The sequence below is a fragment of the Streptomyces coeruleofuscus genome (genome assembly GCF_039532725.1).
Taxonomy (GTDB): Bacteria; Actinomycetota; Actinomycetes; order Streptomycetales; family Streptomycetaceae; genus Streptomyces; species Streptomyces coeruleofuscus.
On sequence record NZ_BAAASE010000006.1, the window covers coordinates 170,438 to 227,045 of the forward strand.

General features: G+C 69.6%; 51 protein-coding genes, 1 tRNA gene and 1 pseudogene (2 of these 53 cut by a window edge). 29 read left to right on the forward strand and 24 right to left on the reverse strand.

All coding sequences use genetic code 11. From position 1 onward, the window contains the following. The 3 genes from pfkB to ABFX81_RS24245 all read right to left on the reverse strand — a co-directional run. Positions 1–678, reverse strand: the 5' portion of a protein-coding gene (gene pfkB / locus ABFX81_RS24235; protein WP_346138643.1) for a 1-phosphofructokinase. Its footprint begins 270 nt before the window's first position; only the first 678 of its 948 coding nucleotides appear in the window; it begins with the start codon at positions 676–678; its stop codon lies beyond the left edge, outside the window. Beyond that, positions 675–1,436: a DeoR family transcriptional regulator gene (locus tag ABFX81_RS24240; protein ID WP_086852030.1), complete on the reverse strand. Its 762-nt coding sequence runs from the start codon at positions 1,434–1,436 to the stop codon at positions 675–677. Before ABFX81_RS24240 ends, pfkB begins: the two co-directional genes overlap by 4 nt. Positions 1,437–1,601: 165 nt before the next feature. Further along, a complete protein-coding gene (locus ABFX81_RS24245; protein WP_086852028.1) occupies positions 1,602–3,110 on the reverse strand; it encodes a DHA2 family efflux MFS transporter permease subunit in 1,509 nt (502 codons plus the stop codon). A gap of 62 nt (positions 3,111–3,172) precedes the next feature. On the opposite strand from ABFX81_RS24245, the gene ABFX81_RS24250 reads away from it, so the two are divergent. From ABFX81_RS24250 to ABFX81_RS24260, 3 genes are all read left to right on the forward strand, one after another. Further along, entirely contained in the window at positions 3,173–4,153 is a 981-nt protein-coding gene (locus ABFX81_RS24250) for a WYL domain-containing protein (protein WP_086852034.1), read from the forward strand. 88 nt (positions 4,154–4,241) lie between these two features. After that, positions 4,242–5,678 (forward strand): Yip1 family protein, encoded by a 1,437-nt coding sequence (locus tag ABFX81_RS24255; protein ID WP_346138644.1) that lies wholly within the window; start codon positions 4,242–4,244, stop codon positions 5,676–5,678. Positions 5,679–6,220: 542 nt separating this feature from the next. Continuing rightward, positions 6,221–7,726, forward strand: coding sequence for a hypothetical protein (locus ABFX81_RS24260; RefSeq protein ID WP_346138645.1), 1,506 nt, complete (start codon positions 6,221–6,223; stop codon positions 7,724–7,726). A gap of 22 nt (positions 7,727–7,748) precedes the next feature. On the opposite strand, the gene ABFX81_RS24265 is transcribed toward ABFX81_RS24260, so the two are convergent. Continuing rightward, positions 7,749–8,459, reverse strand: coding sequence for a TetR family transcriptional regulator (locus tag ABFX81_RS24265; protein ID WP_086840346.1), 711 nt, complete (start codon positions 8,457–8,459; stop codon positions 7,749–7,751). Positions 8,460–8,903: 444 nt separating this feature from the next. Next, positions 8,904–9,902 (reverse strand): sigma-70 family RNA polymerase sigma factor, encoded by a 999-nt coding sequence (locus ABFX81_RS24270; protein ID WP_086840344.1) that lies wholly within the window; start codon positions 9,900–9,902, stop codon positions 8,904–8,906. Between the two features lie 193 nt (positions 9,903–10,095). On the opposite strand from ABFX81_RS24270, the gene ABFX81_RS24275 reads away from it, so the two are divergent. After that, on the forward strand, positions 10,096–10,614 hold the full coding sequence (locus ABFX81_RS24275; RefSeq protein ID WP_086840342.1) for a GNAT family N-acetyltransferase: 519 nt from the start codon (positions 10,096–10,098) through the stop codon (positions 10,612–10,614). 22 nt (positions 10,615–10,636) lie between these two features. Here the strand turns inward: ABFX81_RS24275 and ABFX81_RS24280 are convergent, their stop codons facing one another. Continuing rightward, entirely contained in the window at positions 10,637–11,422 is a 786-nt protein-coding gene (locus ABFX81_RS24280) for a dioxygenase family protein (RefSeq protein WP_346138646.1), read from the reverse strand. Between the two features lie 90 nt (positions 11,423–11,512). On the opposite strand from ABFX81_RS24280, the gene ABFX81_RS24285 reads away from it, so the two are divergent. After that, entirely contained in the window at positions 11,513–12,046 is a 534-nt protein-coding gene (locus ABFX81_RS24285) for a MarR family transcriptional regulator (protein WP_086840350.1), read from the forward strand. Positions 12,047–12,131: 85 nt separating this feature from the next. Here the strand turns inward: ABFX81_RS24285 and ABFX81_RS24290 are convergent, their stop codons facing one another. Further along, positions 12,132–13,679: a DHA2 family efflux MFS transporter permease subunit gene (locus ABFX81_RS24290; protein ID WP_086840341.1), complete on the reverse strand. Its 1,548-nt coding sequence runs from the start codon at positions 13,677–13,679 to the stop codon at positions 12,132–12,134. Between the two features lie 138 nt (positions 13,680–13,817). Further along, on the reverse strand, positions 13,818–14,462 hold the full coding sequence (locus tag ABFX81_RS24295) for a TetR/AcrR family transcriptional regulator (protein WP_346138647.1): 645 nt from the start codon (positions 14,460–14,462) through the stop codon (positions 13,818–13,820). A 291-nt stretch (positions 14,463–14,753) separates the two neighbouring features. Here ABFX81_RS24295 and ABFX81_RS24300 point away from each other — a divergent pair, with 291 nt between their 5' ends. The 4 genes from ABFX81_RS24300 (at position 14,754) to ABFX81_RS24315 (ending at position 18,518) form a co-directional block, all read left to right on the forward strand. Further along, positions 14,754–16,070, forward strand: coding sequence for a M6 family metalloprotease domain-containing protein (locus ABFX81_RS24300; protein WP_346138648.1), 1,317 nt, complete (start codon positions 14,754–14,756; stop codon positions 16,068–16,070). A gap of 171 nt (positions 16,071–16,241) precedes the next feature. Continuing rightward, positions 16,242–17,897, forward strand: a complete 1,656-nt coding sequence (locus ABFX81_RS24305; RefSeq protein WP_346138649.1) for an IclR family transcriptional regulator domain-containing protein — start codon at positions 16,242–16,244, stop codon at positions 17,895–17,897. Positions 17,898–17,987: 90 nt separating this feature from the next. Then, a tRNA-Arg gene (locus ABFX81_RS24310) sits at positions 17,988–18,060 on the forward strand. Between the two features lie 113 nt (positions 18,061–18,173). Beyond that, positions 18,174–18,518 carry a hypothetical protein gene (locus tag ABFX81_RS24315; protein ID WP_086839493.1) on the forward strand — a complete coding sequence of 115 codons (345 nt, stop codon included), beginning with the start codon at positions 18,174–18,176 and terminating at the stop codon, positions 18,516–18,518. A 96-nt stretch (positions 18,519–18,614) separates the two neighbouring features. Here ABFX81_RS24315 and ABFX81_RS24320 read toward each other — a convergent pair whose 3' ends face one another. Continuing rightward, complete coding sequence (locus ABFX81_RS24320; RefSeq protein ID WP_346138650.1) at positions 18,615–19,172, reverse strand: tyrosine-type recombinase/integrase; 558 nt, start codon at positions 19,170–19,172, stop codon at positions 18,615–18,617. Between the two features lie 859 nt (positions 19,173–20,031). On the opposite strand from ABFX81_RS24320, the gene tcmP reads away from it, so the two are divergent. Beyond that, complete coding sequence (gene tcmP / locus ABFX81_RS24325) at positions 20,032–20,577, forward strand: three-Cys-motif partner protein TcmP (RefSeq protein WP_346138651.1); 546 nt, start codon at positions 20,032–20,034, stop codon at positions 20,575–20,577. A 415-nt stretch (positions 20,578–20,992) separates the two neighbouring features. Here the strand turns inward: tcmP and ABFX81_RS24330 are convergent, their stop codons facing one another. Further along, positions 20,993–21,658 (reverse strand): response regulator transcription factor, encoded by a 666-nt coding sequence (locus tag ABFX81_RS24330; protein WP_086839491.1) that lies wholly within the window; start codon positions 21,656–21,658, stop codon positions 20,993–20,995. A 73-nt stretch (positions 21,659–21,731) separates the two neighbouring features. Between ABFX81_RS24330 and ABFX81_RS24335 the strand changes: the two genes are divergently transcribed. From ABFX81_RS24335 to ABFX81_RS24345, 3 genes are all read left to right on the forward strand, one after another. Next, positions 21,732–22,574: an aldo/keto reductase gene (locus ABFX81_RS24335; protein ID WP_086839490.1), complete on the forward strand. Its 843-nt coding sequence runs from the start codon at positions 21,732–21,734 to the stop codon at positions 22,572–22,574. A 27-nt stretch (positions 22,575–22,601) separates the two neighbouring features. Then, a complete protein-coding gene (locus ABFX81_RS24340; protein WP_086839488.1) occupies positions 22,602–23,228 on the forward strand; it encodes an NAD(P)H-binding protein in 627 nt (208 codons plus the stop codon). 82 nt (positions 23,229–23,310) lie between these two features. Continuing rightward, entirely contained in the window at positions 23,311–23,787 is a 477-nt protein-coding gene (locus ABFX81_RS24345; RefSeq protein WP_086839486.1) for a tautomerase enzyme, read from the forward strand. A gap of 27 nt (positions 23,788–23,814) precedes the next feature. Here ABFX81_RS24345 and ABFX81_RS24350 read toward each other — a convergent pair whose 3' ends face one another. Then, the gene (locus ABFX81_RS24350; protein ID WP_086839503.1) at positions 23,815–24,399 is read right to left on the reverse strand and encodes an LmrA/YxaF family transcription factor; all 585 of its coding nucleotides are present in this window, start codon (positions 24,397–24,399) and stop codon (positions 23,815–23,817) included. Positions 24,400–24,528: 129 nt separating this feature from the next. Between ABFX81_RS24350 and ABFX81_RS24355 the strand changes: the two genes are divergently transcribed. From ABFX81_RS24355 to ABFX81_RS24375, 5 genes are all read left to right on the forward strand, one after another. Further along, complete coding sequence (locus tag ABFX81_RS24355) at positions 24,529–24,960, forward strand: tautomerase family protein (protein ID WP_086839501.1); 432 nt, start codon at positions 24,529–24,531, stop codon at positions 24,958–24,960. After that, entirely contained in the window at positions 24,953–25,963 is a 1,011-nt protein-coding gene (locus tag ABFX81_RS24360) for an alcohol dehydrogenase catalytic domain-containing protein (RefSeq protein ID WP_086839484.1), read from the forward strand. Before ABFX81_RS24355 ends, ABFX81_RS24360 begins: the two co-directional genes overlap by 8 nt. Positions 25,964–26,135: 172 nt before the next feature. After that, positions 26,136–26,333, forward strand: a complete 198-nt coding sequence (locus ABFX81_RS24365; protein WP_346138652.1) for a hypothetical protein — start codon at positions 26,136–26,138, stop codon at positions 26,331–26,333. Then, a complete protein-coding gene (locus tag ABFX81_RS24370) occupies positions 26,334–26,708 on the forward strand; it encodes a PaaI family thioesterase (RefSeq protein ID WP_346138653.1) in 375 nt (124 codons plus the stop codon). Positions 26,709–27,903: 1,195 nt separating this feature from the next. Further along, positions 27,904–29,676, forward strand: a complete 1,773-nt coding sequence (locus tag ABFX81_RS24375) for an FAD-dependent oxidoreductase (RefSeq protein WP_086839482.1) — start codon at positions 27,904–27,906, stop codon at positions 29,674–29,676. Positions 29,677–29,753: 77 nt separating this feature from the next. On the opposite strand, the gene ABFX81_RS24380 is transcribed toward ABFX81_RS24375, so the two are convergent. From ABFX81_RS24380 to ABFX81_RS24400, 5 genes are all read right to left on the reverse strand, one after another. Next, complete coding sequence (locus ABFX81_RS24380; RefSeq protein WP_346138654.1) at positions 29,754–30,695, reverse strand: hypothetical protein; 942 nt, start codon at positions 30,693–30,695, stop codon at positions 29,754–29,756. 25 nt (positions 30,696–30,720) lie between these two features. Continuing rightward, the gene (locus ABFX81_RS24385; protein WP_086839478.1) at positions 30,721–31,311 is read right to left on the reverse strand and encodes a hypothetical protein; all 591 of its coding nucleotides are present in this window, start codon (positions 31,309–31,311) and stop codon (positions 30,721–30,723) included. A gap of 588 nt (positions 31,312–31,899) precedes the next feature. Beyond that, positions 31,900–34,671, reverse strand: coding sequence for an alpha/beta hydrolase (locus ABFX81_RS24390; protein ID WP_346138750.1), 2,772 nt, complete (start codon positions 34,669–34,671; stop codon positions 31,900–31,902). Between the two features lie 487 nt (positions 34,672–35,158). After that, the gene (locus tag ABFX81_RS24395; RefSeq protein ID WP_346138655.1) at positions 35,159–35,302 is read right to left on the reverse strand and encodes a hypothetical protein; all 144 of its coding nucleotides are present in this window, start codon (positions 35,300–35,302) and stop codon (positions 35,159–35,161) included. Positions 35,303–35,675: 373 nt separating this feature from the next. Next, a complete protein-coding gene (locus tag ABFX81_RS24400) occupies positions 35,676–36,638 on the reverse strand; it encodes a DUF2332 domain-containing protein (protein WP_346138656.1) in 963 nt (320 codons plus the stop codon). A 129-nt stretch (positions 36,639–36,767) separates the two neighbouring features. Between ABFX81_RS24400 and ABFX81_RS24405 the strand changes: the two genes are divergently transcribed. Further along, positions 36,768–37,103, forward strand: a complete 336-nt coding sequence (locus ABFX81_RS24405) for a deoxyxylulose-5-phosphate synthase (protein WP_086839475.1) — start codon at positions 36,768–36,770, stop codon at positions 37,101–37,103. A gap of 55 nt (positions 37,104–37,158) precedes the next feature. Here ABFX81_RS24405 and ABFX81_RS24410 read toward each other — a convergent pair whose 3' ends face one another. The 5 genes from ABFX81_RS24410 to ABFX81_RS24430 all read right to left on the reverse strand — a co-directional run bounded on the left by ABFX81_RS24410 (position 37,159) and on the right by ABFX81_RS24430 (position 43,502). After that, complete coding sequence (locus ABFX81_RS24410; protein ID WP_086839473.1) at positions 37,159–38,589, reverse strand: AbfB domain-containing protein; 1,431 nt, start codon at positions 38,587–38,589, stop codon at positions 37,159–37,161. 143 nt (positions 38,590–38,732) lie between these two features. After that, the gene (yjfF, locus tag ABFX81_RS24415) at positions 38,733–39,764 is read right to left on the reverse strand and encodes a galactofuranose ABC transporter, permease protein YjfF (protein ID WP_086839471.1); all 1,032 of its coding nucleotides are present in this window, start codon (positions 39,762–39,764) and stop codon (positions 38,733–38,735) included. Continuing rightward, on the reverse strand, positions 39,761–40,855 hold the full coding sequence (locus ABFX81_RS24420; RefSeq protein WP_086839469.1) for an ABC transporter permease subunit: 1,095 nt from the start codon (positions 40,853–40,855) through the stop codon (positions 39,761–39,763). Before ABFX81_RS24420 ends, yjfF begins: the two co-directional genes overlap by 4 nt. After that, a complete protein-coding gene (locus ABFX81_RS24425; protein ID WP_086839467.1) occupies positions 40,852–42,390 on the reverse strand; it encodes an ATP-binding cassette domain-containing protein in 1,539 nt (512 codons plus the stop codon). The genes ABFX81_RS24420 and ABFX81_RS24425 overlap by 4 nt, the downstream gene beginning before the upstream one ends. A gap of 95 nt (positions 42,391–42,485) precedes the next feature. Further along, a complete protein-coding gene (locus tag ABFX81_RS24430; RefSeq protein ID WP_346138657.1) occupies positions 42,486–43,502 on the reverse strand; it encodes an ABC transporter substrate-binding protein in 1,017 nt (338 codons plus the stop codon). Between the two features lie 956 nt (positions 43,503–44,458). On the opposite strand from ABFX81_RS24430, the gene ABFX81_RS24435 reads away from it, so the two are divergent. Beyond that, positions 44,459–44,761 carry a hypothetical protein gene (locus ABFX81_RS24435; protein WP_346138658.1) on the forward strand — a complete coding sequence of 101 codons (303 nt, stop codon included), beginning with the start codon at positions 44,459–44,461 and terminating at the stop codon, positions 44,759–44,761. A gap of 8 nt (positions 44,762–44,769) precedes the next feature. On the opposite strand, the gene ABFX81_RS24440 is transcribed toward ABFX81_RS24435, so the two are convergent. Beyond that, positions 44,770–46,797, reverse strand: coding sequence for a CocE/NonD family hydrolase (locus ABFX81_RS24440; RefSeq protein WP_346138659.1), 2,028 nt, complete (start codon positions 46,795–46,797; stop codon positions 44,770–44,772). Between the two features lie 291 nt (positions 46,798–47,088). Between ABFX81_RS24440 and ABFX81_RS24445 the strand changes: the two genes are divergently transcribed. The 3 genes from ABFX81_RS24445 to ABFX81_RS24455 all read left to right on the forward strand — a co-directional run bounded on the left by ABFX81_RS24445 (position 47,089) and on the right by ABFX81_RS24455 (position 50,607). Continuing rightward, positions 47,089–48,663, forward strand: coding sequence for an AbgT family transporter (locus ABFX81_RS24445; RefSeq protein ID WP_346138660.1), 1,575 nt, complete (start codon positions 47,089–47,091; stop codon positions 48,661–48,663). A gap of 22 nt (positions 48,664–48,685) precedes the next feature. After that, positions 48,686–49,777: an ArsR/SmtB family transcription factor gene (locus ABFX81_RS24450; protein WP_346138661.1), complete on the forward strand. Its 1,092-nt coding sequence runs from the start codon at positions 48,686–48,688 to the stop codon at positions 49,775–49,777. A gap of 71 nt (positions 49,778–49,848) precedes the next feature. Next, positions 49,849–50,607, forward strand: a complete 759-nt coding sequence (locus ABFX81_RS24455; protein ID WP_086853413.1) for a DUF899 family protein — start codon at positions 49,849–49,851, stop codon at positions 50,605–50,607. 73 nt (positions 50,608–50,680) lie between these two features. On the opposite strand, the gene ABFX81_RS24460 is transcribed toward ABFX81_RS24455, so the two are convergent. Then, on the reverse strand, positions 50,681–51,661 hold the full coding sequence (locus tag ABFX81_RS24460; RefSeq protein WP_086853412.1) for an HTH domain-containing protein: 981 nt from the start codon (positions 51,659–51,661) through the stop codon (positions 50,681–50,683). 97 nt (positions 51,662–51,758) lie between these two features. On the opposite strand from ABFX81_RS24460, the gene ABFX81_RS24465 reads away from it, so the two are divergent. After that, the gene (locus ABFX81_RS24465) at positions 51,759–52,160 is read left to right on the forward strand and encodes a Rid family hydrolase (RefSeq protein ID WP_086853419.1); all 402 of its coding nucleotides are present in this window, start codon (positions 51,759–51,761) and stop codon (positions 52,158–52,160) included. Positions 52,161–52,238: 78 nt separating this feature from the next. Here the strand turns inward: ABFX81_RS24465 and ABFX81_RS24470 are convergent. Continuing rightward, positions 52,239–52,982: pseudogene (locus tag ABFX81_RS24470) on the reverse strand (VOC family protein). Positions 52,983–53,315: 333 nt separating this feature from the next. Here ABFX81_RS24470 and ABFX81_RS24475 point away from each other — a divergent pair. The 5 genes from ABFX81_RS24475 to ABFX81_RS24495 form a co-directional block, all read left to right on the forward strand. Continuing rightward, complete coding sequence (locus ABFX81_RS24475) at positions 53,316–53,999, forward strand: glycoside hydrolase family 11 protein (protein ID WP_346138663.1); 684 nt, start codon at positions 53,316–53,318, stop codon at positions 53,997–53,999. 2 nt (positions 54,000–54,001) lie between these two features. After that, positions 54,002–54,676 (forward strand): polysaccharide deacetylase family protein, encoded by a 675-nt coding sequence (locus tag ABFX81_RS24480; protein WP_086853411.1) that lies wholly within the window; start codon positions 54,002–54,004, stop codon positions 54,674–54,676. Positions 54,677–54,826: 150 nt separating this feature from the next. Beyond that, positions 54,827–55,321, forward strand: a complete 495-nt coding sequence (locus tag ABFX81_RS24485; RefSeq protein WP_346138664.1) for a hypothetical protein — start codon at positions 54,827–54,829, stop codon at positions 55,319–55,321. A 137-nt stretch (positions 55,322–55,458) separates the two neighbouring features. Next, the gene (locus ABFX81_RS24490; RefSeq protein WP_086853410.1) at positions 55,459–56,265 is read left to right on the forward strand and encodes an SAM-dependent methyltransferase; all 807 of its coding nucleotides are present in this window, start codon (positions 55,459–55,461) and stop codon (positions 56,263–56,265) included. A 127-nt stretch (positions 56,266–56,392) separates the two neighbouring features. Further along, positions 56,393–56,608: the 5' portion of a hypothetical protein gene (locus ABFX81_RS24495; protein WP_086853409.1), read on the forward strand. The gene runs 483 nt beyond the window's last position; 216 of the gene's 699 nt are visible here — the first part of the coding sequence; its start codon is at positions 56,393–56,395; its stop codon lies off the right edge, out of view.

The following is a 56,608-nucleotide window of genomic DNA, read 5'->3' on the forward strand; positions in this document are numbered from 1 at the left end:
CTGCCCGTCGGCGCCGAGGCTGGCGAGGACGGCCCGGGCGCCCATCTCGCGCAGTTCCTCTGCCGCCTTCACGGCGTCGCCGACGGTGGCGAGGGGGCGGCCGACGGCCTCCGCGAGCTCCTCGGCGTTCGGCTTGACCACGTCGGGCCGCTCACGCAGGGCCGCGAGGAGCGCGGGCCCGGAGGTGTCCAGGGCGATCCGCGCACCGGCGGCGTGCGTGCGGGCGACCAGCTCGGCGTACCAGGAGGGGGCGAGGCCGCGCGGCAGGCTGCCGCAGCAGGCGATCCAGGCGGCGTCGCGAGACTGCTGCCGTACGGTCTCCAGGAGCAGTTCGCGCTCGGCCTCGGACAGTTCGGGGCCCGGCGCGTTGATCTTCGTCAGGACGCCGTCGGCTTCGGCGAGGGCGATGTTGGAGCGGGTGGCCCCGGCGACCGGGACCGGCGCGACCTCGATGCCCTGCGCGTCGAGCAGGTCGGCGACGAGCGCGCCCGGGGCACCGCCCAGGGGCAGGACCGCCACCGTGCGCTGACCGGCCGCCGCGACCGCGCGCGAGACGTTCACGCCCTTGCCCCCCGGGTCCATCCGCTCGCCGGTGGCGCGGATGACCTCGCCGCGGTCGAGGGACGGCACCTCGTAGGTGCGGTCGAGGGACGGGTTGGGGGTCACGGTGAGGATCATGCGCGCACTACTTCCGTGCCGCCGCGCTCGATGGCGACGGTGTCTTCGGGGCTCAGCCCGCTGTCGGTGATCAGCAGGTCCACATCGCTCAGGTCGCCGAAGCGGGCGAAGTGCTCCTGGCCGTGCTTGGAGGAGTCGGCGAGCAGCACCACGCGGCGGGCGGCGGCGACGGCCGCCCGCTTGACGGCGGCCTCGGCGAGGTCGGGGGTGGTCAGGCCGTGTTCGGCGGAGAAGCCGTTGGCGGCCACGAACAGCACGTCCGCGCGGATCTCGCCGTACGCGCGCAGCGCCCAGGCGTCCACGGCGGCGCGCGTACGGTGCCGTACGCGCCCCCCGACGAGGTGGAGCTGGATGCCGGGGTGGTCGGCGAGGCGGGCCGCGATGGGCAGGCTGTGCGTGACGACGGTGAGGGCGGACTCCAGCGGAAGGGCGGCGGCCATCTTGGCCACCGTCGTCCCGGCGTCGAGGATCATCGTGCCCTCGCTCGGCAGTTCCGCGAGGGCCGCCTTGGCGATGCGGTCCTTCTCGTCGGCGGCCGTCGTCTCGCGCTCGGCGAGGTCCGGTTCGAAGTCGAGCCGCCCGACCGGGATGGCGCCGCCGTGCACCCGGCGGACCAGTCCGGCGCGGTCGAGGGCCTTCAGGTCCCGGCGGATCGTCTCCGCCGTCACCTGGAACTCCTCGGCCAGCGACACGACATCCACTCGGCCGCCGTCACGGGCGAGCCGGAGGATCTCCTGCTGCCGCTCCGGTGCGTACATGTCTGTTCGCCTCCGCCTCGTGCCCGAACGTGTGGTTTCAGCGGGAGGCTACGCCGAGATTTCCGTGAAGTAAACAGGTTCGGGCTTAATCGGGCATGATCGGAAACAGAGACGGGCTCGGCACCGATGTGCCGAGCCCGTTCTCCGACGATTGCCGGACGACTGTCAGGAAGCCAGCGCCGGTTCCTTCTGCTCCGTCGCGGCCTGCTCCCCCTCGACATGCTGCGCCGGCCGCTTCGGCAGGGCGAACATCAGCAGGAAGATCACACCCATCACCGCGGCCACCCAGCCCAGCGAGTTCCGGAAGGCGTCCGCGAAGGCCGGGCCCACCTGGTCCGGGCGCAGATGGTCGCCGATCGTGCCGAAGAAGACGACCGACACCAGGCCCAGGCCCAGCGCGTTGCCCATCTGCTGCACGGTGTTGAGCAGACCGGAGGCCGAGCCGGAGTGCTCGCGCGGCACCTCGGAGAGGATCGCGTCGGTCAGCGGAGCGACGATCAAGCCCATGCCCACGCCCATCACGACCAGCGGCAGCGCCATCTGCCAGGGCGCGATGCCGAGGCCGTAGTGCCCGGACTCCCAGAGGTAGAGCAGCACCCCGGCCGCCATCACCAGCCCGCCCGCCTGGAGCACCTTGCGCCCGAAGCGCGGGACCAGTTGCTGCACCGACATCCCGGCGGCCACCGACACGGCGATCGAGAACGGCACCCCGGTCAGCCCGGCCTTCAGCGGGCTCCAGCCCAGTCCGAACTGCATGTACAGCGTCCACACCAGGAAGAAGACGCCGAGCGCGACGCCGAAGACGGTCTGCACGGCGATCCCGGCCGCGAAGCTCTTGACCCGGAACAGCGACAGCTCGACCAGCGGAGAGCCGTCCCGTGCGGTCTTGCGCCGCTCGTACGCCACCAGCGCCGCGAGGACGACGAGCGAGCCGGCCATCGAGACGTACCCCCACAGCGGCCAGCCCAGCTCGCGGCCTCGGATGAGCGGGTAGAGCAGCATCAGCAGGCCCAGCGTCACGAGCGCGACACCCACCAGGTCCAGCTTCAGGGCCCGCGGCGCCTTGGACTCGGTGATGAAACGGCTGCCCAGGATCAGACCCGCGACGCCCACGGGCAGGTTGATCAGGAAGATCGAGCGCCACTCCCACCCGAACAGGTTCCACTCGGTCAGCAGCGCGCCGAGCAGCGGACCGGACACGGCCCCGAGACCGACGACCGCGCCGAACAGCCCGAACACCTTGCCCCGCTCGTGCGCCGGGAAGGTCGCGTGCACGATCGACAGCACCTGCGGCACCATCAGCGCCGCCATGGCGCCCTGGAGGAACCGCGAGGCGACCAGCATCTCCGGGTTCACGGCGAGTCCGCACAGTGCGGAGGCGACGGTGAAGCCGCCGATGCCGATGAGGAAGATCCGCTTGCGGCCGTAGATGTCACCGAGCCGTCCGCCTGTGATCAGACCGGCGGCGAAGGCGAGGGCGTAACCGGCGGTGATCCACTGGATCTGGCTGAAGGACGCACCGGACTCCCGCTGGATCGACGGGATGGCGATGTTGACGATCGTCACGTCGACGAGGTCCATGAAGGCGGCGGTCATCACGATCGCCAGAGCGAACCAACGGCGGCGGTCGGTCCCGCCGCCCGCGGTGCTGGGTGTGGTCTCGGTGGAGGTCATGCCACGAAGTTAGAGGACCAATAGGTCAGATCTTGTCCTACTGGTGCGGCATCCTCGTCGGTATGACGACGGACACTCCGGCCCGGCTCCTGACGCTCCTCTCCCTCCTCCAGACCCCCCGCGAGTGGCCCGGCGGCGAGCTCGCCGGCCGGCTCGGGGTCTCCCGCCGCACGGTCCGGCGGGACATCGACCGGCTGCGCGAGCTCGGCTATCCCGTGCAGGCGAGCAAGGGCGCCGACGGCGGCTACCGGCTGGTCGCCGGCAAGGCCATGCCGCCCCTCGTGCTCGACGACGAGGAGGCCGTGGCCATCGCGGTCGGGTTGCGCGCCGGGGCCGGGCACGCGGTCGAGGGCCTGGACGAGGCGTCGGTGCGGGCACTGGCCAAGCTGGAGCAGGTGCTGCCGGGCCGGCTGCGGCACCGCGTGACCACCCTCCAGGCCGCGACCACACCGCTGACCAGCGGGGACGGGCCCAGCATCGCGCCCGAGACACTCACCGTCATGGCCTCCACGGCGGCCGGGCACGAGCGGCTGCGGTTCGCCTACCGGGCGGCGGACGGCTCCGAGTCACGGCGCCTGACGGAGCCGTACCGGCTGGTGTCGACGGGCCGCCGCTGGTACCTGGTGGCGTACGACATCGACCGCGACGACTGGCGCACGTTCCGCGTCGACCGCGTGAGCGAACCGTTCGCCACGGGGGCTCGGTTCGTGCCGCGCGAGCTGCCGACGGGGAACGCGGCGGAGTACCTGCGGCAGTCGATGCAACGGCAGCAGGAGGCGTACGACTTCGAGGTCACGTTCGCCGCACCGGCCGACTTCGTCGCCGCACGGATGCCCGCATGGCTGGGGACGCCGGAGCCGCTGGACGACGGCAGCTGCCGGCTGCGGGGATCCGTGGGGGACGCGGTGCAGTGGGTGGCGTTCCGGCTGGCGCTGCTGGAGTGCGACTTCGTGGTGCACGCGCCGGAGGAACTCGTGACGGCCGTGAGGGACTTGGGGGCGCGGTTGAGCAGGGCTGGCGAGGGGGGACGGAGCGTGAGGTGAAGCGCCCGTTGCCCGGGGGCGGCCGCGCGCGGGCCGGATGGAGCAAGCCCGGCTGCGTGTTGTCCGTTCATGATCAAGACTGTCCCTCATGGAGAAGACTCCCAGGGTGATTGTGGAGCCGCCGGACAGCAGAGGCCTCCGCGCAGTCAGCGTGGGTGGAACAAAGGTGGGCAGCGCCTGGTCCCCGAGCGGGCTGCGCAAGGTTCTCCGAGAACTCGGCTGCCCGGAAAGCATCGATCTGGAAGACCGGAGAGTCATCGTCTGGCGCGAGGCCGGCAGCGAGATATGGCCCGATCGCGCGTGGCGAAGACGCACGGCCACAGCGCTCATGATGGCGGGACTGATCCTTTCCATGGTCCTGCTCACCGTGGTCGGAACACCGGACGCCATGGGGGCACTGACGTTCGCGCAGCGCATGACGGGGTTCCTCTTCATCCTGTCCGGCGCGGTGCAGGGCCTCGCGGCGCTGGCGGCCCTCGACTATGAGGGAAAACGGCAGTTCAAGTACTCCGGAGCCGTGGTACTGGTCGGGGCACTGATCGCCTTGATCACGGAGAGCATTCTCCTGTTCACCTGGCTCCAGGAAAGAGAACCGACATTCTACTTCCCGGCATACCTGCTGCTCTTCGCATGGTCGCTGTGGGCCCTCTGGCGGCTGATCCAGGGGCACGTGTGGAGAGCCATACCCCACCCCAAAAGATTTGCGACCGGGGTGGCCCTGTCCGGCATCCTGGCCTCCACGAACTTCGCATACTCCGCCGTCTACCAGCCCACCTCCGCTCCCTTCTACGTCACCCTCACGGCAAAGTTCGGCACCCCTCACACCGATCCCACCCGCCCGTTCATCCATGTGCCGATGACGTTCCAGGTGGAGAACACCGGAAAGGTCCCGGCATACATCCTCGTTGACAAGTACCTGGTCTACGGGCGTTCGGCTGAATACTCGAATGACGACGAGGGACTGAGGGACTGGAAGAATGCTCTGGAGGGTGGATACGACGCAGAGCTTCATGTCACTGAATCAGGCAGCAAAACGATAAGCGCCGGACAATTCGCCGGACCGGGGTACTGGCTTCATCCTGGAGAGGGTCACGTCAAGGAAAAGGTGATACAGATCCCCAGGAGCGTCGAATACGATCTCCTGGAAGCGACCTTGGCCGTGGTGGCGATGAGAATGGATCGCGGAAAGATCGATCTCCTGCAACTTCAGCGGGCGCACCCCTCCTGGCAGAAGAAGGAGGGGCGATTCTACTGCGCAAAATGCAGCGATATGCTCATCCATGAAGGGAAGGTACGCCACAACAACAACATCATCAACGTCACCCGCAGACCCCGGTACGTGACCGTACTCTGGTACGGCAATCAGGAAAAGTTCGGTTACGAGTACGCCATCTCGTCCTACAAATTCAACCCCAGGAAAAGGCCAGACGTGGGGGAAATCGCGAGGGAAGAGGATCGGTACGGCGTGGAGTCGCGTTCGACTTCAACAAAAGTCTCCGTCGCGGCATTGATGGCGTCGTTGTAGCGCACTGGGTGCCGAGTTGCAGGAGTACCCCATTGGGTCCAAAGTAGTCGTAAGTGATAGTTGTGTCTGTACGGGCAAATCCGCATGTTTTCCACAGTGCACCTGGATGTGCCATGGCCAGAAACGCCCGGCGACGTTCCTGCCGTTACAGGGGCTGCACGTACTGCTTGGTTGCAGCGCTCTCCCTCTCAGGAGGCGTGACCCTCTCCGCGACAGGGGCCTTCGGCCAAGCCGCGACCGTGACACCGGCCCAGACTCCCACCCCACCGCCGGATCCCGGCACACCGGATCCCGGCACCCCCGATCCCGGCACCCCCGATCCCGGCACGCCCGATCCCGGCACCCCGGAACCCGGCACCCCGGAACCGGGCACGCCGACCGAGTCCAGTCCGCCCGAGCCCGGCACACCGACGGATCCCGAGACGACGGACCCCGGCACGCAGACCGAGCCGAGCGAGCCGACCGGCCCCGGCGAACCGACGGACTCCGGCACCGAGTCGCAGCCCACGTCACCGGCCGACCCCTCGGAACAAGCGAAGCTCATGGAGCAGCGCACGGCGGCGCTGCAGGTGCCGGAGGAAGTGAAGGAGGAAGTCGAGAACGAGCTGAGCGGGCTGCTGAAGTTGAGCAGGAATCCAGACGTCCCGCCCAGCCAACGGGCCGCTTACACGAGAATCGTGTCCCGGCTCACCGACACGCTGGAGACGATCCAGGATCCCCGGACGCCTCGCGAGCAGCGGCTCGCCGCCACGCACATCGTGGAAAGGACGGCCGACACGCTGGGAGTGATCCAGGAGCCGGTCACGCCGCGCGAGGCGCGGTCCGCCTACACCAAAATCGTGGACGGGACAGTCAGCACGCTGGAGACGATCCAGGATCCAGGTGCGCCGCGCGGAGCCAAGACGCCTCCCGAGCAGCGGGCCGCCTACACGGAGCTCGTGGAAGAGATGACCGAGCGCTTCAGGCTGTTCACGAATCAGGAAGCAACCAAGGACGCACGGGCCTTCGTCCGCAATCAGGCTGAGCAGGACAACAAAACGCTGGCTCGCATGCGAAAGGAATCCCCGCCCCAGAAGGAACTCGACGGAGCGGTGGAGGCCATGGAGGCCATGGGGAAGGCCCAGCGGATTCTTGGCGACCGGAGCCTTCCGCCGAAGCAGCGGACCGAGCTCAAGAAGAACGTGGAGCAGCTGAGCCGCACTCTGCTGAAGTCCTACGACCGGTCGGTGTCCCGCGAAGACCGGGACAAGGCGAAGGAATCGGGAGAGGACTTCCTCGAAAAACTCGACGAGAACACCGACGAGCACTCGGGCAAACCCCTGCTGGAGATCAGGAACAAACCCTTGAGCTCTACGGTCGCTCCGGGAGAGTTCCAGTCCTTCACCGTCAAGGTCACCAATCACGGGGATGACGACGTCACCGGTGTGACGGTGGAGGACGAGTTCGGCTCGGCATCGGGCGGTGCCGGGGGAGGCGTCATCCACCCCGTGTTGCATGCCCAGCTGACGACGGAATCAGGTGCGGAGAACGACTGCGACATCACCGCGGGGGACACCGTGGTGACCTGCCCCACGGAGGGTGACACCAACATCCGGCCGGAGGAGACGGTCACGGTCACCATCCGAGCGGTGGTGAAGGCGTCGCAGGTGGCTTCCGGACAGAAGGAGAACACCACCCAGGTGAAGCACGAGGGGGGTGCGGAACAGGGCAGGGCCGAGTTCGCCGTCGTCAAGGCTCCGAAGCTGTCCGAGCAGGACCTCGAAGACGAACTGAAGGCCATCCGGCAATGTGCCGCGCAGTTGGAGACGTCCGGCGTCTCCAGGGAAGCCCTGACCGTTTTCACCGAGGTGATGGGTGGTGAACTCGAGCAGGGGACGTCTCCGGCCCAGGCCAGTGCCGAGGCGTACAAGGCCACGCTCACCAGAGCCGGACCCGACGAGGCGGTGTCGCTCGCGCAGATAAGCGTGTTCGACGTGTCTCTTCGCGACGCCGCGAAAACCTTCAAGTCGGCAAGCGACTGCCCTGGGTTCGTCGACAAGGCCCTGTGAGCCGAGTGACCTCAAGGCCCTGTCAACGGCGTGACCGTCCAGCGTCGCGTCGCCGGCTCTCCCAGGGGAAATCCCGCAGCACCCCCAGATTCCGCAACGCCAGTGCCGCCGGCCCCTCCGGCCCGTCCGCCGGGACGTCCCCGGCCGCCGCCCAGCCCTCCACCGCCGCACGTACGGCCGCGCTCGCCACGGCGGCCGCGAAGCGCAGGTCCAAGGGCGTGGCAACGTTATCGCGGCCGGTTGTCGAGGGAGTCCGCGCTGGACCGGCCGTCAGCCGCGCGGCCAGTACCTCCGTCAGCGACCGCTCGGATGCCTGGCACACCTCCGCCCACACCCTGCGCAGGGACGGGTTGGCCTCGGCGAGGCGCAGGAGTGTGCGGACCCACTCCCAGGAGGACGCCGAGACGCCGACGCCCGGGGTGAGGGTGTGGCGCACTGCGTGCTCCAGGGCCTGGGGCACGCAGTCGTCGGCGGGAGCCGCGCGTACCGCCTCCACCCAGCGCTGGGCGCCGGCCGCGTAGAGCGGGGCGACGGCCTCCTCCTTGGTGGCGAAGTACCGGTAGAAGGTGCGCGGGGCGATGCCGGCCGCCTGGGCGATGTCCTCCGCGCGGGTCGCGCGCAGGCCGTGCCGTACGAAGAGGCCGGCCGCGGCCCGGGCGATCTCCATACGCGTCTCGGCCTTCCGCCGCTCGGTCAGCGAGGCCTGAGGAGGGGTCGGGGTGGTGCTGCTCACGCCCGGCAGGCTATGCCCATGTGACACAATCTGCCATCTGGCGGGCCACCCCGTGGTTCAGGTACGGGGTGCCCCGCCCTCCAGCACATCGCCCTCCACCCTCACACTCCCCCGGTCACGCAGAGAGCCGGGCCCCGGCGCCCGGGGGGAGGGGCGCCGAAGCCCGGCTTTGGAGAGTCCCGGCGCCGGGGGGAGTGCGACGGGACTTGGCTCTGGGGGGCCAGGGGCGTGGTCCCGGGCCCGAACTGGTGGGCCCGGAAGTCTTGTTCCCGGTGCCCCACGGGTTGAAGCGGCGTTACATGGCCATGTTTGCGCGGTCTTTCGCCACCCGGCGTACGCGGCGAGCCCCGGGCGCACACTGTCCGTCGTCGACAGACAGCGGGACTACACCCACAGGCCGTGGGACGAGTCGTACGCCCGGACGCCCACCGGCGGACACCGGCGTCACGCCGCCGCGTCGAACCCGGTGCTGCGCGCCAGCTTCTTCAGCTCCAGCAGCGCGTGCTTCTCGATCTGCCGGATGCGCTCGCGGGTCAGGCCGTGCTCCTTGCCGACCTCGGTCAGCGTGCGCTCCCGGCCGTCCTCGATGCCGTAGCGCATCTTGATGATCGAGGCCGTGCGCTGGTCGAGGCGGCCGATGAGGTCGTCGAGCTCCTCGCTGCGCAGCAGCGTGAGCACCGACTGCTCGGGCGACACCGCCGAGGTGTCCTCCAGGAGGTCGCCGAACTGGGTCTCGCCCTCGTCGTCCACCGACATGTTCAGCGAGACCGGGTCGCGGGCCCAGTCGAGCACGTCGGTGACGCGCTCCGGCGTCGAACCGAGCTCGGCGGCGATCTCCGCGGGCTCCGGGTCCCGCCCGTGCTCGCGGTTGAACTCGCGCTGCACCCGCCGGATCCGGCCAAGCTCCTCCACGAGGTGGACGGGCAGGCGGATCGTACGGGACTGGTCGGCTATGGAGCGGGTGATGGCCTGGCGGATCCACCACGTCGCGTACGTGGAGAACTTGAAGCCCTTGCGGTAGTCGAACTTCTCGACCGCGCGCACCAGGCCGGCGTTGCCCTCCTGGATCAGGTCCAGCAGCGGCAGACCGCTGCGGGGGTAGCGGCGGGCGACGGCGACGACCAGGCGCAGGTTGGAGCGGATGAAGACGTCCTTGGCCCGCTCCGCGTCGGCGACCAGGGCTTCCAGCTCCTCACGGGTGGCGTCCGCCTTGGTCTCCTCGTACCCGTCGAGGACCTGCCGCGCGAACACACCCGCTTCGATGACCTGGGACAGCTCGACTTCCTTGGCGGCGTCGAGCAGCGGTGTACGCGCGATCTCGTCGAGGTACATGCCGACCAGGTCGCGATCGGCGATCTCGCCGCCATGGGCGCGAACACTGCTTGCCCTGTCGACCGTCTCGCCGGTGGCGGACTGACGACGGGCGACGGCACGGGTTGCCATGCGTGCTCCCTTGCGATGATGAGGTCAGCGGGTGGTCCTTCGGACGCTGGACTCCGTCTCCGGGACTCTCCGGACTCTCCTCGGGTGCCCTGCATCCGATGGAAACAACGACTGGAATCAGGACAGAATTCCCAACCCACCCCCCGAATTTTCTGATCATGCAGTACCCTGTCGGGCCACGCGAGGGGGTGCGATGTCGTCGGAACCTACAGAGGTGCAGGTCAGGCCGGGAGTCGAGGATGACCTCGAGGCCCTCACGGCTCTCTACAACCACTATGTTCGTGAGACGGCGATCACATTCGATACCGCGATCTTCACTCCGGAAGAGCGCCGCCCTTGGCTGCTCTCCCACCCAGAAGACGGCCCTTACCGCCTGATGGTTGCCACGGCCCCGGACTCACAGCAGATTCTGGGCTACGCCACATCCAGCCCTTTCCGCGCGAAGCCCGCCTACGCGACCTCCGTGGAGACGACGGTGTACGTCGCCCCGCACGCCGGCCGCCGCGGCATCGGGACCCTCCTCTACAAGGCACTCTTCGAGGCACTGTCCGGCGAGGACCTGCACCGCGCCTACGCGGGCGTCGCCCAGCCGAACGAGGCCTCGGCCCGGCTGCACGAGCGCTTCGGCTTCCGGTACGTCGGCACCTACCGGGAGGTCGGCCGCAAGTTCGGCCGCTACTGGGACGTGGCCTGGTACGAGAAGCCCCTGTAGTCCCGGCTTCCCCGGAGCGGCCTCAGCCGAACTGCACCGACCGCTTCGCCAGCCCCATCCAGAAGCCGTCGATCACCGACTTGTGCGCGTCCAGCTCACCGGCCGCGTCGGCCGCACCCATGGTCACGAACAGCGGGGCGAAGTGCTCCGTGCGCGGATGGGCGAGCTGCCCCGCGGGCGACTTGCGGGTGAAGTCGAGCAGGGCGTCCACGTCACGCGCCTCCAGCGCCCGCCGGCCCCAGTCGTCGAACTCAGCCGACCAGGCGGGGATGCCGCCCTGCCGGAGCGCGGCCAGGTTGTGGGTGAAGAAGCCGGAGCCGACGATGAGCACGCCCTCGTCCCGCAAGGGGGCGAGCCTGCGGCCGATCTCCATGAGCCGGACCGGGTCGAGCGTCGGCATGGAGACCTGGAGGACCGGGATGTCGGCCTCCGGGTACATCTCGACGAGCGGGACGTACGCCCCGTGGTCGAGGCCCCGGTCGGGTACGTCCTGCACGGGCACGCCGGGGGCGCGCAGCAGCTTCCGTACCGACTCGGCGAGCTCCGGTGCGCCGGGGGCCTCGTAGGTCACCCGGTAGTAGTGCTCGGGGAAGCCCCAGAAGTCGTAGACGAGCGGGACGGTCTCGGTGGCGCCGATGGCGAGCGGGGCCTCCTCCCAGTGGGCGGAGACCATCAGGATCGCCCGGGGGCGCGGCAGGCCGGCCGACCAGGCGGCCAGTTCACCGGGCCAGACCGGGTCGTCCGCCAGCGGCGGGGCGCCGTGGCTGAGGTACAGAGCGGGCATGCGCTCCTGGGTGGCGGCGGACATGCTGCGGCTCCTTCCAAAACATGGTTCCCTAACAAAACTGTACGGGCCATTTGTTTAAAGTTCAAGGAGGGGCCACGTAGAGTGGAAGACATGAAGGCACCCGCATCCGCATCGGCACCGGGCTCCGCGGCAGAGCCTCCGGAACCGCGCTGGCTCACCCAGGAGGAGCAGCGCGTTTGGCGCTCGTTCATGGAGGGCGTCACCCTCCTCGACGACCATCTCGACCGTCAGCTCCAACGCGACGCGGGCATGCCGCACGTCTACTACGGCCTTCTGGTCAAGCTCGCCGAGGCGCCGAGGCGGCGGCTGCGGATGACGGAGCTCGCGATGCTGGCGAAGATCACCCGCTCCCGCCTGTCGCACGCCATCGCGCGCCTGGAGAAGAACGGCTGGGTGCACCGCGAGGACTGCCCCGACGACAAGCGGGGCCAGTTCGCCGTGCTCACGGACCAGGGCTACGAGGTACTGCGGCAGACCGCGCCGGGCCATGTCGAGGCCGTACGCCAGGCGGTCTTCGACCGGCTCACCCCGGAACAGCAGAAGTCCCTCGGCGAGATCATGCGGATCATCGCCGAGGGACTCCAGCCGGCCGAAGCGGGTGCGGACCTGCCCTGGCTCCGCTGAGCCGGGGCAGGTCCTGGAATCCGTAGGTACGAGGCGTCCCCTCCTCGTACCTACGGAGGGCCCGAAGGGGTGTTTCCGGGTGCCGTCAGTGGGCGACGACCGGGATCTGCACCTCGTCCGCCACGCCCTCGCCGGAACCGGAGCCGGTCACGGGCGTGCTGCCCGGACGGCCGGCGTTGACGAAGGTCAGGGCGATCGCGGCGGCCACGACGAGGATGCCGACGGCGAACCAGATGGCGCTCGTGTAGCCCTCCACCATGGCCTCCAGCTGGACCAGCTGCTGCTGGGACCGGCTGGTCGCCCCGGCGATGTGGTCGGCGACGTACGCCGTGGTCGCCGAGGCGGCGATGGTGTTCAGCAGGGCCGTACCGATCGCGCCGCCCACCTGCTGCGAGGTGTTGACCATCGCGGAGGCGACACCGGAGTCCCGCGGCTCCACCCCCTGCGTGGACAGCGACATGGCCGGCATGAAGGCCGTACCCATGCCCAGGCCGAGCAGGAGCATCGCCGGCAGCAGCAGGGCCGCGTACGAGGAGCCGATCTCCAGCCGGGTCAGCAGCAGCATGCCGAGCGCGGCGACCAGGAAGCCGGGGCCCATCAGCAGGCGCGGCGCGACCCGGGTCATCAGACGGGTGCCGATCTGGGTGGAACCCGTGATCATGCCCACGATCATCGGCAGGAACGCGAACCCGGTCTTGACCGGCGAGTACCCCTTCACGATCTGGAGGTAGTAGGTCAGGAAGAGGAACAGGCCGAACATCGCGATGATCGCGAGACCGAGGGAGAGGTAGACACCACCGCGGTTGCGCTCGGTGATCACGCGCAGCGGCAGCAGCGGTGCCTTCACCCGGGACTCGACGACCACGAAGGTCGCGAGCAGGACGGCGGAGGCCACGAACATGCCGATCGTCACGGAGTCGCTCCAGCCCTCGGACTCGGCGCGGGTGAAGCCGTAGACCAGGGCGACCAGGCCGAGGGTGGACAGGACCACGCCCGGGATGTCGAGCGGGGAGCGGTTGCGGCCGCCCTCCGGCTCGCGGATGACGAAGTACGCACCGGCCGCGGCGACGATGGCGAACGGGATGTTCACGAAGAACGTCCAGCGCCAGTCCAGGTACTCGGTGAGGAAGCCGCCCAGGATCAGACCGACGGCACCGCCGCCACCGGCGATCGCACCGTAGATGCCGAACGCCTTGGCGCGCTCCTTGGCGTCGGTGAACATCACGGCCAGCAGGGAGAGCGCGGCGGGCGCGAGCAGGGCTCCGAAGACACCCTGGAGCGCGCGGGCGCCGAACATCATCGCCTCGTTGGTGGCCGCACCGCCGAGCGCGGACGCCACGGCGAATCCGCCCAGGCCCACGACGAAGGCCTTCTTGCGGCCCCACAGGTCGGCTATCCGGCCGCCGAACAGGAGCAGACCGCCGAAGGCGAGGGCGTAGGCCGTGACGACCCACTGCCGGTTGCCGTCGGAGATGCCCAGGTCCTGCTGGGCGGAGGGCAGGGCGATGTTCACGATGGTGGCGTCCAGGACGACCATCAGCTGGGCCAGCGCGATGAAGACGAGCGCTTTCCAGCGGCCGGCGTCCGGCGAAGCCGCCGGGGCGCCGAGTGCCTTTGAGGCTGTTTCAGACATGGGGATACCCACTTCGGGACAAGTGTCGGAAAAAGTGACGGAAAAGGTGACGAAAAGGGTGTCGCTGAGGGACGACTCGACGACCGGCTCGGCCGTGAGCTGTGTGTGCTGACTGAGGTGGCGCCCGGAACTGATCGGTCAGGCTTGGCGGAGGTCCTCCATGGTCACTGCCGCGCCCGGCAGGGCGGAACGGGCCGGGGCCCGCAGTCCGTCCAGGAACAGCTGAAGATGACGGTGTACGAACGAGTCGGCGCTGAAACACGCCGTGCCGGCCGGGGGCCGGCTGAGCTGGGCCACGGCGACCATCACGTCACCGACGCCGACGTCGGGGCGGAGCTGGCCGGCCGCCTTGGCGCGGTCCATGACCTCCTGGAGGATCCGCTCCACGCGCTCGCGCGCAGCTTCCAGGTCGGGGTGGTTCTCGTCGAACGTGCTCGAGACCATCGGGCACAGCGCGCTGATCCGCTCGTCGGCGGAGGTGTGCACGAAGCGCTCCAGGGCCTCGAAGGCGTCCCCGGTCTCCGCGAGCGCGAGCTCGCCCGCCGCGACCGTACGGTCCAGCACGGAGCAGACGACCTCGCGCACGAGCGCGTCGCGGTCCGGGAAGTTGCGGTACACCGTGGCGTTGCCCACGCCGGCCCGGCGGGCGATGTCGTCGAGCGGCACCTCGGGGCCGTGCTCGACGAACATCTCCCGGGCGGCGGTGACGATCCGCTCCCGGTTGCGCAGGGCGTCGGCACGGGGCCGGGGCGCCTTGCGCGGTGCGGGGGTGGCGGTCTGCACGGCGTACTCCTGAGTGGTCTGAGTGTGCGGTGACGCGATCCGGGGAGAGGCTCCCCGTTTCAGTCGGACACATGGCTAAACGGGGACTGGGTCCCCGGTATTTCCCGCACCTGGGCTTTTTATTTGTGACCTGGGTCACGGTTCCGGCAGGACCACCGCTACTGACGGGAAACCCACGATCGGTCTCCTCCAACGCGCGCCCCCCACACCCCCCGACGCAGGGTGATCGCATGGGTGCAGCCGGAGACCGGAGGCTGCCGTGGCGCGGGAGGTCCCTTGCAGGTCCCTTGCATGCAGCCGCAGCCCCAGCGCCCCCGGTCGTACGGCTCGGGGCCGCCCGGCCGCCGGATACCCCGGCGGCGTCTGGCCGCCCTCGCCTGCGTGACCGCCCTGACCTTCACGGTCAGCACCTCGGCCGGCACCGGCCACCTCGCCCCGGGCGCCGGCACGGCCGGAGCGGGCCCGATCTCCCTGTCCCGCACCTCGGCGCACGCCCCCTGCATGATCCGCGGCGCCCGCCAGGTCCAGATGTCCGAGGGCATTCCCACCACCGCCGGCTACGCCCGCTCCACCGGCACCGTCCGCGCCCTCACCCTGATGATCGACTTCTCCGACGCACCCGGCGAGGGCGAGGCCCTGGACCGCTACCGGGAGTTCTTCCCGCAGACCCGGCACTGGTTCCGCACCAGCTCCTACGGCCGCCTCGACTACCGCCCCGAGACCCCGATCCCGGAGTGGCTGCGGATGCCGAAGTCCTTCGAGGAGTACGGCATAGAGCGCGGCGCCCCCTTCGACCCCGGGTACCGCGCGCTGGTCCAGGACCTCGTGGCCGCCGCCGACCCGAAGGTGGACTTCCGTGCATACGACCTGATGAACGTGCTGGTCACCCCGAACGCCGGCCCCTCCGCCCTCGACACCGTCCTCTCGGTCACCTTCGCCGGCAACCCCGAGGCCCCGACAGCCGACGGCATACCCGTGGCCAACGCCTCCTTCGTCTACTCCCGCCAGGACGACGGCTCCGGCTCCTACCGCCGCACCGGCTACCGCGTCCTCCCCCATGAGAACGGCCACGTCTTCGGCCTGCCCGACCTGTACACCGCGGAAGGCGGGGGCGCGGTCGGCCACTGGGACATCATGAGCGAGGACTGGGGCGCCAACAACGACCTCCTCGGCTGGCACAAGTGGAAGCTGGGCTGGCTGGACGCCGCACAGGTGCACTGCGTATCGGTCCCCGGCACCACGGAGCACACCCTGACGCCGCTGGCCCGCACGGGCGGCTCCAAACTGGTCTTCGTCCCCCTGGACAGCCGATCCGGCTACGCCGTCGAACTGCGCACCCGCGGCGGCAACGACGAGTCGGTGTGCCGCCCGGGCGTCCTGATCTACAAGGTCGACGCCGAGGTGGACACGGGCATGGGCCCGGTCACCGTCTTCGACTCCCGCCGCGACAGCGGCGGCTGCACGCGCGCGCCCAACGTCCACGCGGAGCTGTCCGACGCGCCGTTCAGGCCCGGGGAGACCTTCAGGGATCCGCGCAGGGGGGTCACGATCACGGTGGCGGGGGCGGATCTGGCGGGGGACCACCGGGTGCGGGTGACGCGGGAGTAGGCAGCGGGGGCGCCGGGGGGGAGGGAGGCCGCCACCGGCACCAGGGACGGGGAGGCCCCGCCGGCACCAGGGACGGGAAGGCCGCCGCCGGCACTGGGGCGATCGGCGAACGGGCATGGGGCCGATTCCGGATTACGGTAGGCCTGCCGCGACCGCCGTACCGGAGAGCCGATGCCAGCGAAACCCAGGAACGACGACCACGAGGGCGCGGCCCCACCGGCCGACGGGAAGACGGGGGCACCCGCCGAGGCCGTCACGCCGCTGATCCGCGGCATCGCGGTCCTGCGGGAACTGACCGAGGCGGACGGCACGCTGAGCCTCAGCGCCCTGGAACGGGCCACCGGCCTCGCCCGCTCCACGGTCGACCGCATCACGGCCACACTCGCCCGCATGGACTACGTCCGCGTGGACGGCAGGGACGTGCACCTGACCCCGCGCCTGATGGAACTGGGCAACGCCTACCTCTCCGCCCTGCGCCTCCCCGCTCTCCTCTCCGCCCGGGCGGACGCCCTGGCCGACGAACTGGACGAGTCGGTCTCCCTCGCGGTCGCCGACCGCGACGGCATCCGCTTCATCCACCAGGCGACCCGCCGCCGCGCGATGTCCCTGAGCTTCCGCATAGGCGACCTGCTCCCCGCCGAACGCACCGCGCCGGGCCCGCTGTTCGCGACGGAGTGGACCGACACCGACTGGCGGCACTGGCGGAACCGCAGGGCGTCGGACCCGAGGGACCTGTCCTTCACGGCCGTACCGCCACGCAGGTACGGAGCGGACGAACGAGCCGCCGAGGCCTTCGTCGCCCGCACGGAAGAGGCCGCAGCGAACGGCTGGGCCCTGGACGACCAACTGATCGAACCGGGCCTGGTGGCGGTCTCGGTACCGGTCCGGTCCCCGCACCCGGGCGACCGCCGGAGGATCGCCTGCGTGGCGAGCGTGGTCAGCCACACGAGCCGGCACACCGCACACGACCTGCGCACGACCCTGCTGCCGAGGCTGCGCTCGGCGGTGGCGGAGATGGAACGCGAACTGCACCGCACACCGCCCCCGGAGCCGGGCCCGCCCCCCTCGAACCTCGCTCTCTGGACGGGCGCGTCCAAGCAGCGGCTGGGCCGCGACTTCATCGAATCCCTGGCCCGGGGCCTGACGGTCCTCACGGCCTTCGGCGAGGGCAGGCCGGAGCTGACCCTCACGGAGGTGGCCCAGGCGACGGGCCTGGCCCGGGCGACGGCCCGCCGCGCACTCATCACCTACGAACACCTGGACCTGGTGACCACCCCGAGCCCCCGCACCTTCACCCTGACCCCCCGGGTCCTCTCCCTGGGCTTCCCACCCCTCTCCCGCACGTCCCTGCCCGAGATCGCCCAGCCCCACCTGTCCGACCTGACGTCCCGCATCCACGAGTCGACGTCGCTGGCGGTGCTCTCGGACTCGGGTGAGGAGATCCAGTGCACGGCCCGGGTGACGACGGGCCGGGTGATGAGCGTGAACATCACGGTGGGCACGCGCCTGCCGGCCCGCGCGACGGCACTGGGCCGCGTCCTGCTGGCGGACACACGCGACGAAGCACGACTCGGCCTGGCCTCGATCCGCTCCCAGGGCTACGCCCTGGTCGACGAGGAACTGGAAGAGGGCCTCCGCTCCCTCGCGGTCCCCGTCCGCGACCGGTCCGGAAGGGTGGTGGCCGCCCTGAACACAGCGATGCACGCCAGCCGTCACACCCTGCGGGAGTGCGTGACGGACCTGCTCCCCGAACTGACCTCGACGGCCACCCGCATCGAGTCGGACCTCCGCACCGCCGGCCGCTTCACCCATGTCCCCCTGACCTGACCCCCACACCCACCCGACCCGTATCCGGTACGCTGACGCCTGTGGTCCTCCCAGACCACAGGCACGCCGCTGCTTGCGTCCGATGCCACTGCCTTCGTAGCTCAGGGGATAGAGCACCGCTCTCCTAAAGCGGGTGTCGCAGGTTCGAATCCTGCCGGGGGCACAGAGAAACACCTGGTCAGAGGCCCTTCCGCCCATCGGACGGGAGGGCTTCTGTGCCTGCAGCACATATATGGCACACATGCCGTGGGTGAGGCCGGTGGGGAGCTGTGCAGGATGCCCGTCAAGGATGAGCTGGCTCGACGCCGGTACGAGAAGTTGATCGACCGGCTTGAGTCGATGATGCGGGCCGTACTCAGACCCGAGTACCAGGGCTACCACGGGCAGCTGGTCCTGAGCGGCGACGATCTTGCGGAGATGGGCGAACTCAAGGACGTTCGTCATGCCGCTCGGGAAGCAGGGTGCCGTCTCGGCTGGAAGACGACCACCCGTCTCGTCGGTGGCCGGCTCTTCGTGCTCGACGAGCGAGGGGTGCCCGAGGAGATCGAGCGGCTGGCCGCGGATGCGGCCGCTGCTGCGATGGACCGAGGTCGGGAGGAAGGCCGCCGACCGCGTGGCTAACCTGACCCAAGGGAATACGCAAAGGTCCGCCCCACCGCAACAGTGCGGTGGGACGGACCCTTCGGGCTGCAGCTCCCCGCACGGATTAGGCACACATCACGCGGCATCCTCCTCCAGGGCGGCCACCGCCTCGGCGGCCTCGCGGGCCATCCGCTCAGCCTTCTGCAGCTTGGCCTTCGCTTTGGCCAGTTGCTTGGCGCGGCGCTTGTGCATCTTCTTCGAGACCTCGTCCAGACGGTCCGGGAAGAGGTGCCCGTACGTGTCCAGGGTCAGCGTCGCGGACTTGTGGCCCAACATCGTCTGTACGACGTTGACGTCCGCGCCGCTGGCGATGGCGAGCGAGGCTGCCGTGTGGCGCAGCTTGTGCGGGGTGACCTTGAGGTGCCCCAAGTCGGCCTTCACGACGGCCGGCGCGAAGAAGCGCTGACGGAAGTTGCGGGCTCGTAGCGGTCCACCCTGCGGGGCGGTGAAGAGGAGTGCCTCGTCGCCCCGCCCCTGGACGTGGGGCTTCAGCTCCTCGGCCAGGAACCGTGGGATCGGTACGGACCGACGCTCGTGGTTCTTGGGGTGTCGAGGGGGTGTCGAGGTAGAGCTTGCCGTTGTCCTCGACGTACGCCTCGACGATGTGCGCCCGGCAGGCGTCGAGGTCGACACGGCCCACCTTCAGCGCAGATGCCTCGCCCCAGCGCAGACCGGTGTAGGCCAGCAGCAGGATGAACACGCGGTAGGTACCTGCCGCATTGGCCAGAGCGTCGACCTGCATGTCGTCGAGGTAGACCTGGTCGGTCGGTGCCGCTTTCGGGAGCGGCACTCCGACAGCCGGATTGACCGCCAGGCGACGGGACTTGACCGCGTAGCCAAGGATCTGCCTGAGGATGACGTACGCCTTGCGGACCGAGCGCGGGCTGAGCTTCCGGCCGCCCGTCGCCTGGCCGGATAGCATGTCGGCGAGCCACTCGGCGACTTCCTCGAAATGGATGCGGTCGAGGGGCGTGGTGCCCCATCGGGGGATCACATGAACGTCGAGAACACCGCGGTATCGGTTGCGAGTTGATCGCTTGAGGTGCAGCTGGGCAGCAAGCCAGGAGTCCGCCACCTCAGCGAACTTCACGCGTGCCGCGGCCGGATCGCGGTAGGAGCCGTCATTGAGGCGGGACTCCATCCTGAGCCGTTCGACGTCGGCGTCGATCTTGCCGGCCAGGGTCTTCATCTTGGGCTTACCGTCCGGGCCGTACCAGCGCACGCGGTAGCGCCCGGGTGGCGTACGCCCTGCCTGCTTGGCCTCAGCCACGGCCCGCACGTAGGCCGCGTGCCCTATGCGGTCCTCAATCCAGACGCGCGCCAATTAGCACCCCCTCCGGTCAGCAGCGGTCGCCAACGCGAGCGGTAGGAGCAGGGTCGCGGGAGGGACGCCGAGTGCGGTGGCGTCCGTTCCAGGCACACGGAACCCATCGCCAAACGGTTGGCCGTCGACATACGGCACGGGGAATTCCACCCGTCGCTCCTGCAGAAAATGCGCAGCATCGGCGCGCTGGAGAAGCCACTCTTCGTCCTCCTGGACAGCTTCGGTGGACCTGACATCCCGTACTCGCTACTGGACGAGCTGGGGCGCTACCGCAGCACCGAAGTGATGGTGACCTTCGAGCCCAGCTTCCTCACCCGGTTCGCAGAGAAGCACGACGGCTACCGTCAACGTGGCGACGAAGCCTTCGGCAACCAGGACTGGCAGGCCGTGTTCCAGCAGCCTTCCTCGCAGAAGTTCGCGTTCCTGCGCGAGCAGTATCGGGAGACTCTGCGCCGGGCCCGCTTCTCGCACACGCTGTATTTCGAGATGGTCGACGAGGGCGGCAGGAAGCTCTACTTGATCTTCGGCACCCAGCACGAACGAGGATTGGAGAAGATGAAGGATGCCATGTGGAAGGTGGATCCTTCCTACGGTGTGCGGTACCGGGACCCCCGGGACACACAACAGCAGATGCTGGACCTCGAACTCGAACCGGATACGGCTCCGCTGCGACGCATCCTGCACGACTCCATCTCCGAGGCGTTAACGGGCTAACCATCCCGGAACTTCAGCGATATGCCCTTTTGGAAACGGTCTATCGCCCCGCCCAAGTGATCAACGCCGTGCGCCAACTGCGTGATGCAGGCGTCGTGACGACTGAACCTCGTGCCATCAACACCAAAACCAGGGTGGCCCTGGCGACGTCCCCGCCCAAAACCAGCTCAGCGGCAGAACAGGTGGCCCTCTGGTGAGATGGCTGCGAGACGCATCCAGGGCACATGAGCCTGGGAAGCGGCGTCGAGCATTGAGAACTACCGAGAGCCGTTTCCGTAGGTCGGCCCGCATCTGCCCCAAGAACCCCAGGTCAGCTCCCCGCCTCTTGGAATCGCTGCACGAGTGAGAGACCTGTAGGGGATGGTGGTCGGCTGGAACCGTATCCGTATCCGAGCCTGTCAGTTGACGGCGGTGATCACCCCCGGGTCAGGCCCATCTCGCCGGCGCGTACTCCGGCCTGGAAACGGGAGCCCGCGTTGAGGGTGACGAGCAGTTCGGCGACCCGGCGGCGGTAGGTGCGCAGCGACATGCCGAGTTCCCGTGCGGCTGTCTCGTCGGTGATGCCGGAGGTCAAGGCGCGCAGGACCCTGCCGGTCTGGGCGTCGATCAGGGGCCGTTGCGGACTGAGGAAGGCAGCGAGGTCGGTCGCGCTCTCCCAAGCGGCTTCGAACAGCGCGTACGCCCCGTCGACCAAGGCCGGCGCGGCGCTCATGGTGTACGTGCGGTGTCCGTGAGCGGCCGGGGCGGACGTCATGGGACTGGTGAGGATCATGGTTCGCCGGTCGATGAAGAAGGTTCCCCGGGACAACGGGGTGGCGGTGATCCTGATCCGCATGCCGTGGGCAGCCATCTCGCGCAGGGCCTCCCGGTCGCGCTCTTCGGCGAGCACGGCGGGGCTGTACAGCTTGCGGGCCTGAACTGCCCCGTCACGACGCATCGTCAGGCGGGCGGCCTCACGGGCGCCGGGCCAGGTGTCCAGGTCGCGGGCGACGTTGACCCATTCCACGTCGTTGGACTCCGTCAAGGGCTTGATCCGCGCCCAGAATTCAAGATCACCGCGAAGCATCACGACCTGTGGCATACGTCCATTGTGCCGGTGGCAGCAACATGCCACGGGCTCGTCGGCCGATGCCGAGCCTTGCAGGCTGGAGCTCATGAGCAATGACTTCCGCCTCGGCGGCGACCTCCCCGTCAACCTGCTCGGCTTCGGCGCCATGCGCCTGCCTTCCAAGGACGGCATCGGCGGTCCCGCCCGCGACCCCGAGGCCGGCCGTGCCGTACTGCGCCGCGCCGTCGAACTCGGGGTCGACCACATCGACACCGCCGACTTCTACTTCAGCGCCGGCGGTGCGGTGCGAGCGAACACCCTGATCCGTGAGGCCCTGCACCCCTACCCGTCCGACCTGGTCATCGCCACCAAGGTGGGCCCAGTCGTCGGCCCCGACGGCCTCTCCCACGGCACCCCGGCCGACATGCGTGGCTTTGTCGAAGCCAACCTCGACGGCCTGGGCGTGGACCGCCTCGACCTGGTCTACCTGCGCATCGGCGCCATGGAACCCCCGCAGGGTGAGTCCCTCGCCGAGCGCTTCGAGGCGCTCGCGGCGCTGCGTGAGGAGGGCCTGATCCGTCACCTCGGCCTCAGCAACGTCGACACCGGTCATCTCGCGGAGGCTCGCGCCATCGCACCTGTCACTGCCGTGCAGAACCACGCCGCCCAGGGCGACGAAGCGGACGTCCTGGCCGCATGCGAGGAGTCCGGCATCGCCTTCGTGCCTTTCTTCCCGGTGGGTGGCGGTCGGGAACTCGACGACGAGCGTCTGGCCAAGGTGGCGGCCCGGCACCGCGCCACCGTCCCCCAGATCGGCCTGGCCCGGCTGCTGGCCTCATCGCCGGTGGCCCTGGCCATCCCGGGCACGGGATCCCTCTCCCACCTGGAGGAGAACATGGCTGCCGCCGCGATCGCCCTCACCGACGAAGACCTCGTCGACCTCTCCTGACATCGCACACGAAAGAAGCCCCCTGTCATGAAGCTGCTGATCCTCGGTGCGACCGGTCCCACCGGTCGCCATGTCCTCGACCTGGCCGTGCGATCCGGCGACTCGGTCACGGCCTTCGTCCGCAATCCGGCGGCCCTGGGTGACCTGGCCGAGCAGGTCACCACGGTCACCGGCGACGCCACCTCGCACCGCGACCTCGCCGCCGCGGCGGCCGGGCACGACGCGATCGTCTCCGCGCTCGGCAGGGGCAATTCGGTGCGCGCCGACGGCTTGTTCACGCGCGCCTCTGCGGCCGTGATCGGCGCGGCCGGAGAAGCGGGTGTCTCCCGTCTGGTGTGGCTGTCCTCGTTCGGTGTCGGCCACACCTTCGGCTGGTCGAGCAGCGCGCAGAAGCTGATCTACGGCACGCTGCTGCGGTCGATCTACGCCGACAAGGCGATCGCGGACGAGCGCATCCGCTCCAGCGGGCTGGACTGGACCGTGGTGTACCCGACCAGGCTGACCCACGGCCCCGTCAAGGGCACCTACCGGGCGGACGACCGGCTGCCGATGAAGGGCAACCCGACAATCAGCCGTGCGGACGTGGCCGCCTTCATGCACACGGCGGCACAGGGCAGCGAGTGGATCCACCGCACCGCCGTGATCTCCGACTGAGCGCCCACACCGCCCCCTATGACAGTCGTTATAGACGGGTGTAATATGCCGACCTCTATAACGACTGTCATAGGAGGATGCTGTGACGATCATTACCGTGAATGCCCCGAGGGGCCGCCTGGGCCTGGAGCAGCGCCGCGAGCTGGCCGAGACGCTGACGGACGCGGTACTGGTACCCGAGGTGGGGCAGCCGGCTCCGGCCGCCCGCGTCGGGTTCCAGGTGCACTTCGTCGAGCGCGAGCGGGACATGATGGCGATCGGCGGACGGCTGCTTTCGGACGCCGACCAGGAACTCGACGTGATGGTGATCGACATCGCGGTCATGGACGCCGCCTGGCAGCCGGACGTACGAGGCCAGGTCATCGAGCGCGTCCTTGCCGCACTGGCGGCGGCCTTCGGACTGGAGAAGCCGTCACCGACGTGGTGGGTCAACTTCCGCGTGATCGACGAGGGCAGCTGGGGCTCGTCCGGGGGCGTACTGTCCGTTCTCCCGCTCCTCGACAGCGGGGTGTTCACGGAGGAGAGGGTCAAGGCCGTCCGCGCCGCGCTGGGCGTCTGAAGCCCGAGGCGTCGAGCGCGGGCCGACTCAGCCCTTGATCGTGGCGAGGATCAGCGCCTGCAGTTGCTCCGCAGTGCGGTCGAGGGGCTCGATGCTGCGCTTGGCGCGGCACATGGCCACGGTCCCCTCTACGGCCGCGACGACGAGGGTGGCGAGCTGGACCGCCTCCTCGCGCTCGGCGCCACGCTCGCGCAGCGAGGCGGACAGCAGGCTCTCCCATGCGGTGAAGACGTCTGCGGCGGCTACCACGGCGGGGGGCGTCTCGTCAGTGGGCGGCTCCTCGATGGAGACGGCGAGAACCGGGCAGCCCGCCCTGAAGTCACTGTCGACGACGATCTTGCGCCACAGGGCGAGGAACGCCCGCAACCCGGCGACCGGCCCCGCCTCCAGCTCCTTCCGCAGACGGCGCGCGACCCACTCGCCCGTATAGCGGACGGCCTCGGTGGCCAACTGCTGCTTGCCTTCAGGGAAGTAGTGGTACGTCGAGCCGAGCGGCGCCCTGGCGTGCTTGGCCATCTCACGGATGCTCGTCGCGTTCAGACCACGCCGGCTGATCATGTCGGCCGCACCGGCCACAATCCGCTCGCGCGCCGCCGGGCTGGGCTTGGTCACGTACACGATCCCTTCTGACCCCACTGGCTATAACGGCCGTCATAGTCTAGCGTGACCGTCGCTTATAACGACCGTCATAGAACTGCGTCGTCGAGCGAAGAGTCGAACGAAACGAAGAGAGGTATGCCCATGCCGATGATCCGGCTCACGGCCCCGGCCGGCGCACTGACCGAACAAGGCCGCCAGAGCATCCAGCGCGACCTCGCCGCCGTGCTGCTGCGCTGGGAGGGCGCACCCGACACGGCGTTCTTCCGCGCCCAGGCGTGGAGCTACCTCACCGAACTGCCGGAAGATGCCCAGACCACCGCCGAGGACGACGCGCCGCGCTTCCTGGTAGAGGTCACCGTCCCGCAAGGAGCCCTGTCCGAGCGCCGCAAGGCGGGCCTGGTCGAGGAGGCGACCAAGAACGTCCTGGCCGCGGCCGGCCTCGGCCCGGACGACGCCCTGCGGGTGTGGGTGCTGGTGCATGAGCAGCCCGACGGCATGTGGGGCGCGGGCGGCTCCGTGATTCGCTACGACGACCTGGTGGCATTGGCGAAGGGACAGCGCACCGATGCGTGAACTGACCTATGTCGCCAAGCGCACCGTCGAGTGGCGCGAGACACCCGACCCGAAACTCCAGTCCGACGGGGAGGCGATCGTCGCACCGGTGGCCGCCACCTCCTGCGACGTGGACTCCTCCATCCTGGCCGGGCACGGTTTCATCGAGCCGCCCTTTGCCCTCGGCCACGAGTGTGTCGCCCGGGTCGTCGAAACCGGCGACGCCGTCACCGCCGTAGCCCCTGGTGACCTGGTCGTCGTCCCCTGGTCCGTCAACTGCGGTACCTGCGAGCGCTGCCGGGCCGGGCTGACCGCGCACTGCACCGCCGTCCCCTACATGGCGATGTACGGCGCACCGATCGGCGGCAGTTGGGGCGGGCTCTTCTCCGACCTCGTCCACGTGCCCTACGCCGACGCCATGCTGGTCCCGCTACCGGCCGGGCTGGACCCGGTCGCCATGGCGTCCGCCAGCGACAACTGGTCCCTGGCCTGGCGCCTGGTCGCCCCTCACCTCAAGGCCCGCCCCGGAGCACGCGTCCTGGTCGTCGCCCGCGGCAGCATCGGCCTCTACGTGTGCGACATCGCCCGCGCGCTCGGCGCCTCCGAGGTGCTCTACGTCGACCCCGACCCCGAACACCGCACCCTGGCTCGCGCGTTCGGAGCCGCCACCGCCGAAGCCCTGGAACCGATCCCCCAGGGCTACGACATCGCCGTCGAGGCCACCGGCCGCGTCGACCAGCTCGGCCTGGCCGTCAAGTCCCTGAGTCCGGAGGGGATCTGCGAGTCGGCGGGCAACCATTTCCGCCCCGGGGAGCTGCCCCTGCTCGACATGTACCTCACCGGCGTCACCCTGCGCATCGCCCGCGACAACGTACGCGCCCACATCCCCGACGCCCTCGAACTCGCCGCCTCTGGCAAGGTCGCCCCCGAGAAAGTCGTCTCCCACGTCATCGACTGGGAGGACCTGCCGACCGCGCTGCCGGAGAAGCACCTGAAGCCGGTCTTCGTCCGGGCCGATGACTGACCCCACCCGGCACTCACCCCACCAGCCCACTCCACCGAGAAGCCCGATGCACAGTTCCCTCACCGACCCGCCACCCACTGGCACTGCCACACAACCCACGCGAACGACAGCCGAGGAACTGGAACACCAAAGGGCGGCCATAACCCGCCTCGGCCACGAACTGCGCGCTCTGGTGGAAGCCACCGTCCGCACCGCCGCCTCCCCGGACACCCTCCACCGCGTGGCGGACGGCGTCCGTGCCGTCACCAGCCAGCTGACGGGCCGACGGCGGTCGCGGGCGGAGATCCCCGAGGTGGACGAGTTCCCCACAGGGACACGTATCTACAGCCCTGTGACCGGGGCCGGGAGCCCGCTGGCCCCGCCCGTATAGGTGAAGCCCACCGCCGACGGCCTGGTGGGTCACTGCACGCTCGGCATCGCCCACGAAGGGCCGCCCGGCTACGGCCACGGCGGCATGAGCGCCATGCTCCTGGACGAACTCATGGGCCGCGCCTGCGCAGCAGCCGGAACGCCCGGCCTGACCGTCTCCCTCCAGATGCGCTACCACCGCCCGGTCCCACTGGAGACACCTCTGCGGATCCTCGCCCGCGTCACCAGCACGGACGACCGCAAGATCTTCGTGAGCGGGTCGATCACCATCCAGACAGACCCTGACGCGATCCTCGTCACGGCCGACGGGGTCTTCATTGCTCCCGACCCCCACCGCACTCGCACCCTGTTCCCGGGGCTGCAAGCAGAAGCGTGACCGGTCGAGAACAGAGGGCGCATCCCCCGACCACGTTTCGGCTCGTCCTTCGAGGCAAGAAGCCATCCCGCAGAAGCACTTGCATGAGCAGCGGATCCCCCGTCAAAAGCTGCTGGCAGAACGGATCCAGCACACATGGGGCCGGGAAACCGCGTGAACACGCGAGAACTACGGAGGGGTGTTTTCCCAGGCCAGGCACCCCGAAGTGGGCGTTTCCGCAGGTCACAGGCTCGCTCACGGAAAACTCCTAAAGCGGGTGTCGCAGGTTCGAATACTGCCGGGGGCACCAGCCAAAAGGCCCCGGACCGATCATGGTCCGGGGCCTTTGACGTCCACCTCTGACATCAACGCGGGCGGTCACGGCGGCCATCCTTCCCGCCTCTGACACCGATGACGAGTAGGTGCCAGCGACGTCACGACGTGCACCACTACCGCACCAGAAACGACGGGGAACAGCGGGGAACCACGGTGAAAGCGACCCATCCCCGCGGGGCCTCACCGTAGCCGTACGCGCAGGTCAGAGCCCAGACGAACCGCACATGCCCGCAGCTTCCCAAGCTGAGAGCGCGAGTTCGATTCTCGTCACCCGCACCAATGAAAACCCCAGGTCAGCGACCTGGGGTTCATTGTTGAAGAACGTTGATCGATACGCTGCCTGCCACCACCGCGCCAACGGAAGGTGCGGCGCCGGAATCGTCCGGTGCCGCACCTTGCCGGACGTCTGTCCACGTGCTCAGCAGGGCACCGCCGACACCGGCGGCGCCCTCCCAGGTTCGAACAGCGGACCACGGCGATCTACGAGTCCCTCGACAAGGCCGCGACAGCATCGCGGACTCCAACGGCGTCTGGAAGAGTCGCGCGGCCAGTACCCCGAGGTGAAGCGCGCCCTACACGGCCTCGGCGTAATCGCCCCGCGCCCGGACGAACCCAAGTGCGATCCCCCACCCTGCGCTACCCGGTTCTTGGCCACCCGGCTCCGTCACCGTCGACGACGCTGCTCGGTTCCTGTGCGGCATGCCGTCTACGCCACTTCGATCACCCCTGGCGGTGATGCGACCGGCTCTCCGGCAACGCAAACGCGCCACATTCGAGCGCATGCCCACGTCAGTCATGTCCATGCCTTCCGCGTCGAGGGGTGCTCCCTTAGGCTCCTCCGCCGGACCGCAGGCGTTACCGACGGTAGGGGAGACCGGTCATGGGGCGAACGGGCAGCACGCGACGCACCTTTGTCGTGGGGGCCGCGGCCGCAAGCGGGGCGGTGGCGCTGGGCACCGGCACGGCGGCTTCAGCGGCACCGGCGCAGGGACGGCAGCAGGCCGTCGCCGTGCTCGGCGGTGGCGTCGCCGGGCTGACGGCGGCGCATGAACTCGCCGAGCGGGGCTTCGCGGTGACCGTCTACGAGCGCCGGGCGCTCGGCGGCAAGGCCCGCTCCATGGACGTACCGGACAGCGCGAAGGGAAGCCGCAAGCCACTGCCCGCGGAGCACGGGTTCCGCTTCATCCCGGGGATTTACCACAACCTCCCCGACACGATGCGGCGCATCCCCTTTCCCGGGAACGCAGGCGGCGTCTGGGACAACCTGATCGCACCCAAGGAGATGATGTTCGCGCGGAACAACGGCCGCGAGGATCTGCGGATACCCATCCCCGGGGAGAAGGAGCCCGCCGAGCTCACCCTCGACGACATCAGACGCGCCCTCACCGGTCTCCTGGAGACGGGATTCCATCTTCCTCTCCATGAGATCGCGTACTTCGTGAACCGCGCCGTCGTTTTCCTGACGAGTTGCGACGCGCGCCGCAACTCCACCTGGGAGGCCACCCCTTGGTGGACCTTCGTACGCGCCGGGCAGATGTCGAGGGAGTACCAGCGCATCCTCGCGGTCGGCGTCACCCGCAACATCGTCGCCACCAAGGCTGAGGAGGCCAGCACCCGCACGGTCGGCACCCTCGGCGAGGCCTTCGTTTTCAACGCGCTCGGACGGGGTGCGGACGGCCCACCCGACCGGATCCTCAACGCACCCACCAATGAGGCCTGGATCGACCCCTGGGTGGCTCATCTCACTTCCCTGGGCGTGGAGTTCCGTATCGGCTGGACCGTGCACGAGGTGAGGCTGGGCGGAGACGGGCGGGTCTCCGAGGCCGTCATCGAGGACGCGGACGGCGTCCGTCGCTCCATTACCGCCGATCACTATGTCTCCGCCATGCCGGTGGAGCACGCGCGGCGCACCTGGAGTGCCGGATTACGCGCTGCCGACCCACAGTTGGCGCGCTGCGACAAGCTGCAGACGGACTGGATGACGGGCCTTCAGTTCTATCTGACCGAGACGCCGCCCGTGGTACAGGGCCACTTCAACTGCATCGACTCGCCATGGTCACTGACCGCGATCGCCCAGGCCCGGCACTGGCCAGGGCGTGACTTCGCCGCCGACTACGGCGACGGCGTGGCCAAGGAGTGTCTGTCGGTGGATATCTCCGAGTGGGACAAGCCTGGCGTCCTGTACGGCAAAACGGCCAAACAGTGCACCCGCGAGGAGGTCGCACGCGAGGTGTGGGCACAGCTCAAGGACGCACTCAACGACACCGGCAAGACAGTGCTGCGCGACGGCACGCTGCACTCGTGGTTCCTGGACCCCGGAGTGGACGGGATCGGCACCCCGCACCCGACCAACCAGGACGAGCTGCTGATCCACCCCGTGGGCACGCTGCACAACCGCCCATCGGCCAGGACCACGGTCCCGAACTTCTTCCTGTCCGGGGATTACGTCGCCGTGGACATCGACCTCGCCACCATGGAGGGCGCGAACGCCTCGGCCCGTCAGGCGGTCAACGCCCTTCTGGATCAAGCAGGTTCGAGTGCGCCGCGCTGCACGGTCACCCCGCTGTTCCGGCCGCCGGAGCTCGAGAGCCTCAAGCGCCACGACCACTTCCGCTTCAAGGCCGGCCTGCCGAACGCGTTCGACCTGGGGTGATCCAGTCGGGATCGGTCGCTCGACCTCGTTCATTGAAGCGCTCAGCCTGTCGAGTCACGCACGGAGGACAGGTTCGGCTATGAGTTCGATGACACCAGCCGCGTACGAACGAGCGCTCGCAGCATCGCGGCGCCCGTCCATACCGCGGCAAAGTGCAGGAGTGCCGCGAGCGCGAGGCTTTCCGGCAGGGCCGCATCGGCCGGTTGCGCGACCGCCAGGTACAGGGTGAACGGAAGCTTCCAGCCGCTCCAGGCGAACAACGAGCCCGAGCCGAGCCAGCCGAGCACCATGGGGCCCCACCGAGGTACTCGTGCGGGCCGGCCACGGACGGCAGCCCAGGTGGCGGCGGACGCCACGAACGCCCAGAGCCCGAAGACTCCGGACAGCACGTGCCAAGCGAGGTCCCGCTCGCCGCGGTGGATTACACCTGCGGTGCCGCCCGCCGCCCAGTACAGCCAGATGAGACCGACGGTGGCGCCGACCACGGCCATCCATGGCGGCACCCTTGGCGTACCCACTCCACCGTCGCCGAGCCGACCCGTGAACGCGTCCGGCCAGCGTCGCCGCAAGTACGTGGGTGGTGCGATGGCCAGACCCAGCCCCATGCCTACAAAGCCGATCTGAACCAGCGCGGCCTCCCAGCCCGGCATCGACGGGCCCGCGTCACCCTCACTCTTCGGATTGCCATCCGCCGAGCCCAGCAGCGGACTGAGGACGGCGTACGGCAACACCGGGACGAGGAACCCCGTACCCACCCAAGCGCAGAAAGCCAACGGAGCTCCCGGTAGGCGCATCCCCCACGGCCGTACCAGCGCGAGCGCCACCGCGATACCGGTCGCTGCCATACCGATCGTTGCGCTGTTGAGCACCACCCACTCCACCTTGCCGAACCCGGTCCCGGCCGGCAGCAGCCCCAGGAGCGAACCGACCACCCACGACACCTTGATCAGCAAGTACGGCGTCAGTGCCAGTGCTGCCCCATACGCCGCGACGCTCCCGACCCGATCCCACCGATCCACCTGAACTCCTTCTCCGCCACGCCACTCAGGCCCGCGCATGCACGTTCTGGGGCGCGCGGCGCTTCCAGTACGCGACGGTCAGTACGGCCAGCAGCGGTCCCCACAGAATCAGCGGCGCGTAGCAGACGTAGAACCACGCGGTCTCCCATCCGCCCACCTCGCTGGGGAAGTTGGCGGGCAGGTCGTCACCTCGGATCGTGGTGCCCATGACCTGGGTGACGAGGGACAGGACGGTAATGAGCGTGAGGATCGTGGCACCGATGGCTGCCGGGATCACCGTTGCCTTCGTTGGGACACTGCGGCCCTGCAGGAAAGGCATCCAGCGCGGGAACACCTCGCCCCAACCGGCGATCAGCCCGATCGCCGTGAACGCAAGGGCTTCGGAGAGGATCGACAGTAGGACGATGTACGCCTTCTCGCCGAGCCCGATTCCATCGTCGAACACGGCCGGCAGGCGCCAGATGCTGGATGGCAGGACGGCTAACGGCACGGCATAGGCCACTAGTTGCATCCGCCGAGATACTCCGGCAGCGGGCTTGTGGGCCGCCTGCCATGCGGCGCAAAGCCGCCCGGGGCGAGCGGCTGCGGTGTCCTCGACGTGTGGGAACGGCTGCATGCGCGGTCCTCGGTTCGGTGACTGGTGGTCGGCCGGTTTCGATTACGAGAGTCGCAGGCACAGGGGCCGTCGAGGATCGCTCCGTGGGTCGAAGTCGGTTCCGCCGTCAAGACGAGGGAACATGCGACCAAAGGATGGCGTAGGGGTGTCGGCCCCACCCTTGAGGTAGAACGCCAGCGGCTCATGCCCGGCTGCATGCAACTGCTGCAAAGCCAAGAAGCCACTGAGCCCGGTGAGTTGGAAGGCGTCTGAGCCAGTGGACTGACGCGAGTCGACGCGTGCCACAGTCGTGCCAGATGCAGGGGTCAGCCACGGTCAACACGGGGAGGCGCGGACACACCCCGTGCCCCTACCCCGAACGATGAAGCCGCAGGTCACCAGCCGGAAACCCCAGCCTCTCCCCCAAAGCGGGTGTCGCATGTTCGAATCCTGCCGGGGGCACCAGCCAAAAGGCCCCGGACCGATCATGGTCCGGGGCCTGCGCCGGAGGCGACTCCGTCCCCCGTGTGGAAGGTGGCAGCGCCATGCCTGCGGCGTGCAGCTGCCTGTGGGGTCAGCCGTACGACGCCGAGGGACCGTTGAGCCGCGTCATGTCGCGTTCCGTACCGTGCCGGTGGCCTCCGGCCCCTTGACGTCCTTGTCGCCGTCGGCCGTGCTCAGCCGCAACAGAAGGGACTCGACCGGCTCGGTCACCCGGTCGGCGATGGTGGGCACCTTCACTTCGACGCTCCTGCTGCCCGCGGGAATCTCGAACGACAGACGAGGTTCGTCCGGCAGCCGCGACAGCTGCCGCTGCGGACCGGGTGAGACGTCGAAGTTCTCCTTCAACCACGAGGGGGAGACATCCTGGGTGGACAGCTCGGCGCCACGGCGGACGGGCCGGATCCGCAGGTCTCCGTACAGGGGTTCGTCGGCTGCCGCGGACAGGCTGATCCGCCAGATCAGTTGCCTGCCCTCGGTGACACGGTCGGCGACCGGTGTCACCCGCATGATGGGCCTGGGGTCGTCGTTCTCCACGATGATCTTGCCGCGATGGGAGCCGACCACCGCGCCGTGGACCGACTTGACGAACACCGGACGGTCGGCCTCGTCCTCGTAGCGGTCGTCGCCCTTCACCGTCATCCGTACGTTGACGGGCGCGCCCGGGCGGACCGTCACCGTGCGCACGACCGGGTACTTGTGTCCCGGCTCGTCCACGAACACCCGGACCTGGCCGCTGCCCTTGCCGGAGACCGTCACCGGCACCTGATAGGTGCGCGTGCCGGGGCCGCCCTCCTTGACGGTCGTACGGCCGACGTCCACGCGGGCGAGTTGAGCCGGCTCGACCGCGGGGGTGCCGGGGCGCCAGCCCCAGGCGTCCACCAGCCACGCCTTTCCGGACGACGTGCGGGGGGTGAGGTGGAGAGTCTTGATGTGTGTCAGGTCGAGTCCGGCCCTGGCCGCGGCGGACAGCGGTACGCGGACTTCGCGCGCCCAGTACGAGGACGTCAGGCTGGTGCCGGGCAGGCCGTCGACGCGGACGCGGCCGAGAGTGGCCCGCTTGCCGGATGCGTCGGTGAGTGACACGTCCAGCCGGGTGCCGGTGGTGTTGGGCGGCACGATCACCCGCAGGGTCAGCGCCTTGGCGCCGGACAGGGAGACCGGGCGAGCGGGGCTGAGCCGGGTGGCGGCGCCGGACTTGGTCCAGCTCATGGCCAGCGCGTAGCGGCCGGGCTCCTTCTGCGTCTCCCAAAGGGCGAAGTGCGGCGAGGCATCTTGGAGGCGGGACGGCAGGCAGGAGGTGGCCGGGTCCGTGTCCACCTGGGCGCACAGTCTGCCGCCGCCGACCGTGGCGGAGGTGTCCGGCAGGAAGGCTCCGCCGCGCCCGGCGCCGAGGGCGTGGGTGTACACCTGGGCGGGCCCGGCGGAGGCGGCGCGCACGCCGGAGCCGTCGATCAACGGGCGGGCCCGGTCGTCCCGGGCGATGAACAGCCGGGCCGCGGCGGCGATGTAGGTGGATCCCGCCTTCTGCTGCTGCTTGGCGGTCAGACGGGTCTTGACGCCCTTCGAGCACAACCGGTCGTCGTGGTCGCCGGAGTAGGTGAAGTCGTCCTCTGCGAAGGCCGCGGCCTGGCCGGGAGTCCACTCGGTGTTGAAGTAGTTGTGGTTCGCGCCGACCATGTAGACCGCGCTGTGCAGGGCCGTGCCGCGGCTGACACCACGCGTGCCGTCGACGTACGTCTCGCCCTGCAGATTGGGCATGTCGCCGTCGCAGCCCGGCAGGATCGTCATGGACGGCACGTCGGGGACGGGGTTCTGGGCCAGGGCGGAGGGGGCTATCAGTACGGTGCCGCGAATCGTCCAGCGGACGCGGCCCCGGTAGCCGTCCTGCGCGGCGGGTGGCGGGTACAGGCTGTCCAGAGCGGCCCGGTTGACGGCCTCACCGCCTCGCGAGTGCCCCACCAGCAGCACACGTCCCAGGTCGGCTCGGGGCGCCTTGCGCACGGCCGCCGGTGCCTTGGACGGGTCGGCGGCCCAGTCCGCCCAGTGCCCCAGGTGCAGTCGTATCAGGGACGACCGGAACCCTGCGCTGCCGTCCGCCCTCACCACGTCCTGGGCGTTGATGCCGTTGGCCGAGATCGACACCGTCACATAGCCCTGGGAAGCCAGCAGCTTTTGGTCGTGCAGGTGACCGCGGTAACTCGGCACCGGCTTCTTACCGGTGCCGCACGGCCACTCCGCGGTCAGCGTTCCTTCCGCGTCGAAGCAGGTGTCATGGCGTCCGTGCAGGAAGAGCGCCAACGGCCGGCGGCCCGTGGCACCGGCCGGCGCCACGACCATGGCCTTCATCTCCACCCGTGTGTCCAGCCCCGGCAGGCGCACCGACGGCAGGGAGTACTCGCCCTGGACGGTACGGAACTTTCCGGCGACACCGGGATCGATCTTGTGCACAGGGTTCGCGGGCGGGGTTCCCGTCAGAGGCGACGCGGCCGAAGAGCCTTCGAGGTCGCGTGCGCGCCCGGCGTCCGTTCCCTCCGCGTCCAGCCGCCGTCCTGCGGCCTCGACCCGCAGATCCCGCGCCTGCCCGAGACGTACCCCGTCCAGCGGAAGCCTCAGGGTGCGCCCGTCCGTGGCAGCCGCGGGATGCCCCAGCAGCCGGCCCCCACTGCGGAACTCGATCCGGGCACCGCCCATCGGCACCCGGCCGGGTGAGCGCCACTCCAGCTTCTCCGTCCCGCCCGAACCGGTGATCCTCCAGCCGTCGGGAAGGTGCGGTGAGGCGCCGGCGGACGGTCTCTGGGGCTCCGGGTCGGGTGCGGCTTGCACCGCGCCCGGCCATCCCCACGCCATCGCGAAGGCCGCCGTCACGGCGGCCGTCATGGCGGCCGCCATGCGCGGGATACGTGTCACGTCTCGTTTCTCCTTGTCGTCGGATGTGCGGTCGGATTGCATGCCGGACGGAGCTGGACAGCATTGCTCCCGGGCCCTCGGCGGCCAGCGGTGCCCGGTGGACGGGCCGGTGGGCGATGCGGCTCGCACGGGCGAACGGCTGTGGCCACGGCGGACCGGCCCCGTTCACGGGCCGCTCCGGGCTACGCGACCACTCAGCTGCGGGGGACCGAGGAGAGGAAGAAGCGAGCAGATCGGGGTGTGGCTGAGCATGGGACCAGAACCTGAGCAGCGGGCTTACCGAATGTCACCGAGGGGGCGATCATCGAGGCCGGATGCGTTTTTCAGCGACCCCGGGGATCACTCTGAACAAAACTTGGTCCCCGGTCCTCGAACTTCACCCGGGCCGCAGCGCCACATAGATGCCGACCGCCCCGCTCCGAAGATGGGGCGGGTGATCTCACGCGATCGGTACGCGTTAGGGGTCGCCGCCTTCGGCACGCCGGTTGTCTCCGCCATGACCGACGCCCTGCACGACGAGGTCGTCGAACCCGGCGCGGTCGCGCAGAGGCCGGCCGGCGGCGGCGCCGATGCCCTCCTCACCACCGTTCCGGCAAGTCATCGTCCCGGCCTCGAACACACGCTGCACACGGCCTTCGCACCGGCCACAGCACCCTCGCCCTCACCGCCGGCGCCGCCGCCCTGGCCTGCGCCGCCCTCGTGCTGTGGCTGACCCGCACGGGCCGCCGTCAGCACCCGGAGCCTCAGGCTCCGAAGCCGGAGCAGGACACACACTCCGTCGGCTGAGTGCCGCCGCCGACCCGCCCGTGCGCCTGTCTCCTCAGCAGCACCCACCACGTCGGAAGAGACAGGGCCCCATGACCTCCCGCGAATGCATCCCTGAGCGTCGAGGACCGCAGGCGGCTGGTGAAGCGGTGCCGGACACGTCCCATCGCCCACGTCGCCGCTGAGATGAGCATCTCTCGCGCATGCCGCTACATCCAGCGGATCCAGTCGCCGTGCGGGTGGGTGAAGGCGGCAGGTGTGCCGTCGACGGTGAGGACGAACGGCGAGGTCTCGAACCGGGGCGGCGCGATGTCGGCGACCACGCCCGGCGCCTCGTTCGCGATCCATACGACGTCAAGCTCGCGGGCCAGCCCGGCGAAGTCGGCGCGGAGCTGCGGCCCGACGTAGGCCAGCACCGCCGAGTGGAAGACCACAACACGCGCGTCCCGGGGCGCCTGCTCGACGAGGGCCGGCAGCGCTTCGAGCAGGTCGCCCTCGTGCACAGGCACCGGATGGCGCTGCGCGGTTGCCAATGCGGAGACGAGGCGTTCGTGACGGGTCGTCTGCCCCGGCCACACCAGACACTCGAGCCAGGACCGGTCCCCGGGATCCGACGGATCGAGCGGGTTGAGGTCGATGCCGGCCGCCCATGCCACCTCGGGCATCCGCAGTTCCGGGTGCGGTCCCTCCGCCCGGCACCGGAGTGTCGGCGCCTGTGGGTCATGGCCGGTCAGGTGCGTGTGGCCGTAGTCGTAGGAGTAACGGTCGACGTGCAGGCACAGTCCGGCGCTCGCGCCGACCTCGATCAGGGCAAGCGGCCCGTCGACCGCAGCCAGCGCGGGCAGAAGCGTGGCGCAGCGGCCCGGTTCGTTGGTCTGGGTACGCCGCGACAGGATCGTCGCCCGCAGCTCCCCGGCCCGCATCATGGCCAGCTCCCGCAGCGCGTCCGCGTCGGGCACCATGCGAAGCATGTGGCGGGCGGCGGCAAACAGCAGGTTCGGCTGGCGCTTGTCGGCGGGCAGGGTGCCCAGGAAACCCAGCACGTCCGGGTCGGACGCCACCGCGAGGGCCAGCGCCTCGTAGGCGGGGGATCGTCCCGCCGCCTCGCGCTCGGCGAAGTGACGGTAGTTTTCCGCCGTCGTCATCCGGTCGTCCAATCCCGTCATCGCCATGGCGTGATCGTATGGGCCACTCCGGAGGTACCGGTAGATGTACGGGCCACGAAAACACGGGGAACCAGCAGACCTGAGTCACCGGAAACCTGTCGAGTCCGACCCCGCAGCGGCTCTACCCTTGCCGCCATGGCCCATGGAAAGACCTCGTACGTTTGCCTGCCCTGCCGGGCGTCGTACAAGCAGCCCTACCCCGGCTACTACGACCACGACCGGGTCTGTCCACGCTGTGCCGAACCCCTGATCCACGTCGGCTCCGCCTTCGCGGCACCCAAGAGGCGGGACACCGCCGCCTGGCGCACCCTCTCCGTGCTGCTGCACGCCGGTGTGCGCTTCCACAAGAGCTGTTGCGGCGGCCCCGGCTACCGCCCGCGCACCCTCAGCGAGGTGCGCGAGCGGATGGCCTACGCCCGGGCCACCGGAGAACCATTCGCTCAGGCGTTGGTCCGCCGCGACCTGCCTTGAGCGATGTCCGTAACTACCGGCCTCCCCACGTCATGGGATCACCCGTCGGCGTGGGTCAGCTCGTCACGCGGAACGTGGCGTCGCTGCGCGCCGTTGTGGTGGTGATCGGGTCGAGGCGGAGTTCGTAGGCGTAGTGGCGGATGTACCGGTCGGGGTGGTTGTACGACTGGAAGGACGACCATGTCGGGTCCGCGAGGCCGGCGACCTGGCGGAAGGTGGCGTCCGCGGCGAACTGGGTGGTGCCGTCGTTGTAGGCCAGCTGGAAGTCGTATCCGGCGTGCCGCAGGTAGTGGCCGGGGAAGTTGACCGACTCGAAGGAGACGGTGCCCGAGCCCGCCAGGCCGGGGCGCGCTCGGAACTGGGCGTCCGGGCCTGTGATGTTCTGGTCGATGCGCACGTCGAAGTTGGTGTGCCGGACGTAGCGGTCCTGGAAGTTGAACGACTGGAGCCGCTTGGCCGGGGTGTCGGCCCAGCGTGCGAGCACGCGGCTCTCCTCGGCGGCCGTCAGGTTGAGGATCGCACCGTGGCGCTTCTTCGTCCCGCCCAGGTTGTAGCTTCCCGACGCCGGGAGCCGGTAGGTGCTGGGGGCGGAGGGGTTGGTCGTCGTGACCGGCATGTAGCCGCGTCCGGAGGCGTACTGGTCGAGGTACAGGGTCCACTCGTTGCGGTCCCTGAACTTCATCCACATCGGGCCTTCGACCTGGGAGCCGGTCAGGCCGATGCCGGAGAGGTTGCCGAGGTTGGTCCACGTACCGAGGATCGAGTTGCTGCCTTCGAGCGTGATCTGGCCGTCGCCGGAGGCTCGAACGTAGCGGTGGCTGCCGACGCCGGACGGCAGCTCGACGATCTGGGTGTCGATGATGTTCTGCGTGCCGGGGCGGTCGATGTAGAGCTGCGGGGTGGTGATGGTGCGGAAGTCGGTGGTGCGGGCGTAGTAGATGCGGTGCTTGAGCACGCCGCCCCGGGTCGCGTTCGTCGCCCAGTACAGGACGTAGTCGTTGGTCTCGGGGTTCCAGATCGCTTCCGGCGCCCAGGCGTTGCGCCCGTCGGGGATCGCGCCGGCGACGTTGAGCAGCCGCGGCTGCGACCAGGTGACCAGGTCCGTCGACTCCCACACCACGAGGTTGCGGCTGCCGTTGTTCATGGAGTCGTCCCAGGACTGCCCGCAGTCGATGCACAGGTCGGTCGCGATGATCCAGTACTTGTCACCGCCGGGGGCTCTGACCAGTGCGGGGTCGCGCACCCCACGCGTCCCCACCGTGGAACGCAGCGTCATCCCGCCGCCGTTGAGGTCCCTCCAGTTCAGGCCGTCCGTGCTGTGCGAGAAGTAGATCTGCTGACCGGTCGACCCCTCCCCGATGAAGTGCGTCATCAGGTAGCCCGGGTCGGCGGCGGCGGCCCGGTCAGGTGTGGTCAGGGCCTGGCCTGTGAAGAGGAGGCAGGCGGCGAGCGCTATCGCCGACAGCCTGGAGAGAAGCGCGCGCATGTGCATGTCCTCTGTCTTTGTCTGACTGTCTTCGTCTGACTGTCTTTGTCTGACTGTCTTTGTCCGACTTTCCGGTGCCCCCGTGGGCGCTGCGCCGAGCGCGTCGGATCACTTGCCGTTGTCGCGGCTCTCAGCCGTGCCCGTCAGGTCTTCCGGCGTGACGTCATGGTCCGCTGGATCAGGATGAAGGCGCACAGCAGCACACCCGTGGCGATCTTCGTCCACCAGGAGCTGAGCGTCCCCTCGAACGTGATGACGCTCTTGATCAGGCCCAGCACCAGGACACCGAAGAGTGTGCCCAGCACATAGCCGGAACCGCCGGTCAGCAGGGTGCCGCCGATGACCACGGCGGCGATGGCGTCGAGCTCCATGCCGACGGCGTGCAGCGGGTCGCCCGACTGGATGTACAGCATGAACAGCAGGCCCGCCAGGGCCGAGCAGAAGCCGCTCACCGTGTACACGGCGATCTTCGTGCCGCCCAGCGGAAGGCCCATGAGCAGGGCCGACTGCTCGTTGCCGCCGACGGCGTACACACGGCGTCCGAAGCGGGTGTAGTGGAGCACGTAGCAGGCGACGGCGAGGACGACCAGGGCTACGACGGCGCCGATCGACAGGTCCCCCACGCCCAGCGACACCCGCGTCTGGGCCAGCGTGCCCACCGAAGCGTCGTTGATGGAGATGGACTCCTTGCTGATGACCAGGCACAGCCCGCGGAAGAGGAAGAGCCCGGCGAGGGTGACGATGAAGGGCTGGATCTCGAAGTTGTGGATCACATAGCCCATCAGGAAGCCGCCGAAGGCGCCTACGGCCAGCGCGAGGGGGACGACCAGGAGCAGCGGCAGTCCCTGGCGTTCCACCAGCCACGCCGTGAACATGGTGGTGAAGCCGATCATCGAGCCCACGGACAGGTCGATGCCGCCCGACATGATGACGAAGGTGGCACCGATGGCGGCGACCAGCAGATAGCCGTTGTCGATGAACAGGTTGAGGAACACCTGGGGTTCGGCGAAGCCGTAGTTCTGGTACCGGCTGAGGCCGGCGACGTACATGGCGATGAACAGGGCGGCCGTGACCAGGACGGGCAGACGCCGGTCGCCGAGCAGGCGCGTGGCACGGGCACGGGAGGCGGTGCTGCCGCGCGGAGCCGCCTTGGGGGTCTGGGCGGTCGCGCTCATCGCGACACCTCCATCTTCGGGGCGGCGTCGGCCGCCGGAGCGGGCTCCACCGGGGCGGCGTCCCGGCGCGGGCCCTTGGGGCCCTTCGCTCCGAAGACCTTGGCCCGGAACTTCGGGGACTGGAGCAGGCAGACGACGATGACGACGGCGGCCTTGAAGACCAGGTTGGTCTGGGTCGGCACGCCGATGGTGTAGATCGTGGTGGTCAGGGTCTGGATGACGAGGGCGCCGACGACCGTGCCGCCGATGGAGAACCGGCCGCCGAGCAGCGAGGTGCCGCCGATCACCACGGCGAGGATCGCGTCGAGTTCGATCCACAGACCGGCGTTGTTGCCGTCGGCGGCCGAGGTGTTGGAGCTGATCATCAGGCCCGCGATGCCCGCGCACAGGGCGCAGAACATGTAGACCATGATCTTGATGCGCGTGGACCTGATGCCGACCAGGCGGCTGGCCTCGGCATTGCCGCCGACCGACTCGACCAGCAGGCCGAGCGCCGTGCGGCGGGTCAGCGCCACGGTGACGGCCACCACCGCGGCCACCACGAAGATGGAGAAGGGCAGGGTCAGCCAGTAGCCGCCGCCGATCAGCTTGTACGGCTCGCTGTTGACGGTGATGATCTGGCCGTCGGTGATCAGCTGGGCGACACCTCGGCCCGCGACCATGATGATGAGGGTCGCGATGATGGGCTGGATTCCCATCCTGGCCACCAGGAAGCCGTTCCACAGACCGCAGACGACCGCGGCCACCAGCCCGATGCCCATCGCCAGGAACACCGCGGACAAGGTGTTCTGGTCGGCCTGGTCGCTGATGTACGAACAGGTCAGAGCGCCGGTGATGGCGACCACGGCACCGACGGAGAGGTCGATGCCGCCGGTGGCGATGACCAGGGTCATGCCGACCGCGACCAGGATCAGCGGTGAGCCGAACAGCACGATGGAGACGAGGCTGCCGTAGAGGTGGCCGTCCGTCATGTTGATCGAGAAGAAGTCGGGCGTGAAGGGGACGTTGACGAGCAGCAGGGCGATCAGGACCGCGACCGGCCAGAACAGGTGGTGATGCGTCAGTGCTCGCCAGCGGGATGTGGTGGTCACTGGTGTTCTCCGCTCGCGATGGTCTCGAGGATCTTGCTGGTGGTGATCTCCGGCCCGTTGGTCAGCCGCGCCACCAGCCGGCGGTCGCGCAGCACTCCGATGGTGTGGCTGAGCCGGAGCACCTCCTCCAGCTCGGCCGCGATGTACAGCACCGACATGCCGTCCTCGGAGAGGGAGACCACCAGTTTCTGGATCTCCGTCTTGGCGCCGATGTCGATGCCGCGCGTCGGCTCGTCCAGGATCAGCAGCTTGGGCTGGGTGATCAGCCAGCGGGCGAGCAGCACCTTCTGCTGGTTGCCGCCGCTGAGCCGGCCGACGCGGGCCTCCGGGTCGGCGGGGCGGATGTCCAGCGCCTTGATGTACGTGGCGACGAGTTCGTCGCGCTGGGAGGCCGGGATGGGCCGGGTCCAGCCGCGGGCCGCCTGGAGAGCGAGGATGATGTTCTCGCGCACCGTCAGGTCGGGGACCAGGCCCTCGCTCTTGCGGTTCTCCGAGCAGAACGCCACACCGGCGTCGATGGCGTCGTTCGGGGCGCTCATCGAGACCTGCCTGCCGCCGATGGTCACCTTGCCGCTGTCGGGCTGGTCGGCTCCGAACAGCAACCGGGCGAGTTCGGTGCGGCCCGATCCCAGCAGGCCGGCGAGGCCGAGCACCTCACCCTTGTTGATCTCCAGGTCGAAGGGGGCGATCCCGCCGGTGCGGCCGAGCCCCTCGGCCGTGACCAGGCTCTCGCCGACGTCGGAGTGCATCTGGTGCTCGGCCAGTTCGTCGAGCTGGTCCAGGGCCTTGCCGATCATCAGCTCGATCAGCCCGACCTGGTCGAGGTCGCGGACCAGGTGCTCGCCGACCAGGGTGCCGTTGCGCAGGACGGTCATCCGGTCGCAGACCTCGTAGATCTGGTCGAGGAAGTGCGACACGAACAGGATCGCGACACCCTCGTCCCTCAACTGCCGCATCAGGCGGAACAGTTCGAGGACCTCGTCGCGGTCGAGGCTGGAGGTCGGCTCGTCGAGGACCAGCACCTTGGTGCCGAGTCCCGCGGCGTCACGGTCCCCGGTGCCCACCGACCGTACGATCGCGACCAGTTGCTGCACGGCCAGCGGGTACGAGGACAGGGGCGCGGCGACGTCGATGTCGAGTCCGAGCCGGTCGACCAGCTCCGCCGCCTCCTTGCGCATCCGCTTCCACTGGATGCGGCCGGCGCGGGTGGGTTCGCGTCCGATGAAGATGTTCTCCGCCACCGACAGGTTGGGGCAGAGGTTGACCTCCTGGTAGACCGTGCTGATGCTGGCCTGCTGCGCCTGGAGCGGGCTGCCGAACCGTACGGACTCGCCGTCCAGGGTGATCGTGCCGCCGTCCAGGGAGTACACGCCCGTCAGCACCTTGATGAGGGTGGACTTCCCCGCACCGTTCTCGCCCATCAAGGCGTGGATCTCGCCGGGGAAGAGCCGGAAGTCGACGCCCGACAGAGCCCGTACCCCCGGAAACTCTTTGACTATGCCCGTCATCTCCAGGACGGGCTGCGGCTCTGCCATGGCAGCGCTCCTCGTGAATGGTCCAGGTCCGCGGGGAGCCTCCCGGCCGAGGGATGTCGGCCCGGCCGGAGGCTCCCGCCGGTGGGGACGGTCGGTCAGTACTTGCGGGTGGGGAGCGCGTCCTTGGCCTGGTCCTGCATGAAGTCGCTCTCCTCGGTCTTGATCCAGCGCTCGACCGTCTCGCCGTCCTTGACCTTCTTCACGACCTCCATCAGCTGCGGGCCGAGCAGCGGGTTGCACTCGACGATGGCGTTGATCTTGCCTTCGGACATGGCGACGAAGCCGTCCTTCACGCCGTCGATGGAGACGATGAGGATGTCCTTGCCGGGCTTCTTGCCGGCCGCCTCGATGGACTGTATGGCGCCGATGGCCATGTCGTCGTTGTGCGCGAAGAGCACGTTGATGTCCGGGTTGGACTGGAGGAAGGCCGCCATGACCTGCTTGCCGCCGGCCCGGGTGAAGTCACCGGTCTGGCTGACGACGACCTTCCAGTCGTCCGCGTGGTCCGCCTCCATGACCTCCTTGAAGCCCTTGGCGCGCTCGATCGCGGGGGCGGCGCCGGTGGTGCCCTCCAGCTGGGCGATCTTCACGGCGCCCTTGTGGCCCGCCTTCTCCAGGACCTTCTCCAGGATCTTGGCGGCGCGCCGGCCCTCGTCCGTGAAGTCGGAGCCCACGAGGGTCACGTACAGGGAGTCGTCGGAGGTCTCGACGGAGCGGTCGGTGAGGACCACCGGGATCTTCGCGGCCTTGGCCTCCTTGAGCACCGCGTCCCAACCCGTGACGACCACCGGCGAGAAGGCGATGACATCGACCTTCTGCGCGATGTAGTTGCGGATCGCGGAGATCTGGTTCTCCTGCTTCTGCTGGGCGTCGGAGAACTTGAGGGTGTAACCCGCCTCCTTCGCGGCCGACTTCACAGAGTCGCTGTTCGCGGTGCGCCAGCCGCTCTCCGAGCCGACCTGGGAGAAGCCGAGGGTGATCGCCTTGCTGCCGCTGCCGCTGCCGCTGCCGGCGGCGGCGGTAGAGCTGCCGTCCTCCTTGGCGCAGGCCGCGAGTCCGGTCGCAGCCGCGACGCCGACCGCCGCGGTGAGGAAGTTCCTTCTGCTGAGCATGCTTGATCTCCTTCGTAGAGCCGGCCCGGGGATTGGACTCGGTTGCTGCGGCTTCTGACGTTCCGTCGGAATCCGTGGAAGTGGTGATGTTCTGAGGACCGACCGACGTTCGAAATTCTGAACATGCGAGGCGCGTGCCGTCAGAGGGTGGTCAGGGCGGGGTGTGAGCGGGATCAGGGAGGGGTCGGCGAAGTGGGACCGGAGGCGTTCCGGTCGGGCCGTGCCGCCCTCGTTCCACTCCTCGATGGCTAGAGGCGCAGGGCACGGCTACGTTCCGCCGCCGCGAAGAGGTCCTGGCGGACCGCGCTCAGCGGAAGTGCCGGGAGCTCCGGCTCCGGTACGCGGATCCGGACTCGGCGGCGTCGCAGGGAGTACGGGCGCTCATCTCACCCGGCCTCCGCAACAACAAGTGCCGTCTAATCGTGGGCCGCAACCTGCCAGGGAGGTGCTGCTGTGCGCCGGAGGTGCCACGGCCGTACCTCCCTCAGGTGGTCAGTGATGGGGAGGTCATATGAGCGCCCACCGTCCCCCCTGGTCAAGGGGGTGCGCGAGAAGCAGGCCATCACGTTTGGGTAACGCGGGGCAGCCGGCGAGGCTGACGGCCTTCCGGTCGCCCGACGCGAAAGAGGCTTCTTGCGGCAGAGATATTGACGCTCGGCAGGCATGGCCATACCTTTCGATCGCTGAACGAAGTATCGAACTCCGTGCGACATCCCGGACGATCCGCCCACGGGACGGGATCCCGTACGCCGGGTGCCTCGTGCCCGGACCACGGCACGGCATGACACGGCATGGCTGGGCATGGCTCGGCTTGGGGCGGCGGGTCGGATCGGCGGCAGAGGTGATCTGCGGGGTGGGGGGGCGGCGTGTTCGAGGCGATTCGTTGGCGCTGTTACGCGCGTGTGGCCAACCGCCGCAGTGCCGAGCGAGTGGTCGGACGCATCGGAGAGCTGTTGGTGCACACCGTCGAGCTCGATGGTTATGAGCGGTACTGGAAGTTCCCGGACTTGGCCGAGCTGCGGTTCGTCTCCCCTCTTGGTTGTTCCGCCCCGCAGGACGCGCTCCTGGTCACCCTTCAGCGGGCATGGCGGGTCGCGACACCGTGGAGCGTCAGCAACCCGGAAGCGGGCGCACGCCATGAGTTCGAGGGTGTCGCCTCGTCCGACGTCGGAGCCCGTTTCAGTGTCGCCGGCGTCGAGTGGATGGAGTTCACCGTCACTGATCGCGACCAGAACCCGCTCCCCGACGGGGCGAGCTGACAGCCACGCTACGCGAGCGCGGCCGTGCCTCCTTCCAGCCGTACTCGCAGGTGGGAGGGGCGCCCTGCGTCCATGTGCACGGTGTTCGTGGCCATGGCGGTGCGGCGGGCTGCTGCCTCCGGTTCGCCGGTGTTGGTGTTGACGTCGAAGCGGGGGAAGTTGCTGGAGGAGACGTCGAGTCGGATGCGGTGGCCGGCGGCGAACGTGTTGGCCGTGTCGGGGGCGGTGACCTCGATCTCGTACACCTCGCCCGGAGTGAGCAACTCCGGCTTCTCGTAGGAGCGGTGGAAGCGGCAGCGGACGATGCCGTCGGTGAGGTTCATGGCGAAGCCGTGCGGATAGTCGGCGTTGGGCGGATGGACGTCGATCAGCTTGATCGTGAAGTCGGTGTCCGGGGCCGTCGTCGAGATGTAGAGCTGTGCCGACACCGGGCCGGCCAGCACCACGTCCCGCTCGAGCGGCGGGGTGGTCAGGCTGATCACGTCCGGGCGGGAGTACAGCGGCAGATACGGCTCGCGCGCCCCGTACACCCGGGCGTCCGGGGCGTTCTGATCGTATGCCCCGCCGGTCATCACCGGCTCGCCCGAGGTGACTTGGCCCCCCATGGTGGGAACCGGCCGGCGCGGGTCGAAGTCGTAGGTCACCGACGCGACGGCCACGGTGGGCGGGGCGGTGGTGAGGGCGCCGTCGGTGGTGAGGTACAAGGCGACGGGGGCCGTCGACGCCGGCGGCCACTGGGTGTCGGTGCGCCATGCGCCGCCGTGCCGCATACGCCCTGCCGCATCCCGTCGGCCGTCGCCGCCGCCCATCAGGAAGTACTGGACGGCTGGGAGGTCTTCGTTCCCCGCATGGCCGTTCCCCGCATGCCCGTCCCCGGCATGCCCGGTCCCGGCATGCCCGGTCCCGGCATGCCCGGTCCCGGCATGCCCGTCCCCCGGATTCGCCCCGTCACCCTCGTCCCCCCGGCCCAGCGCGCGGTCGAACCAGCGGCGGCGGAACTCCAGGTATGACGGGGCGAGGTTGCCGTCCAGTGTCGCCCGCGGACCGAAGTCCACGTCTCCGGCGTACGTCTCGCAGCGGTGACCGTGCGTCCACGGGCCCATGACCAGGTAGGAGGGCGCCGACTTCAGCTTCCGCAGGGCGGTGAAGTTCTCGATGGTGGAGCGGACGTAGGGGTCGTACCAGCTGCCCATGTGCAGGCTCGGCGCGTCCGGGAAGCGCTCGTAGAAGCCTCGCCCGTATATCGCCGGGTTGCGGTAGTAGTCCCCGAAGGTGTCCTGCCGCCACTGCTCCAGCAGGAAGTCCTCGTACGGCGACAGGTGCCGCAGCGGCGTGCAGCCCGGCCGCCACGGCATCGCGCCGAACCAGCCCGTCAGGTCCACGCGCCGCAGATCCTCGGCCAGGACAGGATCCGCCGCGGCTTCCGGGCTCTCCACGGCATGCCGCAGCGCCCAGGTCACCTGCTTCAGCTCGAAGGCGCCGCCCATCCGCATCCCCGCGTCGTACGCGGAGGAGAAGCCGCCCGAGTCCTGGAACATGGCGGCCAGGCCCGTCGTCCCTTCGGCGGCCGCGGCTGCCTGGACGTGGGCGGAGTAGGACACCCCCGTCATCACGACCCTGCCGTCGCACCACGGCTGGTTCCTGAGCCAGGCGATCGTGTCCGCCCCGTCCGGGCCTTCGCCGAGGTACTTCACGAACGTCCCCTCGGAGTCGCCGCGTCCCCGGCAGTCCTGCCGTACGACGTGGTAGCGGGCTTCGGTGAAGTGCCGGGCGATGTCCTCGGGCCGCGGGACCGGCGCGTCGCTGCGGTCCTGGTCCGAACCGCGCTGCGCGCGCCGGCCGTACGGGGTGCGCTCGAGGAGCACGGGAAGCGCGGTCGTCTCCGGCTCGGGTGACGCGGAGTACAGGTCGGCGGCGAGCTGGATGCCGTCCCGCATGGGGATGCGCAGGGTACGGCGCCACAGGGCACCGCCCTGGAGGGGTTCGGGCCCCTGGAGGGGTCCGGGCCGGGCGTGGGAGGTGTCGTACGAGGTCACTCCCGTGACGCTAAGCAACAGCCAGGATCATGGCGATCACTTGACGTCATCAGGTCAACTGTTCCGCCGGACGGTGACGGGGCCGGAAACGGGACCTACTGTCAGCGCAACCCGAGAGCACCCCCCGTGCATGCCATCTCGTCGGATCGTGATCCTGCACGGCTCCGGGCTCCGTTTCGCACCGCTCGCGGCGCAGCCGCGCCATGCCCCCGTTTCCCCATCCCCGCATCCCCTCGCCCGCCCTCTCCCAGCCCTCTCCCAGCCCTCTCCCCGCCCTCACAGGAGGCCGCCATGAGCACACCCGACAGCCGCACCGAGGAGGTGCAGGCCACGGAGCCCGGCGAGGGGGGCCGTGGCTCCCGGCTCCTCGACCTGGTCGAGCGCGCGGGCAACGCACTGCCGCATCCGTTCTGGCTGTTCTGGATCCTGTGCGGGGTCGTCGCCCTCGTCAGCTGGGCGCTGAACGCCTCCGGCGTGCAGGTCGAGGACCCCTCCTCGGGCGACCTGGTCGGCGTACGCAGCGCCCTGTCGGCGGACGCCGTACGGGACCTGATCACCGGCGCCGAGGAGTCCTTCGTGACCTTCGGCCCGCTCGGCGTCGTGCTGATGGTGATGCTCGGCGTCGCGGTCGCCGAGCGTTCGGGACTCTTCGAGGCGCTCGCCCGCCGCATGCTGTCGGGCGTGTCCCCGCGCACGGTCGTCCTGGGCGTGGCTCTGGGCGGCGTGCTGGGGAAGTTCCTGTCCGACTCCGCGTACGTGGTCCTCATCCCGCTCGGGGCCGTGGCCTTCCGTGCCGTGGGCCGCTCCCCCATGCTCGGCATGATCGTCGCGTTCGTGTCCATCAACGCCGCGGGCGACGCCAACCCGCTGATCGCCCCCGGTGACGCGCTGTTCGCCTCCGTGGCCACCGAGGCCGCGCAGCTCGTCGACAAGGGCGTGGTGGTCCGCGCGACGGACAACATGTACTTCACCACCGTCTCGGCGTTCGTGCTGGCCGGGACCATCGCCCTGGTCGTGGACAAGATCCTCGCCAGGCGCGAGCACCACCTGACCCCCGACGCGGACCTGGAGGCCGCCGCGGCAGGGCAGGTGGCGGCCGCCGGAGTCGACGACGCCACCGAGCTGCGGGCCCTGAAGCTGACCGGCCTCGCCGTGCTCGGCTACGCCACGCTGATCGTGCTCGCGATGCTGCCCGCCTCGTCACCGCTGCGCGGCGAGGGGGGCGCGATCGTGGAGTCGACCTTCATGAACGCCATCGCCGTCTTCCTCACCGTCTTCTTCCTGCTGATCGGCGCCATGTACGGGCGGCTCACCGGGCGGATCAGGGGGAGCCGCGCGATACCGGAGTTCATGGCGGACGGAGTGCGCTCCATCGCGCCGCTGCTGGTGCTCTTCTTCGCCGTGTCGCAGTTCCTCGCCCTGTTCAAGTGGACCAACATCGCCACGGTCGTCGCGGTCGAAGGCGCGGACTTCCTCAAGCAGTTGGGCGCGCCCACGCTGGTGCTGTTCACCCTGCTGATCGTCGCGGTCGCGCTGATGAACCTCCTCATCACCTCAGGCTCCGCCCTGTGGACCCTGGTGGCCCCGGCCCTGGTGCCGATGCTGATGCTGCTCGGCACCAACCCGGCCACCACCATGGCGCTCTACCGCATCGCCGACTCCTGCACGAACTCCATCACCCCGATGAGCACCTCGTTCATGCTCTGTGTCGGTTACCTCCAGACCCTCCGCCGCAAGGCCGGCATCGGCACCCTGGTCTCCTTCACCCTGCCCCTCGCCATGATCATGCTGGTGGTCTGGGTGCTGCTGTTCTTCGCCTGGTACCTGCTGGGCATCCCGCTCGGCCCGGGCGCACCCGTGCGGTGAGCCCCGGCCGTACGCTGACAGCGTGAGCATCGTCCTCGACCTCGGAGGGCTTGGCCCCGCGGACCTCGCGGCCGGGCCCTCCGCGCTGTCGGAACTGATGGCGAGTCTGCATGTGCTCGCCGAACCCGAGCACCACCCCGAGGCCGCCGGCTGGGCGGCCCGCGCCGCCGCGGCGGGCCCCGACCTGCGCGACGAGTTGTCCGTGTTCGCCCCGCTGTGGGCCCGCTTCCGCTGCCGCCTGTTCTTCCCCCGTGCGCTGCCGCTCGCGGCGAGCCTGGACGAGGAGCTGGCGGCGGTCGCGGCGCTGCCGGCCGAGGACTTCCTCGAGCTGGTGGCGCCCGGGGTCCTCGGCACCAACGCGCAGTCCGTGCCGCCGGCCCGCGAGTTGCGCGCGGGTACCGCCGCCGCGGAGGACTACGCCCGCCGCTGCCTGCGCCGCTCCTACGCCCGCGGTGAGCTGGCGCGACAGCTGGTGGCGGCTCCCCTGGAGCTGCGGGAACGGCTGCTGGCGGTGCTGCGGGCCGCCGACACCGCGTTCTTCGCCGAGGACTGGCGCACCCTGCGTACGCCCCTGGAGGACCACGCGCGGGAGGTACGTCGCCGGCTGATGATCCGCTCGCCCGCGGATGTGCTCACCGAGCTGCTGCCGACCGCGGCACGGGTCGGGCCGGGGGAACGGGTCCGGCTGGACAAGCTCCAGATCGACGAGGTGAAGGTGGCCCCGCGCCCCCTCGTTCTCGTCCCGTCCGCCCGGGTGTGGCCGCATCTGACGGTCAAGAACGAGTACCCGTCGTGCGTGGTGGTGCAGTACGCGGTGCGCGGCACCACCCCGGCCGAACAGCTGACCCTGCGGGACCTGCACCACCGGCTGATGGCGCTGACCTCGCCCGCCCGGATGGAACTGTGCCGCCATCTGCTGGGCGAGCCCATCACCACCTCGGAGCTCGCCGCCCGACTCGGCTCCAGCGAGCCACAGGTCTCCCGCGCCCTGCGGACCCTGCGCGACGCGGGCCTGGTGCGCTCCACCCGAGACGGCAAACTGGTGCGGCACCGGCTCGCCACGGACGTCGTCCAGCGGCTGGGCCACGATGTGCTGGCAACCGTGGCACGGTGAACCATCGGGACGTCTGAAGTGGCAGGAGCGGCCGGCGATGACTTCTTGCGGGCTGCCGGGTCAGTACGGACATGACTGCAACGAACACACCGCCCGTCGTCCCCCGCCAGGAGTGGCTGGCCACGATCGACACCCTGCGCGCCCGGGAGAAGGCGCACACCCGGGAGGGCGACGCGATCGCCGCCGCCCGGCGCCGTCTTCCCATGACCGAGGTGGATCCCTCGACCCCGCTCGTCGGAGGCGAGGGACCCGTCCCCTTGGCCGACGTCTTCGAGGGCCGCACCCAGCTGTTCGTGTCGTACCACATGTGGCATGACGGCCGCCCCGCCGCCGAGCAGTGTGAGGGCTGCACCTTCTTCACGGGCCAGGTCCGCGAACTGTCCTACCTGCACCAGCGTGACGTCACGTTCGCCGTCTTCTGCCAGGGGCCGTACGAGGAGTCGGACCGCTACCGCCGGTTCATGGGCTGGGAGCTGCCCTGGTACTCCGTACCCGCCGGGTCCCACGAACGGCTCGTCTCCGGCCGCCACTTCGGGATGAAGGCGTGCTACCTCCGCGACGGGGACCGTGTCTACGAGACGTACTGGACCACCGGCCGCGGCGTCGAACCCATGGCGCCGTCGTACGGCATCCTGGACATGACTCTCTACGGTCGGCAGGAGACCTGGGAGGACTGCCCGCCGGGCCGGCCGCAGCCGTACGAGACCCGCGGTCAGCAGTTCCGAAAGGACGGGCGGCCGACCGCGCAATGGGCACGGATCGCCGCCGGGCACGACGACGGCCTCGTCGACGGACAGGCCGGCACGGGCGGTTCGGGCTGCTGCTCCTGAAGCCGGACCCGAAGTCCACGGCCGAGCCGTCGCCCACCAGCTCCTGCCGCCCGGACTGGGCGAGTTCGGCCGACTACGCTCGCGATGACCCTCCGTAGCAGGTGGCGATCGCGGCGGCGCGCTCGCGCAGGGAATCGCGCAACCACTGCGGCGCCAGGGCCTCCGCGTGCGTGGCCAGGTGCCACAGTGCCCATTCGGCGTGTCTCGGGTCTTGGAAGGTCACCTCCAGCCGCAGCCGGCCGTCCGCGTCGGTCTGCTCGGCGCGGACGGCCAGCGCGGTGCCCACCAGGTCGTGCCGCCGCGCAGGGTCCACCCGTACCAGCACGGTGACTTGGTCGCCGCCGGTCCGGAAGCGCGTGCTGCGTTCCTGCCAGGCCCGGTCCAGATCGACCCGGTCCGGTCGCTGTGCCGGTTCGGCGAGTTCCTCGGCGGCCAGGATGCGGGACAGCCGGTAGGTGCGGTCCGCGCCGGACCTGGTGGCCAGCAAGTAGCCCTGGTCGCGCACGGTGACCAGGCCGATCGGGTCCACCGTGCGCCACCTCGGGGTCTGGTCCGCGGCCGCGTAGTGGATGCGCAGCTTGTGTCCGGCGAAGACCGCGCGCCGGACCTCGGTCACTACGGCGTCGGGCACCTCCTCGGCGACCAGCCGGCGCGCGAGGAGATCGGTCTCCGGGTCGATGAGCACGCGCTGCGCCGCGCCGGCCGCGGTGGCGCGGTAGCTCTCGGGGAGCGCGTCGACCACCTTGAGCATGGCCGAAGCGAGCGCCGAGCCGAGGCCGAACGCCTGCGCGCCGCGCCGTGATCCGGCGACCAGCAGGGCGAGTGCCTCGTCGTGGTTCAGTCCGGTGAGCTCGGTCCGGAAGCCGGGCAGCAACTCGAAACCGCCGTGCCGACCGCGTTCGGCGTAGACCGGGACGCCGGCCGCGGACAGTGCCTCGATGTCGCGCAGCACGGTGCGGGTGGACACCTCCAGCTCGCGGGCCAGCGCGGCCGCGGACAGCCGACCGTGCTGCCGGAGCAGCAGCACCAGCGATACCAACCGGTCGGCGCGCATGCGAAAACACTACTGGAATACATGACATGCGATGTCGTGATTCGTTGGGAGGCTTACCAGCGCCACGAAGACCCGTCACACACGAGAGGTGATCCGCGTGACCCACTCCCTTGTCAATCCGGACGGTTTACACGACCCGGTCCCGTTCGGCTACAGCCACACCGCCACCGTCCCTGCGGGTACGGACCTGGTGCTCATCTCGGGTCAGTACGGATCGGGCCCGGACGGCGCGGTTGTCTCCTCCGACTTCTCCGAGCAGGTGAAGCAGACGTTCCGCAACATCGGCGTCGCTCTCGCCGCCCATGGGCTCGACCTCGGCCACGTCGTCCAGCTGAGGACGTATGTGGTGAACCATGACGTCGGCAAACTGGGACCCATCGCCGGCGCCGTGCAGGAGAGTTGGGGCGACAAGCCGCCCACGCAAACCCTCATCGGGGTCGCGAGCCTGGCAACTCCTGACGTGCTGTTCGAGGTCGAGGCCCTCGCCGTCCGTCCCTGACTCGCCACCCCGCCCGCATGCGGAACTGTGGGGCGGAGCAGTTGCAAGGGCCCCTCGGGATGCCGTCGAGACTCCGCGTCAGGACGAGCCGAGGACGCAGAACTCGTGCCCCTCCGGGTCGGCCAGGCACCTCCACGGGACGTCGCCCTGGCCGAGGTCGAGGTCGGTGGCGCCGAGGGCCCGCAGCCGTGCCACCTCCGCGTCCTGATCGTCACCGGGGTACGGCAGCAGGTCGATGTGAACGCGGTCCGGGACGGCCTTCCCGCCGGGCGCGCGGAAGAACTCGAGGTACGGGCCGACGCCCTTGGCGGAGCGCAACACCGCGCGCTCGTCGGTCACTTCGTGCAGGGTCCAGTCCGTCGCCTCGCTTCAGAACCGGGCCATCGCCCGCGGGTCCGTGCAGTCGACCACCACCCGGGCGATCGGCCCGGTGTCCCGGTAGATGTCGCGGGGCTCCAGCACGCAGAACTCGTTGCCCTCCGGGTCGGCGAGGACCGTCCACGGCACGTCGCCCTGGCCCACCCGGGCGGGCGTCGCGCCGAGGGCCTGGAGGCGCGCGGCCAACTCCGCCTGATGGGCCGCGGAAGTGGTGGCGAGATCGAGGTGCACACGGTTCTTCGTCGCCGTCTTGGGTTCCGGGACGGCAACGACGTCGACGCAGACGGCGACCGGGTCCGGCCAGACGAAGCCGCCACCGGGTTCGACGTTGGTCACCCCGGGCCCCTCGCTGGAGACTCCCCAGCCGAGCGCCTCCGCCCAGAACCGGCCCACCGCCGAGTCGTCGAGAGCCTTTATGTTCACCTGAACAGGTCGCAGTGCCATGCCGGCGATCCTATGCACCCGCTCCCCACGAGAAGGGACGCAGTGTGGTGTCGGCACCGGCGTGAGGATGTGATCCGGAAGCAGTGCGAAACATTCGATTACCGGAAGATTCCCCTCCGCACGACAAGGGCAGGAAGGCCCGAATCCCGACAGCTCGGGCCGCCCACAACTGCCCCCTGAACTGCGGAAACCGGCTGCCGACGAACCAACCCCGCCTGCGAATCATTCGAAACTCTCACCGAAAGTATTGACAGTTGACAGGGTCAGGCCAACACTCCGATGGCACAACCTCCCCATCGACCAACCCCACGAGGACGAGGAGGAAGCACCCCCATGAAGAAGTCACCAGGCCGCTTACGGCTGCTCGTCAGGAGTGCCTGCACCATGTTCCTGCTGGCGGCGGCGACCATCGCCCTGCCGGGCACCGCCCACGCCGACACGGTCGTCACCTCTAACCGGACCGGCACCGACAACGGCTACTTCTACTCGTTCTGGACCGACGCCCCGGGCACGGTCTCCATGACCCTGTCCGCAGGCGGCCGTTACAGCACGTCGTGGCGGAACACCGGCAACTTCGTCGCGGGCAAGGGCTGGAGCACCGGAGCCCGCCGCAGCGTGACCTACTCCGGCACGTTCAACCCGTCCGGCAACGCCTACCTGACCCTCTACGGCTGGACGGCGAACCCGCTCGTCGAGTACTACATCGTCGACAACTGGGGCACGTACCGGCCCACGGGTCAGTACAAGGGCACCGTCACCAGCGACGGCGGTACGTACGACATCTACAAGACCACGCGGTACAACGCCCCGTCCGTCGAGGGCGTACGGACCTTCGACCAGTACTGGAGCGTGCGGCAGTCCAAGAGGACGGGCGGCACCATCACGACCGCCAACCACTTCGACGCCTGGGCCCGGGCCGGCATGCGCATGGGCAACTTCAAGTACTACATGATCATGGCGACCGAGGGTTACCAGAGCAGCGGCAACTCCAACATCACCGTGCACACGGGACCGTGACGATGAGGGCCAGGGCACGCGCACTGCTCACGACCCTGGCCGTCCTCGCGACGGCCGCGACCACCACCCTCACCGCCGCCACCCCGTCCCAGGCAGCCGCCTGCAACGGATACGTCGGACTCACCTTCGACGACGGCCCGTCCGGCAACACGACCGGACTGCTCAACACACTCCGCCAGAACGGGCTGCGGGCCACGATGTTCAACCAGGGCCAGCACGCCGCCGCCAACCCCTCCCTGGTCCGGGCCCAGGTGTCCGCCGGCATGTGGATCGGCAACCACAGCTACACCCACCCGCACCTGACCCGCCTGAACCAGGCACAGATCGACTCCGAGATCTCCCGGACCCAGCAGGCCATCGCGAACGCGGGAGGCGGGACACCGAAACTGTTCCGCCCGCCGTACGGCGAGACCAACGCGACGGTCAAGTCGGTCGCGGCCCGCCACGGCCTCACGGAGATCATCTGGCACGTCGACTCACAGGACTGGAACGGCGCGAGCACCGCCGCGATCGTCCAGGCCGCCGGCCGCCTCACCAACGGCCAGGTCATCCTCATGCACGACTGGTCCGCCAACACCCTCGCAGCGATCCCCCGCATCGCCCAGGGGCTGGACGCCCGGGGCCTGTGCGCGGGGATGATCTCCCCACAGACGGGGCGAGCGGTGGCTCCCGGCTGAGCGAACGGCGCGATGGCCTCTTGTGCCATCGCGCCACCAGGCCGGGCTCGGACTGCCCTCCGCGCCCCTCGGGAAGGGGCGCGGGTACGTCGTCGTACTTGAGTACGCGTGCTCATGACGCCCCCGCCGGGCCCGAGTGACCATGGCGGTATGAAGAAACGGGGAATGCTTTCGGCCGGGGCCGCGCTCGTCCTCGGGGTGCCTGTCGCCGCCTGGGGGCTGATGGGGCAGCAGAACTACGACGGGTTGCCGGCGAGTGAGCTGGACTACGCCTTTCAGCCGTGGGACATCAGGGACGGTGTGGCCGCCGGCGTCGGTGGGCTCGCGCTGGTGCTGGCGGGGATCGGTGCCGCGGTGCTCGTACGGGGTGCGCGGCGTGGCGCGATGGACCCACGCTGGTGGGGCGTGCTCGGGCCGCTGGTGGTCCTCGGGCTCATGGCCGGTGTGGGCTGGCGGATCCTGACCGCGGGGGGCGTCGGGGCCAACATCGGTGCCGGTCTGCTGATCATCTTCGGTACGCCGGTCGCCGCCGGACTGGTTCTGTGGGCCCTGGGGCGCGGCGTGTGGCTGGCGACGCGGCGGCACGGGGACGACGGCGGGACCGGGGGCCGGCGCCTGGGCGGCTTCGCCTCCGGCGGGGCGTGACGGGCGGCGCCTCGCGTCCGCGTGGCCGAAACCCCACGGTGGCCCGGTGACGGGTGGGACAACGTCCGTACCGGAGTGCGGAGTTCACCTAGGTTGGTGGACCGGTCCCCCTTCCCCACCCCCCAGGAGGCCCTGCCGTGCTCGACGACAGCCTGCGTGACCGTATCGACACGTCCAAGCCGCACTCGGCCCGCTTCTGGAACTACTTCGTCGGCGGCAAGGACAACTACGAGGTCGACCGCGAGATCGGCGACCAGATCAAGTCGATCTTCCCGGGCCTGGTCGACGTGGCGGTGACGAGCCGGCGGTTCCTGGGACGGGCGGTGCGGTACCTGGCCGTCGAGCAGGGGGTGCGGCAGTTCCTGGACGTCGGCACCGGGCTGCCGACCGCCGACAACACGCACGAGGTCGCCCAGCGCGTGGCACCGGACTCCCGGATCGTGTACGTCGACAACGACCCCATCGTGCTGGCCCACGCCAACGCCCTGCTCACCAGCACGCCCGAGGGCCGAACCGCCTATCTGGACGCCGACCTGTACGACCCGGACGCGGTCCTGGAGGCCGCCGCGGGCACGCTCGACCTGTCCCGGCCGGTCGGGCTGATGATCCTCAACACGCTGGGGCACGTCGCCGACTACGAGCGGGCGCGTGAGCTGGTGCGGCGGCTGATGGCGGGGTTGCCGGCCGGCAGCCACCTGGTGATCAGCGACAGCACCGCGACGAGTGAGGGCATGATCGCCGCCTCGGAGGCCTACAACGCGAGTGGGGCGGTGCCGTATTACGTCCGTGAGGTCGCCGAGATCGCCGGGTTCTTCGACGGGCTGGAGCTGGTGGAGCCAGGAGTCGTACGGGTGCCCGAGTGGCGGCCGGAGCCTGCCGAGGGAGCGGCCGGTGACGACGCCGCCGGTGTGGACGCGTACTGCGGCGTGGGCCGCAAGGCGTAGGGCCCTTCTGCGTGCCGGGCGTCGCGACGCTGTGGAGATCCATCAGAAGGGCCCTAAAGGGCACGTGGTCCGGTGCCGCCGTCGTGGCGGTCGCGTCCCCGTGAAGCCCCCACGCGATAATCAGGACATGGCCGCACCAGCCCCCGCCCCCGATCCGGTCCGGCGGCTCATCGGTGATCTGCTCGCGGTGGGTGAGGCGTACGCACTCGTCCTCGCGGGCGGGTACGCGGTGCTGGCCCACGGGCTGGTGCAGCGGGCCGGACCGGACGTGGACGTCGCCACCGAGCACCCCGCCGGGATGGACGGCATCGCCGACACCGTCCGGACGGGGCTCGTGGCGCGT

Coding starts and splice junctions, on each gene's coding strand:
- ABFX81_RS24240 (WP_086852030.1), bottom strand. CDS start 1,436: ATGTACGCACCGGAGCGGCAGCAGGAGATCCTCCGGCTCGCCCGTGAC.
- ABFX81_RS24245 (WP_086852028.1), bottom strand. CDS start 3,110: ATGACCTCCACCGAGACCACACCCAGCACCGCGGGCGGCGGGACCGAC.
- ABFX81_RS24250 (WP_086852034.1), top strand. CDS start 3,173: ATGACGACGGACACTCCGGCCCGGCTCCTGACGCTCCTCTCCCTCCTC.
- ABFX81_RS24255 (WP_346138644.1), top strand. CDS start 4,242: ATGGAGAAGACTCCCAGGGTGATTGTGGAGCCGCCGGACAGCAGAGGC.
- ABFX81_RS24260 (WP_346138645.1), top strand. CDS start 6,221: ATGGAGCAGCGCACGGCGGCGCTGCAGGTGCCGGAGGAAGTGAAGGAG.
- ABFX81_RS24270 (WP_086840344.1), bottom strand. CDS start 9,902: ATGGCAACCCGTGCCGTCGCCCGTCGTCAGTCCGCCACCGGCGAGACG.
- ABFX81_RS24275 (WP_086840342.1), top strand. CDS start 10,096: ATGTCGTCGGAACCTACAGAGGTGCAGGTCAGGCCGGGAGTCGAGGAT.
- ABFX81_RS24280 (WP_346138646.1), bottom strand. CDS start 11,422: ATGTCCGCCGCCACCCAGGAGCGCATGCCCGCTCTGTACCTCAGCCAC.
- ABFX81_RS24285 (WP_086840350.1), top strand. CDS start 11,513: ATGAAGGCACCCGCATCCGCATCGGCACCGGGCTCCGCGGCAGAGCCT.
- ABFX81_RS24290 (WP_086840341.1), bottom strand. CDS start 13,679: ATGTCTGAAACAGCCTCAAAGGCACTCGGCGCCCCGGCGGCTTCGCCG.
- ABFX81_RS24300 (WP_346138648.1), top strand. CDS start 14,754: ATGCAGCCGCAGCCCCAGCGCCCCCGGTCGTACGGCTCGGGGCCGCCC.
- ABFX81_RS24305 (WP_346138649.1), top strand. CDS start 16,242: ATGCCAGCGAAACCCAGGAACGACGACCACGAGGGCGCGGCCCCACCG.
- ABFX81_RS24315 (WP_086839493.1), top strand. CDS start 18,174: ATGCCCGTCAAGGATGAGCTGGCTCGACGCCGGTACGAGAAGTTGATC.
- tcmP (WP_346138651.1), top strand. CDS start 20,032: ATGCGCAGCATCGGCGCGCTGGAGAAGCCACTCTTCGTCCTCCTGGAC.
- ABFX81_RS24330 (WP_086839491.1), bottom strand. CDS start 21,658: ATGCCACAGGTCGTGATGCTTCGCGGTGATCTTGAATTCTGGGCGCGG.
- ABFX81_RS24335 (WP_086839490.1), top strand. CDS start 21,732: ATGAGCAATGACTTCCGCCTCGGCGGCGACCTCCCCGTCAACCTGCTC.
- ABFX81_RS24340 (WP_086839488.1), top strand. CDS start 22,602: ATGAAGCTGCTGATCCTCGGTGCGACCGGTCCCACCGGTCGCCATGTC.
- ABFX81_RS24355 (WP_086839501.1), top strand. CDS start 24,529: ATGCCGATGATCCGGCTCACGGCCCCGGCCGGCGCACTGACCGAACAA.
- ABFX81_RS24360 (WP_086839484.1), top strand. CDS start 24,953: ATGCGTGAACTGACCTATGTCGCCAAGCGCACCGTCGAGTGGCGCGAG.
- ABFX81_RS24375 (WP_086839482.1), top strand. CDS start 27,904: ATGGGGCGAACGGGCAGCACGCGACGCACCTTTGTCGTGGGGGCCGCG.
- ABFX81_RS24385 (WP_086839478.1), bottom strand. CDS start 31,311: ATGCAGCCGTTCCCACACGTCGAGGACACCGCAGCCGCTCGCCCCGGG.
- ABFX81_RS24390 (WP_346138750.1), bottom strand. CDS start 34,671: ATGACGGCCGCCGTGACGGCGGCCTTCGCGATGGCGTGGGGATGGCCG.
- ABFX81_RS24395 (WP_346138655.1), bottom strand. CDS start 35,302: ATGACTTGCCGGAACGGTGGTGAGGAGGGCATCGGCGCCGCCGCCGGC.
- ABFX81_RS24400 (WP_346138656.1), bottom strand. CDS start 36,638: ATGGCGATGACGGGATTGGACGACCGGATGACGACGGCGGAAAACTAC.
- ABFX81_RS24405 (WP_086839475.1), top strand. CDS start 36,768: ATGGCCCATGGAAAGACCTCGTACGTTTGCCTGCCCTGCCGGGCGTCG.
- ABFX81_RS24410 (WP_086839473.1), bottom strand. CDS start 38,589: ATGCGCGCGCTTCTCTCCAGGCTGTCGGCGATAGCGCTCGCCGCCTGC.
- yjfF (WP_086839471.1), bottom strand. CDS start 39,764: ATGAGCGCGACCGCCCAGACCCCCAAGGCGGCTCCGCGCGGCAGCACC.
- ABFX81_RS24425 (WP_086839467.1), bottom strand. CDS start 42,390: ATGGCAGAGCCGCAGCCCGTCCTGGAGATGACGGGCATAGTCAAAGAG.
- ABFX81_RS24430 (WP_346138657.1), bottom strand. CDS start 43,502: ATGCTCAGCAGAAGGAACTTCCTCACCGCGGCGGTCGGCGTCGCGGCT.
- ABFX81_RS24445 (WP_346138660.1), top strand. CDS start 47,089: ATGAGCACACCCGACAGCCGCACCGAGGAGGTGCAGGCCACGGAGCCC.
- ABFX81_RS24455 (WP_086853413.1), top strand. CDS start 49,849: ATGACTGCAACGAACACACCGCCCGTCGTCCCCCGCCAGGAGTGGCTG.
- ABFX81_RS24460 (WP_086853412.1), bottom strand. CDS start 51,661: ATGCGCGCCGACCGGTTGGTATCGCTGGTGCTGCTGCTCCGGCAGCAC.
- ABFX81_RS24475 (WP_346138663.1), top strand. CDS start 53,316: ATGAAGAAGTCACCAGGCCGCTTACGGCTGCTCGTCAGGAGTGCCTGC.
- ABFX81_RS24480 (WP_086853411.1), top strand. CDS start 54,002: ATGAGGGCCAGGGCACGCGCACTGCTCACGACCCTGGCCGTCCTCGCG.
- ABFX81_RS24485 (WP_346138664.1), top strand. CDS start 54,827: ATGAAGAAACGGGGAATGCTTTCGGCCGGGGCCGCGCTCGTCCTCGGG.